The sequence below is a fragment of the Roseibium sp. genome (genome assembly GCF_965233565.1).
Lineage (GTDB): Bacteria > Pseudomonadota > Alphaproteobacteria > Rhizobiales > Stappiaceae > Roseibium.
In genome coordinates, this window is record NZ_OZ247494.1 from 6,151,408 (window position 1) to 6,206,790 (window position 55,383).

Sequence of the window (55,383 nt, forward strand, 5' to 3'; positions counted from 1 at the left end):
CTGATTACTGTGAGAGCTCCGTTGAGGTTTATGGGAAGATATTTCCAGTCTGTTCCGGTGGGTTGAACGGCCAGCCCAGGTGCATTCTGTTGAATGGCCGCTACTTCTGTTGGAAGCGCTTGGAGTGTGACGAGAGGGGCGCAAGTTCAAATCTTGCTGCCCCGACCACTCTCCATCACACACTTATCGTGTCGCTCCGAGTTATGTTCCACCGGTCACCACATGCGCAGCCAAATCGGCGAAATGCGAACGATTTTGCCGTGGTTGCCATGCAAAGGCCGGGATAACTCCGGGGATGCCGGGAATGCGGGCTTGTGCAAGCTACGTCGCGGCAACAGACTGGTCCGGAACAAGTTTCAAGGCGTTGTGATCGGCACGGACCGCATGGGGTGCGGGGCGACGGGGCGGGTGGATGCTACCGGATCCGGACGAACAGGCGACCCTGGACGTGACGGCGGCGATTGCCGCCCTTCGCACAAGGGTCGAGGACAGCGGACTTTCTCTCAAGGAAAGTGCGGATTTCTCCCTGTTCGAAAAAACGGTGCGCGCAACCGAAGACAAGTACCTCATGGAGGATTTCTCTCCGCGTTTCTTCGATCTGCATGGCGCAACAGCCTTCTGGGTCGGGGCCTATAACGAGCACGGCAACATCGTGTCGGTCCAGGCGGCCAAGATGGACGACCTGCGGGACCGCAGTCTGGCCGAGCACTGGCAGCAGCAGCAGCGCCGCATCTTCGTCGATCCCAACCCGCAGGTGCGCTTCGGCACAGATCATGCCCATGACGCCTATTTCATGCGCGGGCGCATTGTTTATCACGGTAACCTCTGGCTCAGGCGCGATATCCGCGGCAAGGGCCTCGCCGAACCGCTGACCCAGCTTGGATTCCTCCTGTCTCTTTTGAAATGGTCACCGGACTATCTCTATGGGCTGATGGCCGCCAGAAGCGCGGAGAAGGGCTTCGGCATCCGGGTCGGTTACCGCCGCTTCGTGCCGCGCGGTACGCACTGGGAAATTGCGCCGGGCCATATCCGGGCGGATGACTGGCTGGTCTATGCCACGCGCGGCGACCTGCACGGGCTGGCCAAGCTGATTGTCAGGACGTCCGGCGCAGATCCTGAATGACGCCGAAATAGGCGCAGAACCGCACGGGGGAGTAGGGGACAGGGCGCAGCGCGACAATCAGCCGTTCAAACGCCACTTCGTAGATTTCGCCATTCACCTGCACGGGCGTGCGGGCGTAGCCGTAATAGGGCGTGCCGGCAAGCGCCTTGCGATAACCCTCGGCAGAGGCCTGCTCCAGGTCTTCGTCCGGGGTGCGCAGCCCAGAGGCGGGACTGGACGGGCTGGCCCAGTCTTCTCCGAACAGCGTGCGCTGGCCGCTGTCCTTGCCGACATAGAAGATCGGTGGCGGCGCGCCGTCCGGCATCCGGTCCGAACACAGACTCAGATGTGGCAGGTAGGGTTTGAGGCGCTCCTGGATCTCGCCCGAACCGGCGGACAGGATGCTGTCGTAAAAGGCAGACAAACGCGGATCGGCCAGGCCCTGGTCGATGGCCTTGGTTCCGATTTCGCTAAAAAGAGCGTTTGGGCGCGTCAGCAAGGTCGGTCTCGTCCGTTGGTTTTAACGGTTACCGTTCAAACGCCTGCAGCAGAAGCGACATGACGTTGAGGAACTCGTCGCGTTTCTCGGGAGACAGTTGATCCGGATCGCCAACACCATAATCGAGCGTCAGGATCATGTCCCACATCTCAGTCAGGTTGGCCGCATCGATGGCGGCCTTCAAGGTGAGCCCTTCCGTCGTGATCGGCTGCACATGTTCAGGAACAGGTGTGTCCAACCGCTTCAGATACTCATAGTACATATTGCTAGCCTTGTTGTTATTATGAGCCGCGCCCATGCCACAGGGCCCGGCCGGTCAAGGCCAGTGCCCTAAGAATGTGTGTCAAAGGGCCGGTTGGATGGTCACAGCCCAAGTCACGTTACGGCAGTTTTTAGCACGCAGAGGTGGCATCTGTCATGTCACGAAAGTGTCACGCTTCCGCCAACGCGCAATACCGTTAACGTGACCTTTCTTGGGTTGTGTCCCGTTCCTGGCAGGCAATGATTGAGCAAAGCGCCAAGATCGGTGTTGACTTCGCGGGCAAAGGCGGGAAAAAGCTGGGGGTGAGGAAACAGACGTTCCGCGTTTTGATTTGAGGGCACAGTCATATGGTTGCGCGCATTTACCGTCCGGCAAAAACGGCCATGCAGTCCGGCAAGGCGAAGACCCAGCGCTGGGTGCTGGATTATGAGCCGGAGGCGGCCAAATCCGTGGAGCCTTTGATGGGCTATACCTCTTCGTCCGACATGAAGCAGCAGATCAAGCTCTACTTCGAAAGCCAGGAAGAAGCGGTCGCCTATGCCAGACGTCACGGCATTCCGCACCGGGTGGAAAAGGCCCAGGAGCGCAAGGTGCGCGGTGCAGCCTATGCCGACAACTTCAAGTTCAATAGGGTTGCGCCCTGGACGCACTAGCGGCCGGCCGTCTCCCAGATCAAAGTCGAATGTTTGATTGCCTGTTGAAACCGGCAAAAGCGGATCGACTTCAGCCCTTGTTTCGGCGAAGACACTTCAGAGGCTGATCCAAGCCTCTCAAACGGCCCCGTAGCTCAGCTGGATAGAGCACTCGCCTTCTAAGCGAATGGTCGCAGGTTCGAATCCTGCCGGGGTCGCCATTTTTCCAGGAAGTCAGGTATTCTTATGGCCGATTTCGGGTCGCCTGGAGCAGGCCGACCGGAACTTCGTACGCCATCGGTCAGACACCAGCGCCGTCTGCGCGGACGGAAGAGGTCCCAAGCCTGCAGGCAGACGGTTTGATTCGAAGACCAGACGCGGTTGGTGTCAGACATGTTCACGCGCCGAACATGCCGCTACCGCGCACCAGCCAACATGCTTATGGGTTGATGCGCGGAATTGCCTGTCAGCGATCAGACAGACTCGGCCTTTGCCGTCTCTGCCTTTGTCTGCCCCACCATGAGAGGTGTGATCTTGGTCTTCAGAATCATGTCGACATCCTCAGACCCGTCTTCCAGGGACTGGAGCGCCATGTCGAGGAAATAGGAACAGAACGTGCGACCGTCCTTGTCCGATTCCTTTTTGGTGTAGCGGATCATCCGCTTGATCGCTTCGATTGTAGGTTCCTGTTCGACTTCAGGGCGATCAGGGGTGACTTTCATAGACATAATACTACCCACCAGTATTTAAATTGCCGTTTGCAGCTGAGCTGCTGTGACCATCCACGAAAAAGCATGCTGTTGCAGCGTGAAATGAGCGTGATAAGGTGCTGTTGTGTTTCAGGTTGCATGGTATTCGCAGTTGCGCGATAGCAGCTGAAAAACAGTGAATTTCAATTACGGGGAATTGATGGCAAACGCCTTTTGCTTCGCCTGTCTCGGTCGACCCTTGCTGCTGGGCAAGGGGCAGGAACCGGTTGCGGTGAAAACCCGTAAGGCACTGGCGATTATGGGATATCTGTGCCGCAGTGGCGGTCTGGCATCGCCGCGCGAGGCGCTGGCAGACCTGCTTTGGTCCGGTACGGACCGGCACAAGGCGATGCAGTCCCTGCGACAGGCTCTGCGCCAGCTGAAAACGGCGGAAGAAGCCGGCAGTATTGATGTCGTGCGGTCTTCCCCGGGGCACGTTCAATTGGATCCGGCAGTCTTTTCTTCGGACCTGACGCGCGTCATGGAGCTGATCGAACGCGGTCTGGCCGCGGACTTTCATGAAGCGGAGGAGCTGTGGCGCGGAGACTTCCTGAGCGGCTTTGAGGACATCGATCCGGAGTTTTCCGAGTGGCTGATGGTTGAGCGGGAACGGGTTCAGAACGAAGTCACCAGCGCTGCGTTCCAGCATCTCAATCAGATCTCCACTGAAGACGGCGGCGTGCGGGTGGAAGCTGGCGGCCGCTTCCTCCTGAAGATCGATCCGGCTTATGAAGCTGCGCACAGGGTCCTGATCCGGCTTTACAAGAAACTCGGCCAGCACGAGCGGGCAGAACAGCAGTATCAGGCCTGCGTGCGCGAAATGCGCCTTCACCTGGATGTGGAGCCGGAGCCGGAGCCGGAAACGAAAGCGCTGTTGGCGGACAATGAGTTCGAGCAATCCGCTCCACAGTCGGACCAGGCATCGTTTGACGCAGCGAATACGCTTCCAAATAGCGAGAGCATTATCCGTCTGCCCGAGATCTCAATCCTTTCCGCCACAATTGCGGATCCAAAACTCGCGGACGCATTGAACCTCAAAGAAGAGATCGTCGCAGGTCTGTCTTCGTTCAGATCATTCGATCTTTATCAAGCCGAGTATTTCGGCGAGGAAAATCTGCCAGCGCCAACCTTGGTCAAAGGGCACGATTTAGGGAGCTATTTGTTACGTTTTCGGCACAACGGACATGGGAGCAAAGTTGCTATCCAGTTTGAGGACCGCACGGACGGGCGCATCGTTTTCAATGAAATCGTCGATCTCAACATGTGGGAGAGTCTTCAGGCTGCCGCCAGCCAGACTATAAGTCGCATTCATCTGTATGCTACCGGTAAGTTGAGGAATCCCGGCAACAATGCGGCTTTCGCAAGATGGTGCCAGGCAGAAGCTCTGATGTGGGACTTCGACCCACAATCCGATTTTAAAGCGCTACAATTGCTGAACGATCTGGAGAAGCGGCACAGCAACTTCTCGATGGTTTTTTCTGCCAAGGCGTTGATAAATATGAAGCAATTGACGCATTACCCGATTGAGGACCGGGAATTGGGTTTGGCAATGGACGAAATCCTGTCGCTTTGCGAACACGCTGTCTTGCTGGATCCATGGCAACCTGTGAACCAGAGGGCCTATGGCTGGGCGCTGATCCAATCCAATATGTCGGACCAGGCGAGAAAAGCCTTTTCACAAGCCGGCCGGCTAAACTCTGTCGATCCGGCAAATCTCATGTCGGTGGCCGAAGGTCTCGCTCTTGCCGGTGACGTTCAACAGGCTAGGAACAAGGCAGAGTTTGCGATGTCTCTGTTTTCCGCTGTGCCAAGGGTATTCTTCGAATATTACTCGAACATACTATTTGCAGCCGAGGACTATGAAACATCGCTTCAGTTCATCGAGAAAACATCCCTCAAAAGCATGTCAGGCCTCACAACCAGAATTGCTGCACTTATTTGCGCAGGTAAGCAGGACGAAGCAGTTGAAGTGTTGAATCGATACAATGATCGCTATTCCGCTATCATTCAAAATACAGGACTTGGACAGCAGGATCCTGACGAATGGGGCAAACGCGTGAACTTCTTCTTGGATCCTAAGACGCGTTTGAACTACAACAGGGGTGTCGATCTAGTTAAGCGATTTTTCTTCGGCGACAGGGCCTGTTTTTAAGACCTGTGCCTGGAACATAGCTCCAAGTCCGCTCAGATACTCCCGGTTTCCCTGACTGACACGCTTCTCGTTCAAACGATAGGGAAGAGCAACGACGTCTGAGCTTGCACCGTCGACAACTTCGAATGAAATGAGCTTGGTTACATGTTCCGGCAGACCAAGATCTGAAAGAATCTGTTGCGGAGCATTTTTCAATGCTGCCCGCTTTTCCGGATCAACCCGGGCTTCTGCGAGCAGGCGCCCCAAGGCAACTATGTTGCGCCTGTAGTAGGGAAATCGGGCCATGATTGCCTCATTGTTTGACGCAAAGGGTTGCCTTGCGGGCAAATAGCCCGCAAGGCGTTTCGTGAGTGAGACCTTACTCAGGAATATCGTCGTACATGCAGGTGCCAAGCGCCAGCTTGCCGAGCTCCTCGAAATAGCTTTCGTCATTGGCGGCGACCCGGGCGGCATCGACTTCGGCCGGGATGATCAGGTGAACCAGGTCTGCAGTGTCAGCGAGGATGGTCAGATCGCTGCGGGCACCGAGATCCGCCAGAACTTCTTCCGAGTTTTCGACAAGATGTTCACGGGCAGTGCTGTCCTGGATGATCGCGCCAAGTTTCGCGCCAAGTTCCAAGGTGGAAGCAGAAGAAGAATTGGCGTGCATAATGAGCCTCCTGAAGTTAAGGTTGCACGGTAACTTGCCTGGTGGTTGGATGGTCACCCGGCTTTTCTGAATTAGGTCAAACTTTAGTAAAATTATGTGGGTAGATGTTCTTTACTACTGTCTGACTGCTTTCGAAATGAATGTAGAATGAAGTTGGGACTACCCACAATAGTAGTCAAAAGAATCCCGGGTGAGTGCAATTACTGGGTGAGGTAAAGTACTTTACCTAAGGGGATAGCGTGCAGACCATGGACATCAGCAACCCGAAGGGGCGGCTTGAACCGCCGGCAGAGCTGTCGAACCTCGGCGAAACTGTCATTGCGGATTTGGTCCGCGTTGGCCTTTTGTCTTCCGATCATGGCGGCGATATGCCTAAATTGCGGATGGTGGATGAAGGTTTGCGCCTGTTCGTTCCGCTCCTGGAGCGTTACCAGATCAAGCTGGTGCCGATGGAGCGACCGGAATGTCCGGTACATTTTTGTACCGGCATCCTGAAACTGCCAGCAGAGCCGTCGTTGCAATCAGCCCAATCGGGACTGTCAATTCCCGCGGGCGGGCAGGGAAATAGCCTGCAAAAAGCAACTTTAAGTTGTTTGGGGGAGCTGGCCGAGCGCGTAAGTCTTTGTAGTCTGGGCGATCACGATCCGCGGGTGTTTCTGACAGGGAATGGGCAACCGCAAGTAGATTTTCTCTCTTTCGTTGGATTGAGTGCCGCGCAGCAGGCTGTGGTAACGCAGCGTTTTGGCCAGGGCTTTCAGAAAACAGCGGCCGCAGATCCTGATTGGAATCGCTTCTCCGCGCGGCGGGTCAAACTGGCCAGTATCACTGGAAATGGCCTGCTTGAGCTGCCTGCTTTTGCGGTTTTGTTGCAAGAAAGCGAACGCACTATCGGCGGTGCTTTATCTCTTGCATCAAGCGTTGGTTGTGCAGTCTGGCCCAGCCGTGACGAGGCGCGCAAACGCGCTTTACTGGAATTGGCTGAACGCGATGCTGTTGCCCTGACGTGGTACAACCGCCTGGGGATAACTTTTCTACCAGTGGGAATTTTGCGCGAAATCCTGTCGCCAGAGCTTGTGGCTCATATGGATGCAGGACCTCGTCGCTGGGGTGTTTATCTGCTCCAGACGGATCTGGCGGTGCAGGTTGCAATAGCAGTTTCTCATGATGCGGACGGACGGACCTGTGCGTTTGGGTCGGCGGCAGGGTGGGACGCTGCCTCTGCCTGCAGCAGCGCACTGGAAGAGCTGCTGCAGTCGGAAAACGCACTGCAATTGATGGACAAGTCCTATCCGGCCTCCGAGAAGATGGTTCGCATTCCCAAACAGCTTGCCTATGCGCGCCGCCGGTCAATCCTGGAAGATCTGCCCCTTCAGGATGCCAGGCCCGCCTCGGACCAACAGCTGTCTAGACGCTTTAGTGACGAAGCGCTGTTGCAGAGTTGCAAGGAGCAGAGCCTTTCGATCTGGGAATTCGATGCAACACGCCCGGACCTGGACATTCCGTGTATCAAGCTGCTGTCGCCAGACCTGTGCACGTGGGAACCGCGGTTCGGCAAAAAGCGACTTTATGAAGCGCCGGTCAAATGGGGAGCGCTCCAAAAACCGTTGACTGAAGCCGCCTTTGCGGACCGACCGTTTCCGTTTTGAAAAAGTGGTTCGGCCAAAGCGTTGACAGAGACACGGCTGAGGCCTTAATAAAACCTGACTCAAGAGCTCAGGTTTTGAGATCTTTGCGTCCGGATGACGACTGGGTCATCCGATCTCTGGAAGAAACCTTGGGCGGGGCAATCCCGCCCTTTTTTCAGCGAACCGTCGGGCGCCCGTCGGCAAAAGGGCGTGCAAGGGTCATCACCCAGAAATTGCGCCATTTACCGGTATTTCGGTTGGTTCTGGCGATGCCGACCCGCGTGACATACGGGTTGAGCAGGTTCTTGTTGTGGCCTTCCGACCCTTGCCAGCCACGAAACGCCGCTGCGAGATCGGCATAGCCTGCGCCCAGGTTCTCTGCGGCCGCGTAATTGGCGTAACCGGCCTTGTCGAGACGCTGGGAGAGCCCAAACGCACTGTGGGCCCAGGTTTGCATGCTGTCTCTTTCGGCGATGTGCCGAGCCATGTCCTGAGACACCTTGTCCAGGGCAGGATCCAGCCTGAGCGCAGGCAGACCGTTTTGCTGGCGATAGGCGTTCAACATGGACAGCATCTGGGACTGGTCGACCGGCTGATTGGTCAAGACGGTCTTGTCTTCAAGCTCGCCCCCGCCTGGCAAAGCGCTGCAGGCGCTAAGCGCCGCGGCCAGCAACAGGCCCAGAAGAACCGGGAAAAAGCCGCGGGTATCGGTCGCCTGGAAGATCAACGTTCGTCCCCTGGCCAGACGACACCTTCGTCTGCAAAGAAGTTATAGGGGCCTGGGAAATTCTCCACATACGCCATGTGGGTCACAACTCCGGTTTCCTTTGAATGATAGTGCAGGAAATAAGCCGCCGGTTCGAAGTTGAACAGGGCAGGACTGTCTTCGCTCAGATCGAGCACGACCTGATGGCCCGTGCTTGGTGCAAGCGTCATTATTCTTCCGGCGAAGCTGGCAATAATTTGCCGATGCAAGTGGCCGCATAAAAACCGTTCCACATGGGCGTGGGGTGTAACGACTTCCTCGAGGGCCGGCGCATCGGTGAGGCCGATATTATCCATATGCCGAATTCCGGACAGGGCAGGCGGGTGATGGAGCGCGATCAGGGTCGGGCGTTCATCTTCGCGCAACCTTGCATCCAGCCAGCGCAGTTGATCCCGGCCGATTTCGCCGCAGGGGCTTCCACTCAGATAGGTGTCCAGCACAATGAGGCGAACGCTGCCGATGTCGGCGCAGTAACTGATCTTGCCATCCGGGTTCTCTGCCAGTCCAGGATACCCAGCCATTTCACGTCGCATATTTGCCGTCGAATCGTGATTTCCAGGCAGAAGATAGACCGGCATGTCCAGACGGGAGAGGATCCGCTTTGCAACAGCGTATTCGCGTGGGTCGCTTCGGTCAGTCAGGTCCCCGGTGATGACCAGGGCATCGGGCTGCGGGTCCAGTGCCTTTACGGACAGAATGGCACGTTCCGCCAGCATGTTGGTGTCGGAGACCCGGTAACAGGCAAGACCGCGCGGCCGCAAATGCAGGTCGGTCATGTGGGCGATCAATGTCATTGGAAATCCATGTGTCTCAAAGATGATTCAACAGACAGACGATAGAGCGCCGGATGAAAATTTGAAAGCATCCGGCCGGACTGCCGCATCCATTGAGACCGCAGTGTGATGGTCAAGGCAATTTCGGGAGCACCCCCTGAGGCTGAGCAAGTCTCTGAGCAGACACCTTGCCACGCTGGCGTGACCGGTCAACAAGCCTTGGCAAATGGTGCGCCGGGTCGGCGCACGCTGCGGCGAGGGCGAAAGGCGGGCTTTTCCCTGGCCCTTCAGGGTTGACGGGCATGGACTTGTTTCCCTTTTTGAAAAGCTCATGTAGGAGATGCTTGCAAGACGGGGTTACCGTTCCCCGGACAGAACTGGATCTAGGATTTTATGGCCGACAAAAACGACACAGCCCCCAAGGCGGATGACGAGGCCGCGAAGGTGGAGGCCTCCGGCCCGGCTGCCGAGGCTGCAGGCAAGGACAGTGCCGATGCGCCAAAAGCGCCGCGTAAACCCGTCTGGATGCATATTTTCGGTCACGACATCACGGCACCGTTTCTGCTTCTTTTGCTGTCGCTGTTTCTGTTTGTGCCGGGCCAATGGAACGTGCCGCCGCTTGATCGCGATGAACCGCGCTACACCCAGGCGACCAAGCAGATGCTTGAGACAGGGGATTACGTTGATATCCGGTTCCAGGAGCAGGCGCGGCACAAGAAGCCTGTCGGTATCTACTGGATGCAGGCAGCCGCAGCAAAACTGACCGGAAACGGCGCTGACGCGCCGCTTTGGGTCTACCGGCTGCCGTCCATTCTGGGGGCGACCCTAAGCGTTCTGGCGGCCTTTTGGCTTGCGCGCGCCTTCATGGGCCCGGCCGGAGCTTTGCTTGTCGGCTGTTTTGTCGCCCTGGCGATCATTGTCGGAGTTGAAGCCAGACTTGCCAAGACAGATGCCATGCTGATGGCAACAGTCATCGTTGCGCAGGGAGCTTTGGCTCGAATCTGGCTCAAGAACCCCGGCAGGCGGCTCTGGGGGCTGAGTTTTGTTTTCTGGACGGCCCTGGCGGCCAGCGTTCTCATCAAGGGCCCGGTCGGGCTCATGGTCGTCGGCACCACCATCATCGGCCTGATGGTTCTGACGCGAAAAGCCGTCTGGTTCAAGGCCGCGTCGCCTTTGGTGGGGGGCATCTGGTTCCTGCTTCTGGTTGCCCCGTGGTTCGTGGCGATCTGGATTGCAACGGACGGCACCTTCTTCACCGAAGCGATTGGTAGAGATCTGCTCGGCAAGGTGGGGCAGGGGCAGGAAGGGCATGGGGCGCCGCCGCTCACCCATCTGGGCGCCATGCTCGGGGTTTTCTGGCCGCTGCCCGCTTTCTTTCTTCTGGCTGCTCCCTTGATCTGGCAGGAGCGCAAAAGCCCGCTGGTCGTTTTCGCCGTCTGCTGGTTCGTACCCAGCTGGGTCATTTTCGAACTCGTGGCCACCAAGCTGCCTCATTATACAATGCCTCTTCTCCCGGCGCTGGCATTGCCGGTTGCGGCGGCCATGATGGAGGGGGCAGGCGCAGAAAGCCGTAAATCCCTGCGCTGGATTGCAGCAATCCTTCTGGGATTGCCGGCTGTTGGTCTCGCCGTGGCTGCCTTTGCCGGACCATTCGTTCTGGGCACCTGGCCGTCACCGCCGGGCGTCGTCATAGTTGCCCTTGGAGCCGTTTTCGGTCTGGCGGCCGCGGGGCGGTTGCTAAGGGGAGCCGCGCTCTATGCCATGCCCGCCGTCTGCCTGACGGCAATCTGCGTTGCCGTCGGCGTCTGGGGCTTCGTCGGACCGGCCTTGTCGCCGATCTGGGTGAGCCCAAGACTGGTCGCGGCGCTTGACGATCTGCCCGGATGCGCGGACCAGAGCCACCGGCAGGTGGTGACCTCGGGCTTTCATGAGCCGAGTTTCATCTTCCTGGAGGGTACGCAGACAAAGATCATTTCTCCGAAGGGGGCCGCAGAGTTTTTGGCCGAACCGGCATCCGCGGAGCCAGGCTCCTGCCGGATCGCAGCGATAGAAAGCCGGGAAGAAGCGGCGTTTTTGGCGGCCTCAAAAGAGATTGGTCTTGTGCCTGAGGCGCGAAAAAGGGTAGACGGCCTCAACATAAACGGCGGCGATGACGTTGACATCGCACTTTATCAAAATGCCAAGTCGGTCACGGGTACAGAAAACGGCAATGCAGAGCAGCAATAAATTTGTCTGGCATATCCTGGCACGCATGCGCGGGAATATGCGGCGGGCTGCCATCTTGTTCTCAGGCCGCAAGGATCGTGCGCAGCAGAACAGGGGCGTTTTGCCGCCGGGACAAAGGCCGCAGGACATCCTTGCCGTGCTGCTGCTGACGGTCGGTATCGCGGTTGTTGCCTTCGATATTCCCACCTATCCCTGGCTTCGGTCCTTGCCCGGTGAGTATCGATCCGCCTTTCGGTCGGTAACCGATTTCGGCAAGGCGGACTGGATCCTGATTTCGACAGGCCTGACATGCCTTGCGCTGCTGGCGCAGGAGGCCGGGCGCTACAGCTTTCGTCTGCGCATGGCGATCGGATCGCTCTTTACCTATGCGGCCTTCATTTTCTATTCGGTTGCAGCAACCGGTCTGATCGCGATCGTCTTCAAATGGTCGCTCGGCCGCGCCCGGCCCAAACTCTATGAAGAAGTCGGGCCGGTCCGGTTCGATTTTCTGGCCTTTGACGGAACCTACACGAGCTTTCCTTCCGGCCACTCAACCACCGTCGCCGCACTGGCAACGGCGCTCGCCTTTATCTTTCCTGCCTATCGCTGGCTGATTGTTGTCGGGGCCTTCTGGCTGGCCTTCAGCCGGGTCATGGTGGGCGCGCATTACCCGAGCGATGTCATTGCCGGCACGCTCCTTGGAATGACATTCACTTTCTTCACGGTACGGGCCATGGCGCGCCGCCGCATCGGTTTTCATATGACTTCCACCGGCAAGATCGTGCCGAACATGAACGCGCGGTCCGCCAGGGCCTGCTGTCGGGCGGTGTGGCAGGTCATGCGCGGACAGCGCGGTGCCGACCGGATTGTGCCTCCCGTGGAAGAACAGGAACGGACCCAAATATGACACAGAGCTTTCTGGACGGGCTGTCGGTCGGTCGGGGCGAACTTGCCGTTACGGTTGTTGTGCCGGCAAAGGACGAAGCGGAAAATCTGCCGATCCTGCTCGACGAGATAGAAGAGGCTTTGAGCGGGCGTCGTTTTGAAGTCATCGTGATCGACGATGGCTCAACGGACGGCACCGATATCGTGCTACAGGATTACGCAGCGACCCACGATTGGCTGCGGCCGGTTCGCCACGAAAGCTCTTGCGGTCAAAGCTGCGCCGTGAGAACGGGCGTTCAGCACGCGCGCGGCGACGTGGTTGCGACCATCGATGGTGACGGTGAAAACAACCCGGCCTATATCCCGGATCTGCTGGATGCGCTGGAGGCAGCTGGGCCGGCGGTGGCACTGGCGGCTGGTCAGCGTCTCGGACGCAAGGCAAGCCTGGCAAAACGTTATGCTTCCCGGTTTGCCAACAAGCTGCGCGGCGCCATCCTGCGCGACAATACCCGCGACAGCGGTTGCGGCCTGAAGGCCCTGCGCCGAGATGTGTTTTTGCAGCTGCCCTATTTCGACAGCTGGCACCGGTTTCTGCCGGCACTCGTGATCCGTGAGGGCTACGGCGTGACGCATATCGACGTGCAGGATCGCCAGCGTCGTCACGGTACCTCCAAATACGGTATCTTCGATCGTGCCCTGATCGGTGTCCTGGATCTCTTCGGCGTTTGGTGGCTGCGGCGCAGACGCAAGAAAATCCCGCAAGTGCGGCCGCTCACCTGATTACCGCCACAAATCAAGATCACACACGCGGGTCTGCAACCCGTCTGAACCAACTGGAACTGCACCATGGACGCACTGCTCAATTGGCTAAACGTCGTCTTTGTTCAACAATTTGATTTCTGGATCATTCTGGGCTTTGTCGCCCAGTTCATGTTCATGATGCGCTTCGTGATCCAGTGGCTCGCCTCGGAGCGTGTCGGCCGCTCCATCGTACCGGTGGCGTTCTGGTTCTTTTCCATCGCCGGCGGCTCCTTGCTGCTGGTCTACGCCGTGCAGCGCCAGGATCCGGTATTCATTGCCGGGCAGGGGCTCGGTCTGCTGATCTATTTCCGCAATCTCTGGCTGATCTTCAAGGAAAAGCGGAACGACCCGGCCATCTGACACAATGGCCATGCGCTATCTGAAGGTGTTGTGGATCGAGGCTGCGCCGACAGAGCCAAGTTTCTTTTACTGGGCCTGTGGTCCAGACGGATGGGCGCAGCGATCAATCGAGATTTACTGTGATGGCAGCTTTCGCCTGGCATCAAGAGAAACCCGGCGAAATGATGGTGAGTTGCCACAAGCTCCTGTCACGGAAGGTCTGGAACAGGCGCGAGAATCAAAAGAGTTTCGCATTCAGGACATAGAAGCCGACGAGTTTGAGCGCATCTGGCAAAAACTCATGGATCGGGAACAGTAATCTGCTTGATGGATTGTGGCGCGGCCATGGCCGCGCCACAGGGCCTTTCCTTGTGATTACCCGAAAGCCTTGTCGAACGCGTGTGCCATGTCCTTGATCAGATCTTCTGGATCTTCCAGGCCGATATGAAGACGCACGGACTGCAGGTCCGGGTCGACTTTCGTGGCTGAGCGCATGCCCTTGAGGCGGACCGGAATGGCCAGGCTTTCAAACCCGCCCCAGGAATAGCCGAGCCCGAACAGGGTCAGTGCGTCGAGGAACGCATAGGCCTGCTCCTGGGTGGTACCGGATTTGAAGTCAAATCCGCACAGCCCGGAGGCTCCCGAGAAATCTCGCTTCCACAGGGCATGGCCCGGATCCGTTTCGAGCGCCGGATAGCGGATCTGGCCAATCTGCTCCTGGCCCTTCAACCAGTCGAGCGCAATGCGGGTGTTGCGCTGGTGGCGCTCCAGTCGGACGGAGAGCGTACGAAGACCGCGCAGCCCGAGGAAAACATCATCCGGTGCAACGTGGCTCCCCATGGCGCCGTGAAGGGTGTCGAGACCCTTCCAGGCCTTCTCGCTGGCAGCGATCGTTCCAAGCATGACATCGGAATGGCCGACAATATATTTGGTGCCTGCCTGGATGGAGAGATCGACACCGAACGCGATTGGTTGGCAGAAGAGGGGGCTGGCCCAGGTATTGTCCATCAAGACAGTCGCGTCGATCTCGTGGGCGGCCGCCGCAATGGCCGGAACGTCCTGCATTTCAAAGGTCAGCGACCCTGGCGCCTCTGTAAACACTGCTGTGGTTTCCGGACGGAACAGCGATTTGATATCCGCACCGATCAGCGGGTCGTAATACTCCACGGCAATGTTCATGCCGGGCAGGAACGTGTCGGCAAAATGCCGGGTCGGGCCATAAGCTGTGTCTGCAATCAGAATATGATCTCCCGCCTTGACACAGGACAGGATCGCCAGCGCGATGGCGTTCAGGCCGGAATTGGCCAGTTTCACACCGGCCGCGCCTTCAATCTCCTTGAGGGCGCCCTCCAGAGAATCAGTCGTTGGATTGCCGCGTCGGGCATAGGAATAGGTTTGTCCGCCCGTGACCATGGTGCCGACATCGGGGTAGAGCACGGTCGATGCATGTACGACTGGCGGATTGACAAAACCATGAAAGCCGAGCGGATCGCGCCCTGCATGGGCGAGCTGGGTGTCGGGCTTCAGCTTGGAGCGGGAATCGGAACTGGACATGTTTTCTGGTGCCTGGGTGGTATCGGGAAGGCGGGCCCGCGCGGCCCGGTAGAGACGGCACACTTTAGTCATCTCGTTTGCACCTGCAAGCTGGTCAACAATTCCTTTCCCGGCTGGCCAATATTGTCATGGAAATTGTCGGTAGCGTTAACAAAGCCGCGAAGGTGTTTAAATGGATTGAAGCCTTTTTAGGCATTGGATGATTTCAGATTAGCCATGTTCGCTGTTTGTGCAGCAAATGAGGCTGGAATTGGCGAACTGCACCAGAATTTTGACGAGATACTTGAAGCAAGTACTTGACTCGAACGGCTAAATGCCATCGTATGGGGGCCGTTGGGTTGGGACGATTGAGGTCTGGAGGAAACGGCTGTCAAGGCCGGTAACCGTCCGGAACGCGAGACGGGGACGACCTCTTTCTAAAGAACCCGACGTAAAAAAGTATGGGTAACAAATAAAGGCTGCATATCCATGTCGAAAAAAATCCTTCCGCTCGTAATCGGCGCTGCTATGGGAGTCGCCGCGACGACGGCTGCCGGTGCAACGACGCTGGAAGACGTCAAGGCTAAGGGCTTCATTCAGTGTGGCGTGAGCCAGGGTCTTCCGGGCTTCTCTAACCCGGACGCACAGGGGAACTGGACCGGTCTCGACGTTGACCTTTGCCGCGCGATGGCCGCTGCCGTATTCGGCGACGCTTCCGCTGTAAAGTACACCCCGCTGTCCGCTAAAGAGCGTTTCACCGCTCTGCAGTCCGGCGAAGTCGACGTTCTGTCCCGCAACACCACCTGGACCATGTCTCGTGACACCCAGCTGGGTCTCAACTTTGCCGGTGTGAACTACTATGACGGTCAGGGCTTCATGGTTCGCAAGGACCTGGGCGTGACCTCCGCTCTGGAACTGTCCGGCGCGTCCGTGTGCACCAACACCGGTACCACGACCGAGCTGAACGTTGCTGACTACTTCCGTGCAAACAACATGCCGTACGAAATCGTCGCTTTCGAAAAAGCTGACGAAGTTGTCGCTGCATATGATGCCGGCCGTTGCGACGTCTACACCACGGATGCTTCCGGTCTGTACGCTCAGCGCCTGAAGCTGACCAACCCGGGCGACCACATGGTTCTGCCGGAAATCATTTCCAAAGAGCCGCTTGGTCCGGTTGTGCGTCAGGGCGACGATGAGTGGTTCAACATCGCAAAATGGACCCTCAACGCCATGCTCAACGCTGAAGAGCTGGGCGTGACGTCTGAAAACGTTGACGAAATGAAGTCTTCCGACAACCCGTCCGTCAAGCGTCTGCTCGGCGTTGAAGGCGCGTTCGGTGAAGCCATCGGCCTCAGCAACGACTGGGCTTACAACATCGTCAAGAACGTCGGTAACTACGAAGAGTCCTTCAACGCAAACGTTGGTCCGGACACTCCGCTCGGCATCTCCCGTGGCGTGAACGCCCTGTGGAACGACGGCGGCTTCATGTACGCTCCGCCGGTCCGCTAATAATCCTCATCTTTGACTGAGGATTGAAGGGGTTCCGGCGGGTCACTGCCGGAACCCTCAATAAATTCCACGCATAAAAAAAGGACATCAGTCCGAAATCGCGTGGGGGAACAGACTGCTTCCAACGATAGGGGCGTGCTGCCAAGGCGCGATAGGGAAGCAGTACAGTCACGATCGAGGAGAGGCTTCGGGCCGGGCTCTTTCGTGAAAACTTGGGCGAGGTTCTATGTCAGTAATGGAGCAGGACTCGGCGGGGGCGCCGGCGCGTGCTTCGCTGTTGAACGATCCCAAAGTCCGCGGGCTGTTTTATCAGGTGCTCCTGATTGCCGCGTTGGTCTTTTTTGGGTATTTCATCGTTACCAACACGATCGCCAACCTGGAACGGCAAAACATTGCCTCCGGTTGGGGCTTTCTTGAAAACACGGCCGGTTTCGGCATCATCCAGTCGATGGTGCCCTATTCGGAGACGTCGAGCTACGGCACGGCTCTTGTTGTCGGCCTGTTCAACACCATCCTCGTTGCTATTGTCGGCATCTTCTTTGCGACAATTATCGGCTTTGTTGTTGGAATTGCACGTCTTTCCAACAACTGGGTGATCAACCGCATCGCCTATTGCTATGTCGAGCTGGTTCGCAACGTGCCGCTGCTGCTGCAGATCTTCTTCTGGTATTTTGCAGTCTTGCGGGCGGTGCCGGGCAAACGCGAGAAGTGGTCACTGTTTGACACGGTTCACCTGAATATCGGCGGCCTTCGTTTGCCGAAGCCGATCTGGGAACCGGGGTCCTTCATGATCGGTATCGCACTTGTTGTGGCAATCGTCGCCTGTGTCGTGATTTCCCGATGGGCACACAAACGCCAGGATGCGACTGGGCAGCAATTTCCGATGTTCTGGACGGCTGTCGGCCTGATCATCGGCCTACCGCTACTGGCCTATCTGGTCATGGGCATGCCGATGCATCTGGAGCATCCGGTGTTCATTGATACCGGGCCGCGCATCCGGCAGGGATTTGAGCTGAATGTCGGTATCAACGTCATTCCGGAGTTCCTGGCTCTGACGGCTGCCTTGGCGATCTACACGGCGGCGTTCATTGCCGAGATCGTGCGTGCGGGTATCCAGGCGGTCTCGCATGGCCAGACGGAAGCCGCGCATGCCCTTGGCCTGCGCAATGGTCCGACGCTGCGTCTCGTGGTGATCCCGCAGGCCATGCGCGTGATCATTCCGCCCCTCACCAGTCAGTATCTGAACCTGACCAAAAACTCGTCTCTGGCGGTGGCCATTGCCTTCCCGGACCTCGTGTCCGTTGGCGGCACGGTTCTCAATCAGACCGGTCAGGCGATTGAAATCATCGGCATCTGGATGGCAGTCTATCTGTCGCTCAGCTTGCTCACGTCGGCCTTCATGAACTGGTACAACCAGCGCATGGCGCTCGTGGAACGGTAAGGAGCGCAATCATGGCTAACACTGATATCTTTCAGATCCGAACCGAGGAGGCGCCGCGTATGCCGGCGCCGGTCTCGACCACCGGTGCCATCGGCTGGATGCGGCAGAACCTGTTCTCCTCCATCGGCAACACCATTCTGACGGTTGTGGGCATTCTTCTTGCCTACTCGATCGTCGCGCCTTTCATCCAGTTCGCGTTGATCGACGCGGTCTGGACCGGTGAAAACCGTGAGGCCTGTCTGCCGCAGGATGGCGGTCATGGCGGCGCCTGCTGGGCCTATGTGAAGGCGTATCTGCCGCAGTTCATTTATGGTCGGTATCCGGTCGATGAAATCTGGCGTGTGAACATCGTCTATGCGCTGTTCCTGCTTCTGCTGGTGCCGCTTGCGATCCCGAGCGCGCCCTTCAAGAAGACAAACGCGATCCTGTTCCTGGTCGTTTTCCCGATCGTGGCCTATTTCCTGCTGACCGGTCTGGTGATCGGCGATGCGGTTATTCTGCCGATCGTTGAAACGGCTGTCTGGGGCGGGTTGCTGGTGACGCTCGTCATTGCGGTGACCGGTATCGTAGCCTGCTTGCCGCTCGGTATTGCTCTGGCCCTTGGCCGGCGCTCGAAAATGCCGATCATCAAGATGGTGTCTATCATCTTCATCGAGTTCTGGCGCGGTGTTCCGTTGATCACCGTTCTGTTCATGTCCTCGGTGATGCTGCCGCTGTTCCTGCCGGAAGGGGTGACCTTCGACAAGCTGCTGCGCGTCCTGATCGGCGTGACGCTGTTCTCCGCGGCCTACATGGCCGAGGTCGTGCGTGGTGGTCTCCAGGCGATTCCGAAAGGTCAGTACGAAGGAGCGATGGCACTCGGGCTGCGTTTCTGGCCGATGATGTATCTCATCATTCTGCCGCAGGCGCTGAAGCTCGTGATTCCGGGCATCGTCAACACCTTCATCGGCCTGTTCAAGGACACGACCCTGGTTCTGATCGTCGGCATGTTCGACCTTCTCGGCCAGATCCAGTCGTCCTTCACGGATCCGACCTGGTCGACACCGAGCCAGGGCCACACCGGCTATCTCTTTGCTGCAATTGTCTTCTTCGTGTTCTGCTTCGGCATGTCGCGATACTCCATTTTCATGGAGAAGAAGCTGCACACGGGACACAAACGCTAGCACACCAATTCCGGGGCGCGCGATGACCCGCAGCGCCCCGGCCATAAGACACTCTTGGAGTAAAATCTCATGTCTGAGAACGCTGTAAATCCGGAAGAGATCGCTGCCGATCGCTCCAAAATGCAGGTGTCCGACACGGACGTCGCCATCGAAATCAAGAACATGAACAAGTGGTATGGCGACTTTCACGTCCTTCGCGACATCAACCTGAAAGTCATGCGCGGCGAGCGCATCGTCATCTGCGGCCCTTCTGGGTCCGGCAAGTCCACCATGATCCGTTGCATCAACCGGCTGGAAGAGCATCAGGCCGGCAACATCATCGTCGACGGCATCGAACTGACGGATGACCTGAAGAAGATCGACGAGATCCGCCGCGAAGTCGGAATGTGTTTCCAGCACTTCAATCTCTTCCCGCATCTGACCATTCTGGAAAACTGCACGCTGGCTCCGATCTGGGTGCGCAAGATGCCGAAGAAGGAAGCCGAAGAGATCGCGATGCACTATCTTGAGCGCGTCAAGATCCCTGAACAGGCGCTGAAGTACCCGGGACAGCTCTCCGGTGGCCAGCAGCAACGCGTGGCGATTGCCCGTTCGCTTTGCATGAACCCGAAGATCATGCTGTTCGATGAGCCGACCTCGGCGCTTGATCCGGAAATGATCAAGGAAGTTCTGGACGTGATGGTCGGTCTTGCCGAGGAAGGCATGACCATGCTTTGCGTCACGCACGAAATGGGCTTTGCCCGTAAAGTCGCCAACCGGGTGATCTTCATGGATGAAGGCCAGATCGTGGAGCAGAACGAGCCGGAAGACTTCTTCACCAATCCGCAGCATGAGCGGACCAAGCTGTTCCTCAGCCAGATCCTTCATCACTGATCTGGTTCAGGCAGAAATGGCACGAATACTGCGTCGCGCAGTCCTGGTTTTCCTGACCAGTGTATTCGGCCTAACAGTTGCGATCGGCCTCGGAATTCTCATTCCGAGGCCGATTTTGGTTTCTGACGAGAAACCTGGAGATGCTGTTCCTGGCAAGGGGCAAACGCGCCGAATCCTGATCCTGTCGAACCCCATTCACACGGATATTGCATTGCCTGCGGATCCGGATGTTCTCCAGGCATTCGGGTTTGTCTCTGAAGGCGGACTGGAACTCGACTATCCCGGTGTCCACTGGATTGTGTTCGGTTGGGGCGGACGTTCCTTTTACATAGAGACACCGACCTGGGGGCATCTTCGGGCCGGTCCCGTCCTCGATGCGCTGACCTGGGATGCTTCTGTGATGCATGTCCGCCGGGCCGGAGCAATATCCGAGAACCTGGACACGGTTCTGGCTCTCGATCTGGAGGCCGCCAGCTTTAAACGCTTGCAGGAAGCTATCAGCGACAGTTTTCTGGTTGAAGACGACCGCCCGGTTCCGATCATCGGTGCGGCCTATGATGACCACGACATTTTTTTCCCGGCCAGGGGCGGTTTTAACGCGTTTTCGGGGTGCAATACCTGGACCGCGCGTATGTTGCGCGAGGGAGGTTATCAAACAGGTTTATGGACGCCGCTTCCCTTCGGCCTGACAAGTTCCCTAACTCTCCACAACGCTCTTTGACGTTTCTGGCAACAAGCGGTCCACAGCGCTTGCAGCCAGTCGCTTCAAGAGGTCTGGAGGATCTCCGGCCCGGGCGCGAATGGAAAGGCCGTGTAAAACCAGGGCCAGTTGCTGAGCGACCTCCTGAATGTCCTGCTCTGCCATGGTGCCATTGGCCTCATACCGGATCAGGGAGGCAAAGCCGCGATCGGTCCGCGTCAAAACCTGCGAAAGCGCGGATTGAAACTCTGCGTCGTCCATTATCTCAGCGGGAAGGGTGGTGATCGCGAAACATCCATAGGCCGCATCAGTGTGAAACGATTTCCCGGTGTATAGATCGATTGCAGCGGACAAGATTTCCTTCATTCGCGCATTTGCACCGGTCTGGGTCAAGCCGGCCTCGCGAAGATGGATGTGCATCTGATCGGCAAATCGCTCGATAACCTTGAGATACATGGCTTTCTTGCTGCCGAACGCAGAATAGAGACTTGGCCTGTTCAGCCCTGTTGCAGCGGCGATCTGATCGAGGCTGGTTGCGGCGTAACCGTGTCGCCAGAACACCTGCATGATCTGATCGAGTACGATCTCTTCGTCAAATTGCCTCGGCCGTCCGCGTTTGCTCTCGGTTTTCATTTTATACCAGTTCGCATAAAACAATCGACATGTCTATTTTTGTGCGATACGGTACAAAAAAAGAGGAGCCGGTGATGGAAAGGTTGTGGGACATGCCCGAAATCAAATCAGAGATGGGAACGGTTGAGTGGGGCCGGCGCCAGGGTGAGTTCAGCAAGGGGCGCTTGACCACCAGCGAAAAGGCGCGGCTGATTTTCAACATGGGACGCATGTTCACGCTGCAGGTGGCCGACAATGTAAAATGCCGATTGGGCCTGATGAATGCCTACGGCACCGAACTGGAGGGGTTGCAGCCACCGGATACAGCTCTTGTGAGCGACGCTCTTGAATTTGCTGATGACGTTCAGAACCTGGAACTGATGCGACACAGCTGGCGAACTTACTATTGGGCGCTGCTGCTTGGCGGGTACAGGGGCCTGTCTGTCGATAGGGAACTTCTCTTTGCGGCAGCCATCTTGCACGATGTCGGTCTGGCGGCAGGCCGGTCGGCCGAGCCAGGGCAGTGTTGCTTTGTTGTTTCAGGCGCCGAAAGGTGCAGGCATCACCTCGTCGGCAAGGGACATGACCGCGCCAAGGTGCGCAGGATTTCCGACGCGATCGGCCTCCATCTGAATGGTTATGTGTCTGCTCGCCTTCATGGGGCCGAGGCCCATCTTCTGTCACGAGGCGCCATGTGTGACGTCTTTGGAATGGGCCGCGCGCGGATCTCAAAGACAATTCGCGACAGGGTATTTGCCGACTATCCAAGAGGTGACCTGGTCAACGCTCTGGAAATCTGGCCCGATCACCATTTGCCGGGAACCCGAGCGGACACACTGATCAGGCTGGAGCGCAGGCAGACCAAAACCTCGGACCTGAAACCGGTATCTCAGCCGGGGGAATAGCAAGCCTGCCTCTCGGTCGGTCTGCTGAAACAGGAAGCGAAGCTTGCAAGGAAGCAGGCAGGAGGCCTCATGCTTGAATCTATGCCGATTCGTGTCATGGCTGTAAGTCGGTTGTGATCGGGGCGCGTCTCTTTAAAGTTGTATTGTCAGTTCTGGCTAGGGAGTAAGTTTCAGCTAGCTGAAAGTAATCGTGAATTGAGGCAGGCGTTGTGAGCAATTCAGGGTTTGTTCATGTTTCGAGAGTGACCTAGGGTCAGTTTTTGAGGGTGAATCGAATGCTTGATCAGGACAATGACTTTCACACGAGACTAAATTTTGCGCAGATTGACCAGGAAACGATAAGGGAACTTGCCAGCTTGTGGCCGGTTCTGCAGCCTGCGTTGGATGGCGTGCTGGCCGAATTCTACGCGCATGTCAAAACCCGTCCTGAGCTGTCGGCGCTGGTGGGAGACCAGCAGCCACGTCTGGTTGCCGCACAAAAGCGGCATTGGGAGAAATTGTTTACCAGCGGCTTCGACCAGGCTTATCGTGACAGCATCAACAGGATTGGTCATGTCCATTGCAAAATTGGTCTCGAGCCACGCTGGTACATTGCCGGATACCGGTTTGTGCTGATCAGGTTGCATGAGTTTCTCGTCCGCAAATACCGGCTGTCCGGCAAAAACCTTGGCAAAATGCTGAACCACGTGACCTCTGCGGTCATGTTGGACATGGATCTGGCGATTTCCACATACGAAGAACGGCTTCTTCAGGAGCGAGCGGAACAGACGAACAGACTGAACCGGGCCATAAGCGGGTTTCAGGAGAGCGTGGAAATCCCACTTGCGTCGGTTGACGAAGATGCCCGGGGCGTCGCCAATGAAGCTGAACAGCTCGCTGCTGTCTCAATGTCTGCCCGGGATCAAGTGAGCGCCGCGGGCACGGCATCCAGCGAGTCCAATCTCAGTGTGCAGACCGTGGCATCGGCAACGGAAGAACTTTCCAGTTCGATCCAGGAAATCTCCAAGCAGATCACCGGCGCGTCGCAGATCGCCAGCCAGGCGGCAGGCGGTACCGAACAGTCCAGCCAGCAGGTTGCCAGTCTGGCTGGTGCCGCGCAGAAGATTGGCGACGTCGTCGGTCTCATCCAGGCCATTGCAGAACAGACAAATCTGCTGGCGCTTAACGCAACAATCGAGGCAGCGCGGGCAGGGGATGCAGGCAAGGGGTTCGCAGTGGTCGCCAGCGAGGTCAAGACGCTGGCAGAGCAGACAGCCAATGCAACCGAGGACATCAGCCAGCAGGTCACCGAAATCCAGGAAAGCACCGGCAACGCCGTGGCGTCCATCCAGTCGATCTCGGAAGTCGTCAATCAACTGGACGAGATGACAGCATCTATCGCCGCTGCGGTCGAGGAACAGGGGGCAGCGACCCAGGAAATCTCACACAGTGTTCAAACTGTTGCGGCAGGCGCCCAGACACTCGATGAAAACATATCCGGCGTCGGTGACGCCGTCGAAACGACCGATGGCGCGGCTGCCAACTTGAGATCTGCTGCAAGCCGAATGTCTGAAAGCGCGAATTCCATCTCCAATGAAATCCGCGCCTTTTTCGAGACCTTGAAGACGGGGACCTAGCGCGCAGGTCTCAGTTACCAACCGTGACGATTTCGGTATCGTCTCGGCTTCCCCATTCCGCCCAGGACCCGTCGTAGAGTGCCAGGTCACGGGCGCCCAGAATGGTCAGGGCAAGGGTCAAAATGGCGGCCGTCACACCTGATCCGCAGGTGGTCGTGACAGGCCTGGCAAGGTCGACGCCGGCGTTTTCGAACACGCCCTTGAGCTCTTCTCTGGACAGGAACGTGCCGTCTTCACGGATAAGCTGGGTAAACGGCAGGTTCAGCGCCGTCGGCATGTGGCCCTTGCGCAGCCCGGCACGCGGTTCCGGGGCTTCTCCGGAAAAACGTGCGGCAGATCGTGCATCGAGGATCTGACGGTTTCCGGAGGTGATTGCGGTTTTTATGTCGCCCAGATCGGCGACGGCGCCATTGTTGAGGCGCGCGGAAAAGTGGCTCTGAACGCGCCGTGTTTCGTCATCGACGAAGGGCCGTCCTTCTGCACGCCATTTCGGAAACCCGCCATCCAGGACATAAACGCGTTCCGCGCCCATGCTGCGCAGGGTCCACCAGACCCGCGGCGCGGAGTAGAAGCCAAAGTCATCATAGACCACCAGCGTCTGGCCATCTCCAATGCCGAGTTTCCGCATGGCAGAGGAAAATACATGCGGCGCGGGCAGCATGTGCGGCAGGTCGCTGGAGGTGTCGCAGATTTCATTGACGTCAAAAAAGATGGCACCTGGAACATGCGCGTTCGGATAGACCGGAGGTGCGTCCGGGTGGGTGACGGGCGGCATCCAGGCATTGATGACCACCAGATCCGGCGACGACAAATGATCGGCCAGCCATTGTGTGGATACGAGCGGATGGTCAGTCATCTTTTGTCCTCAGGTCTCGAGAAGGTCTTTTGACCGGTGCCATTCTTCAATGGACTGGTCGGGATAGTGCTGGAAATGAATGTGACCCGGGCCATCTGGAACATCGATCCAGTCCGGTTTGTAGGCCAACATGATATGGACCGTTTCCGGCGGAACCGGCAAGGGGGTATCGATTGAACCGGCATGTGGATGGATGAGATCAGGCCAGCGCGGATCCCAGACCCATAGATGCGAACCGCAAGAACGGCAGAAGTGACGTTCCGCAGGGCTGGTTTTACCGTCAAGGATCGCGTTGTAGACGGATTTGGATTCAGCACCCTGAACCTTCAAACTTCTGGCATCTGCCATCAGATTGATCGCATACCCACCGCTGCCGCCGACCTTTCGGCAAATGGAGCAATAACAGCGCATATACGGATAAGGGGCCTTGCTCTCCAGCTCGAAGGAAACGGCACCGCAACGACAGCTTCCTGATAGTTTCATGTCCGGCCTCCCGTTTCAGCCAAGGGCGTGCGTGCGTCTCAATCCGTCAGGCGAATTCGTACGCGTCTGTTCTGTTTGCCCTTTTTCTCGATTTTTCCAAGCTCGAGCACGCCGATTTCAGAGGTCCTGCCCACATGCGTGCCGCCACAGGGCTGCAAATCGACATCGCCTCCGATCCGCACCAGACGCACCCGCCCGGAACCGCGAGGTGGTTTTACCGACATGGTTTTTACTAGGTCCGGATTGGCGTCCAGCTCTTCGTCGGTAATCCACTCGGTCGTGACGTCGTGGTCGCCGCCGGCAAGCACGTTAAGCTTTTCAAGCAATGCCTCCCTGTCGACGGTTTCTTCGCCCATGTCAAAATCCAAGCGGCCTTCGCCGTCTCCTATCTGGCCGCCCGTGACCGGATAGGGCAGGGCAACGGACAGCAAATGAAGGGCCGTATGCATGCGCATGAGCCGGTAGCGGCGCGCCCAGTCGATATGTGCCGTTAAACGGCTCCCGATTTCGGGAACTGCCTGTCCTTCTGCGGGAACGTGCACAACAGTCGACTTGTCAGCGTCATAAACAGTCGTGGCAATCTCGATCCGGCTTCCGTCTTCCTGTTCGAGCGCACCGCTGTCTCCGGGCTGTCCGCCTCCCATGGCGTAAAAAACGGTCCGGTCGAGCACGATGCCACCGCGTTCATTCACGTTCACAACCTGGGCTTCGCAGCTTCGAAGATAGGCATCATCCCGGAACAAGGGCGTGGTCATATGGGTCTCCTGATTGCTGACCTGAATTGAGCAATGATAGGCATTCTTCGCAAGTGCAAATTGCTCGTGGTGATGGCGCCTGGAAGGCTCTTTACTCCATTTGTCAGGATGAGCCGGGGATCACAGGAGATGAGCCTTTGCCGAAGCAAAGATCCATGACGATGCTTGCGGCCGCCAGGTTGCCCATATGCAAAGCTGTCGGAGTGTTCTGATGCCCCTGATAGACAAGGTCACCTGCCGCATAAAGGCCTGGAATGGAACTTCGGTACCCTTCATCGACCCACACAGAACCGTCTTCCCTCAAAGTGGGTGAAAGTCGCTCAACCAACTCCGGCACTTTCTGGTACGGATAGACCAGCAGACAGTCCAGATCGATTTTTCGCCCGTCTGGCATGAGGGTGCCGGTCAGAGCACCTTCTGATCCGTTCACGCCTTGCGGCAGGTTCGGCTCCACCTGAATGCCCAGGTTCAAAAGTTCCGAATGTCTGCTTTCATCCATTCCGGCGCCCGGGCCGACGAAATAGACCAGATCGTCTGACCAGTTCAGATAGATTTCCGCCGCCGCCAGCACCTCAGGGCGGTCGGCGAAGATGCCCCAGCGGGCACCTTGCCATTCAATGCCATGGCAGAACGGGCAATTGATAATGCTCCGCCCCCAAAAGGAATGAAGGTTCGTCAAAGGCGGATATTGATCAACCATTCCTGTCGCAAGCAGGACAAGATCCGCAGCCACGGTTTCTTCACTGAGGATCAGTTTGAAGACAGGCCCGGACTTCCGAAGATCTTCCACCTTGCCGCGTCTGAAGCTTGCATAGGGATAGGCAGAAATGTCGCTCCGGATTGCGCCGCGCACGTCGTCCGGCTTTTGTCGGTCCAGGCCGGGCAGGGAGGCGACAAACGGGGAAGCCCCGTTTCTTGCCGGCTCCTCCGACTCAATCACGAGAGTGCGGATCATGGATCGTGACAGGGTCAGGGCGGCCGCCAGACCTGCCGGACCGCCACCGACAATGGCGACCTGGACAGCAGTCTCGCGTGCGGCGGACATCAATTGTTGGCCTTGGCGACAAGCAGTTTCAGCGCGAAGGTTCCCATGATGCCGGCAAAGGCCCAGTCGAATGCGCGCATGAAGGTTGGCGATGACTTCAGGAAGCGTGCAAAGGCACTTGCCCCAAGAACCATCAAGGCGCAGATCGGCATGCCGAGCCCCACAAAATAGAAGCCAAGAAACAACAGTTTGCCAACAGCATGGGGGTCACTGGCACTCACGAACTGCGGCAGGAATGTCACGAAAAACAGGACGATCTTGGGGTTGAGAATGTTAACGCCAAGCGCCTGCAGCCAAACCCTGTGAAACGGTTGCTTTCTCGTTTTGGCGGCCTCCAAGGAGAAACTGGCCCCCTTGCTGATCGCCTGATAGGCAAGCCAGATCAGATAGGCGGCTCCGACAATCTTGAGCAAGGTAAAGGCAAGTTGCGACGCTGCCAGAAGGGCAGAGACGCCGATGGCGGCCAGGACGGTGTGCACGACAAGCCCCGCGGTCGCCCCGAGCACTGCAGCGAACCCGGCCATGCGGCCCTGGGTCAGGGTCTTGCTCATGAATAGGGTCATGTCCGGACCCGGGGTCACCGTGAGGACCAGGGCTGCTGCGGTGAAGGCAAGCAGCGTTGTAATGTCGGGGAGGAAAGTCATGGTCGGGGGGCCTCAAAGACGTGAAAAGGGCAGTTTAGGGCAAGGCCGGAAATTGCACCAGAGGGCAGAAAATCGATCGGGAAGGGGCTTGGACTACAGGATGGGAGACAGCAACCTTGCACCCTGGGCAAGCACCCTGAAGACGTAACTGCGGGACTGGAAGACGTCCGGCCAGGTCAGTCTGGCATTCTGAAAATCATTCGTGAGCATGGTCTCGACATTTCGGATCATGCGTTCGTGGGTAAACCAGAGTGTCAGTTCGAAATTGATCTGGAAGGACCGATTGTCGAAATTGACTGTGCCAATGGACACAAGGTCGTCATCCATAAGGGTGACCTTGGAGTGCAGAAACCCGTCCGTATAGCGATAGACCTTCACGCCGCGCTGAACGAAGGTGTCTTCATAGGCATGGCTTGCCAGCCACACCGTCCAATGGTCCCGTTTTTCGGGCAGGAGAATGCGCACGTCCACACCCCGCATGGCGGCCGCACATAGTGCGGTTTGAACGTCGAGCGAGGGCACCAGGTAGGGCGTCGTGATCCAGAGGCGCCGCTTGGCCTGCGCTGCCGCTTCAACGAAGGCAAGCGCGCATTCTTCCAGCTTGTCGGCCGGTCCGGTCGGCATCACCAGCACCGATTCATCGCCGGGCATGGGGATTTCGGTCACCTGGGGCAACTCGATCTGAGTGCCGCTGGCCCAAAGCCAGTCCTCGACAAAGGAAAGTGCACAGGCAACCGCTGCAGGACCTTCGACCCGGACATGGGTGTCCCGCCAGTGCCCGAACCATTTGTCGCGCCCGACATATTGGTCGGCGACATTGTGTCCGCCGACATAGGCCTCGACATGGTCGACGACGACAAGTTTGCGGTGATTGCGATAGTTGAGCCTCATTGGGCCCAGCAATCTGAGAAACTTGTGGTTTTCATTGAAACCGCAAACGCGGACACCGGCGTCTTTCAGGCGGTGTATGAATTCTCGCGACAGCGCGTGGCTGCCAACATCGTCATAGAGGAAGTAGACCTCGACACCTGCCTTTGCCCGTTCGATCAGTGCATCGGCCATCTCGCGGCCGAGTGCGTCGTCATGAATGGCAAAAAACTGGAAGAAAACGACAGTTTGCGCCCGAGCGATTGCATCCTTGATGGCACCGAAGGTTGCTTCGCCATCGATCAGCAGTTTGGCCTTGTTGCCCGCCAGGAAGGGAACACCTGCCACACGCGACAGGACTGGCCAGTCCCGTGTTTCCTCGTGATCCGTCAGTCCAAGCTCATCCGCGCGCCGTGCCCGCTCGGACCGGCCGAGCGTTGCCTGGATCTTGGCGTAGTCGCTGAAAGAACGCCATCCGAAAACGAAGTAAAGCGGTACGGTGATATAGGGCAGGAAGAACAGTGACAGCAGCCAGGCAACAGACCCTTGCGAGGTTCGGGAATTCATGACCTCGCGCACCGCGCAAATCCCGGCCGTGACATAGAGGGCCGCAACGAAAGCCGCGACCAGTCCAAGGTTGTTGGCCATGGTGTCCAGGAGGCCCGCATCCGTCACTGCGTCGTGAATCACCGTTTCAGCGGGGCCACCAGTGTCAGGGATTGCGGGAGCATCCTGTTCCATGAGTTGTTTGGCGCTTCAATCGCTCAGGCAAATGGCGGCGTGATAGTGACCTCACGCTCCAGCCAGGCCGGAACCGGCAGGTTTTTCGACCGCAGAAACTCCGGATTGTAGAGTTTCGACTGATATCTTGTGCCGTGGTCGCACAAGATGGTGACAATGGTTTTGCCCGGACCGAGTTCGCGTGCCAGGCGGCGTGCACCGGCCAGGTTGATGGCGGAGGAACCGCCGAGCAGGAGCCCTTCGTTCTCGGCCAGATCAAAGACGAGAGGCAGGGCCTCTTCGTCCGGGATGGTCCAGGCATGATCGATCTTCAGGTCCTCGACTATCACCGTGCTGCGGCCGAGACCGATGCCTTCGGACACGGAGCCACCTTCTGAGGCCACCGCGTCGCCTGAGGTGAACAGCGACTGCATCGCCGCACCGCGCGGATCCGCACAGCCGATTACGACCCCTGGTTTGTTTTCCTGCAGAAAGGTGGAAACTCCGGCGAGCGTTCCGCCCGAACCGACCGCGCAAATGAACCCGTCGACCCGGTTGCCGGTCTGAGCCAGAATTTCCGGGCCTGTGGTCATATAGTGGGCTTTGCGATTGTCGAGATTGTTCCACTGATCGGCAAAGATGACGCCGTTCGGCTCGGTCTTGGCCATATCTTCAGCCAGGCGGCGAGCGACGTGCTGATAGTTGTTCGGGTCCTTGAACGGTTTGGCCGGAACTTCGACAAGCTCTGCACCGCAAAGGCGTAGCATGTCCTTCTTTTCCTGGCTCTGGGTTTCCGGGATCACGATCACAGTCCGGTAGCCGCGAGCGCTTGCCACCAGGGCAAGTCCGATGCCCGTGTTGCCGGCAGTGCCTTCCACGATGACCCCACCAGGTTTCAAATCACCGCGCGCCTCTGCTTCCAGGATCATCTGGCGGGCTGGGCGGTCCTTGACGGATTGACCAGGGTTCATGAACTCCGCCTTGCCAAGGATCTCGCAACCGGTTTCCTCGGAAAGGGCCTTCAGGCGGATGAGGGGCGTGTTCCCGATCGCATCGACAACAGAAGCGGACACAGACATATTCTTGGTTCCTGGCTGATCTGGTCCGGAGGTCTTGCCGGACCGATTTTTTTGACGTGAACCGGACGCTAAAGGTCGCCGGCACCTTGATCAAGAATGCAATGTAATGTGAAGTGTACTGAATACCAGCCGAGATCGACATGGAGCTTGGCTTTTTTGCAGTCCGATTGAAGGTGCGCCGGCAATTAATCAGCCCAGACGCTGGACTGAAACTCAATTTCAAATATTTATGGTGCTAATGATGATCCGAGCCTTGAGGCGCAGCGTATCGCGCTAGAGGCAACTTGAAACGCTGGAGTTCTATGAGAGCGGCAATGGAAAAGAATGTGACCGGTATGGATGAATTGTTGGCCGGCTATGCAGCCGGGACGCTGTCCTATCCGGCTCAGGCACTGGTTGGTGCACATCTTGAGCTGAGCAGTCAGAACCGGGGTTACGTTTCATCCCTCGAAACACTGGCCGGAGCCGGTCTCGAGAGTTGCGAGCCTGTCGCCATGTCTGATCGTGAAATGGCGCTTTCTGCCATTTTCGACACGGACGGGGCTGATCTCAACGACAATCTTCCAGGGGCTCTGTCGACCAACGCTCTCGGCACGAGGGCGCCCGGTGTGCCCGGGTCGCTTCAGGCGATTGTCGGCGATACTCTGGAGAACTTGCCTTGGAAAACGCTGCTGCCGGGCGTCAAGGAATGCAAGTTTGACGAAATCGATGGCTGCAACAGCAGCCTGCTGTGGGTGCGCGCAGGGCGTGCCATGCCTTCCCATACCCACCATGGAACGGAATTGACGCTGGTACTCAAAGGCGGCTTCCGGGATGATGACGGGCATTACGTTGCAGGCGACCTCGCCTATGCCGACGGGGATGTCGATCACAAGCCTGTTGCAGACGAGGGCGAAGACTGCATCTGTTTTGCCGTGACTGCAGGCCGCTTGCAGTTGACCGGCCCGGTCGGACGCTGGTTTGCCCCCTTCATGCGTTAAATGAGATCCGAACCCCAGGTGGCTTGCGTAGAACAGGCAAACCACTTGGGAGACTGTTTTGCCGAAAAAACAATATGTTGCCACGCCGACGGACGGGTGTGCCTGGATCACGGGTGCAAGTTCGGGGATCGGGCGTCAGCTTGCGCTTGATCTGGCGCGGGATGGATGGACCGTCGTCGTCACGGCCAGATCCTTGTCTGCCTTGACAGAACTTGAAGCGCAGGCGGCCGATTTGAGCGGACGGATCTGTGCCTATGCAGGCGATGTGGCAAATACTGAGCTGATGCAGCACATGGCGGCGGAGATCGAGGAACAGGTCGGTCCGGTGGTGCTGTTGGTTGCGAATGCCGGCATCTATCTGCCGCAGGATGGTCTTTCCGGCCATGTTGAAGACTATCGCAAAACCTTCGAGGTCAATCTCATGGGGACGGTCAACGTGCTGTTGCCGGTGATCGAGCGCATGAAGGAAAGGGGCAGGGGACAGATCGGTGTTGTGTCATCGGTTGCCGGATATGGCGGCCTGCCGACCTCTGCAGCCTACGGTGCGAGCAAGGCGGGTCTGATCAACATGGTCGAGTCGCTGAAGTTCGATCTGGATCTCGCCGGCATTCGCATCCAGCTGATCAATCCCGGGTTTGTCGACACGCCTGCCACGAAGTCCAATCCGTTTCCAATGCCGCATCTGATGACGGTCGAGGAAGCTGCACTGGATATCGTGAAAGGGTTGAACCATCCGACGAGGTTCGAAATTGCCTTTCCCGGCCCATTTGTCCGGCAACTCAAATTTCTACAGCTTTTGCCTTACCGGGCCTATTTTGCCCTGTTGAAGCGAACCACGGGCTGGTCAGAAAAAAAGGCCGGTTAGCAACCGGCCTTTCATTTCTGCTGTCGCAAAGGCCCTTAGCCTGATTTGACATAGACCATCTGGCGCACATCGATGTTGCCGGCGCGAAAACCGGCTTCACAATAGTGCAGGTAGAACTCCCAGAGACGCTTGAACCGTTCGTCAAACCCGAGCGGGCTGATTTGGGGCCAGGCCTGGCGGAACCGCTGACGCCATTCCGCCAGCGTGCGGGCATAGTCCTGCCCGAAAATCTTCTGATCCATGAGGTCCAGACCCAGAGATTTGCCGATTTCCATAAGCCGGGTTGGCGGCGGAAGCATGCCGCCTGGAAAGATATAGCGCTGGATGAAGTCGGTGCCGCGCTTGTAATCTTCGAACATGGTGTCCTGAATTGTGATGATCTGTAAACCTGCCCGGCCACCCGGTTTCAGGCAGGTGGACAATTGCCGGAAATAGGTCGGCCAGTACTTCTCTCCGACGGCCTCGAACATCTCGATTGACGCGATGCGATCGAAGACGCCCTTTTCGTCTCTATAGTCCTGAAAGACCACGTCGACCTTCTCGTTCAGGCCCGCCTTGTAGATGCGCTCGCTGGCATATTCGAACTGCTCCCTGGAGATGGTAAGCGCCCGCACATGCGCACCGACTGTCTTGGCGACATGTTCGGCAAATCCGCCCCAGCCGCAGCCGATTTCCAGAACCATGTGGTCCGGTTCAATGCCGGTTTGGCGCACAAGCGAGGCGTACTTCTCCTTTTGGGCCTGTTCGAGATTGTTGGTCTCGTTGCTGTAGATGGCCGAAGAATAGGTCATCGACGGGTCGAGCCATTCCTTGTAGAAGGCGTTGCCCAGATCATAGTGCGCGGAGATGTTGCGTTTCGACCCGCGCTTCGTATTCGAGTTCAGCCAGTGCCGGATGGACAACAGGAAACGCGATATCGGGCGACCCTGCAGCGCCTCCAGGGTCGATTCCTGGTTGATGCAGAAGACCTCGAGAAAGGTCGTCACATCGGGAGACGACCAGTAACCGGCCATGAAGGCTTCGCCGACACCGACATCTCCCGCCTGCACGGCCATTCGGAAGAACTTCCAGTTATGGATTTTCAGTACGCCGTGCGGACCGGCTTCTCGCCCGTTGATCATATAGGTACGTCCGTCCGGAAACTGAATTTCCAGGGATCCGTAGCGGATTTTCAGCGCCAGGCTCGCTGCCATGCGGGCAAGGCGCGGTGTCCCCTTCAATTCTTTCCGGAGATTTTCCTGAGTCAGGACAATAGGCTCACTCATGGCAGAACCTCTTGAAATATCATTGTTTTGATGCCAGCGCCGTTTCTTGGACGTGACGGACCGGTCCCCCATCCGGTACGTCCCTGTCGGGCCGACGATGAAATGGTACACGCTTGCGCCAGATTTTAAAGGCTTCCCAGTGAATTGCGCCCATCACCTTGAGTGTGAGAAAGGGAACACGCAAGCAGGCCCTGGCGAGTGTGCTTGTCCGAAAGGGCTTCAGCACACCGGAAAAGGTCGCGGAGAGGAGAGGGCCCTCGGCATCTGTTTCCAGGATCCTGACGCGCACGGTTTCGCCGGGCGGCAGCATTCGAAAGTGATAGTGCTGGTCCATGCTGATGAAAGGAGAAACGTAAAACTCCTTGCGCTGCTCCTGCCGGATGCCGGCATCACTGATCTGCCCGTCGCGCACAGGGGCCACATAAGTATGCAGGCCGCCAAACGTGTTGCGCACTTCATAAACCAGTGCTGTCAACTGATCCTGTCGGTCATAGACGTAATAGACACTGAGCGGATTGAAGCCGTATCCGAGAAGCCGAGGATAGGCGAGCAGGAGTATCCGCTGAGGTCGGTCCACCTGTTTATCCCGCAACAAGCGTTCGACATGGCCTCGCAGGCTGCTGCCATCCCTTGGACCATGATCCTTCTCGTGAAAAGACAAGAGGTTGAAGCGGTTGATCGAAAACAGCCTGCTCAGCTTGCCGGCCTCATTCAGGCGGTCGAGATCAAGCAGCGTTGTGAAGACGGAATAACTGAAGCGATGCTGCCTAGGCTTCATGCGTTGATGCATGACCGCACCGTCGTAAAGGGCTGCGGCCGCTTCAGGCGGCAGCCCATTGTCTCTCCAGCGATTGCTTGGCTTTGCCGTCATTCGGCGGCGTCCAGGAATTGCGGCCGCGATTCTTCACGGTCCCAAGGCAGACGCGCTCCGAGTGCGCGCGCCACGTCCAGACCCGACGCAAGTCCATCTTCGTGAAACCCGTGTCCGCGCCAGGCGCCACAATACCAGGTGTTGTTCACCCCCTGGATTTCCGACAGCCGTTTTTTTGCTGCCAGCGCAGCCGCGTCAAACTGCGGATGATCATAAACATATTTTGCGAAGGTCCGGTCATCGCGCGGCGCCTTGTAAGGGTTCAGCGTCACGAAAACGGGCTTGGAGCGATCGATATTCTGGAGCCGGTTCATCCAGTAGCTGACCGTAACGTCGCGTGTCTCTCCAGCTTCTCTGTCGGACATGTAGTTCCAGGACGCCCATACCCGCTTGTTTTTGGGCATCAGATCTTCGTCACGGTGAAGGTAGACTTCGTTCGGTCGATATCGGATCGCACCCAGGATGTCCTGCTCTGCTTCACTCGGGTCCCCCAGCATGGCCAGGCTCTGGTCGGTGTGGCTCGCAAGGACCACTTGATCAAACGTGTCCGTATTCCCAGAGCTGTCGGTGACAAGGACACGTCCGTTCTGACGCTGAATGCGCGTGACCGGTGTTCCGAGGCGGATCTGGCCGGCCAAAGGGGCCACCAGCCGTTCCACATAATTCCGGCTGCCACCGGAAATCGTTCTCCAGAGCGGGCGTTCGAAGGACAAAAGCCGATGATTTTCAAAGAATGCCACGAAGCTTTCGGCCGGGTAGGCGCGCATTTCATTGATGGGCGTTGACCAGATCGCCGCACCCATGGCCAGAAGATAGTCGTTGATGAAACCAGAGGAATATTGCTCATTGTCCAGGTAGGTGCCGAGTGTGACACCGCTCAGGCGACCTTGCCGAAGATCATCAACCGACCTCTTGTTGAAGCGGAAAATGTCCCGCAGCATGCGGAGAAAGCGCGGAGAGACCAGGTTCCTGCGCTGCGCAAATACCGAATTCAGACTGTCGCCGCACCATTCCAGTTTGCCGTCGTCGGCTGAGAGCGCAAAGCTCATGTCACTTACTTCGCTCGCGACCCCGAGGTGGTCGAGCAGAGCTGTAAAATTCGGATAGTTGCGTTCGTTGTAGACGATGAAACCGGTGTCGACTGAAAGCGGGGTTCCGCCATAATCAATGTCCGCGGTGGCGCTGTGCCCACCGGGCCGTAGCCTTTTTTCGTACAATACGACTTCATGTGAAGAACTGAGCGCCCAGGCAGCGCTGTTTCCGGAGATCCCGGAGCCGATGACGGCAATCCGCATGGTTTATCCTTCGGCGTGACCAACGAGCCGGTGAAACCGCAGGCCCAAAAGTCTGGTTCATCATTATTGTTCTGTCGGGTTACGCCAAGTGGAAACGGTCAGATCACGCAGGTCAATGATTTCTCTAAATTTTTTCTAGCGTTGCGGAGCTGGGCCGGCTCGAAGCAAGAGGAAACCTGCCTTTGCGGAGTGAATGCATGAAACAGAGGCGCCCCGCCCGGAGAGCCGGACGGGGCAAGAACAACGGCGAGCGGCACTCAAGCCTGAATCGTGTCAACCAGCCAGTTCCAGGCGACCTTGACCCGCGAGCCGGCGGCATCAAAAAACGCAACGATCTTGTTCCAGACCATCTCACCGAAATCGGCGACCTGAAGCATAGTGCCACGTTTTTGGAGCGGCTCGCTGCCGGTTTCAATCAGCTCAACGGTGGTTGCGTCGGCGCCTTCGTTGACGACGCGACGCGTCACCATGAGAGTGCCTTCATTCATAAGCCGGGACTCGTCCTTGCCGGCAACCACGTTGTCCTGATCCATCGCCCTGACAACGACGGCACGACCGTCTGGCAAAAGATGCGTTTCGTTGGTGCTGACCTCAGAATCGTAAATGACTTCGCCATAGGAATCGATCAATTCCACCCAAACAGCCTTTCGGCCGTCGAGTTCAATTTCACCCACCCAAATGGTCAGTTCACTCTCTAACGGGTCCACCTGTTCCTGGGTGGCAGACGCGACTGTGACCGCAAGACGGTCCTCAGGCAACGTGATTGTTTCCTGAGGCAATGGGGCCGCAGAAGCGCTTCCCGCCAGGGCGAGGATGAGGCCAAGCGCAATAATTCCTGCTTTGCTATTCCGTTGCATGTACGCCTCCCAAGGCTAATACAACTTCATTCACCGCTTTTGGGGTCTCTTGGCTTGTCCTTTTCGGACATTTTTCAATAGTTTATGCCTTGCGCCCCTATTTTGCGCGGTCACGATTTTGCCATTATCGCACCACATTCTGCCGAATGGGTGTAATAAAGATCACAAATTCACCCTTAATCAGTTACATTTCGGTAATAAGTGTGGTCTGAGGGCCGCAGATCAAGGTGTATCACTCGCCCGTGATCGGTTTTGCCTCGTCATAACTTACAATGCCTCTGCGTAAGTTTCTTGACTGTGACATTTTTGCAAGCATTTTGGGGCGTATTTCGCGCAATTTGGCGCTGTCGACTGTGGAGACGTCAATCCACGTGACCATTTCAGATGTTTAATGAAGAATTGCCTGTGCGTAAAACAAACGCTCTATCGTTTTACCGATAGAGCGTTTCGGGCTTCAGCACAGTCGATGGGGCCGTGTGCTAATAAGCCCATATGCCAGCAATCACGGCAAACTTGCCGTTGGCGGTCGTGTTCATGTGGGCTTTGCCTCTTGAAGAACACCAACATAGCTGAAATTTCATACTGACCGTTCGTTCATATTCAATATTGTCAAAATTAACAATATAAAGCAGCCGGGCGCAACCCTGAAAATCTGTGTTCCTTCTAAGTGGCTGAAAGTAGGAGGGAAAGCTAGTGTTGTTGTACGGTTGATCAATTTTTTATGCTTCTAATTTAGTCAGATTAATATTTAAGCTCGGCACGTATTCGTGGATATTTTATGTCTGAAAGACTAGTTCTTTGCTCATTGGCAACAGTGAGTCGTCTAACAGTGGCAGGCTGGAGCCTCTTCTGCTGGTCGCTGGCGCAAGGTTAATAGTGTCCCGAACCGCATTGATAAACTGACAGCAGCCAGGCAGTGCCCTCAGTGGCGGCAAAATACTTGGACGGGTGCCGTCCGCATTCTGTCGCGGGCTTCTGGTTACTCTTCGCCAGTTGCAGCAACGGTTCAGGCGGCTGGCAGAACGAAGTTTCCGATAAATTCAGTCTGGTGCGCGCGCAGAAACGATGGCCTTGGCCTTCCAGTCAAACGATGTCTGAAAGGGAAAGCAGGGGGATTGGCGGTTTTGATTTTGCAGACCGCAGATATCCTGGCTGACGGCGCCTTCGGTGAGCGCCATCCTTGCAGGGTTCGCCAAGGGGGCGAGTTCTGGTGAAAGATAGCCGGATTTGACGATAAGGAAACGCGCCTTTTCAGGTTCAAGGCCAAATCGACGAAAGTCGTCCAACGCGTGAAACGGCCTGCGCCGTTCGGTCAGAATGACATGATTGTTCCGGATGGTAATCAGCAATTCGCGATCGCCCGACGAGGCCTCACCGAGTTTGGCAATGATCCGGCAGGTCGCAGAAACCCGGGAGCAGGAACTGCCGAGTGCCCCGCCAATCGTAAGCTGTACCTCGTCGCCTTCTTTGAACGTCCAGGCGCTCTCTACGGCATGCGGGTCGGCGATACCGGCAAACACCGCATCTGTCAGACCGCTGGAAAGCCATTCCGACAAGACGTCTGCCCTGTCGCCGACGCCGCCACCTGTCGGGTTGTCCCCGCTGTCTGCCAGAATGAAAGGCCATGTTTCTGCTGTCTTTGCATCATCCAGACAGGCACTCAAAGGCTTTGTCGGAACGCCGAAATCGAAGCGCGCACGGGACTGCCAATAGCTCTCCGCGATCTGTTCAGCGGCTTGCGAGACCGCAGCCTTGTCCGTACCGGTGACAACCGCGGCGGCTGTGGCCCTGGGTATGTCGGCCCAGACATAACCGACCATCAGATTGGAATCGCTTACCCCCGAACGCTGGTCGAAATTCGGCAGCCTGTTGTAAAGGGACCTGGTCGGTTCGTCCTCGGTGCTTGTTTTTTCCCCCGGCAGCAAAACCGGCACGGGTGCATAGGCAACCAGGCGGGGCTGGCCACCACGTAGTTGGTCCGTGAGTTCGAGTGCGGCCCGCACATGCGTTTCCGTGACATCGATATGTGGAGCTGTCCGGTAGGCGCAGAAAATGTCGATCTGGTCGATGATCTTTTGGGTGACGTTGCCATGCAGGTCATAGCTGACAGCAATGGGAACGGCCGGACCGACGAGCTGGCGGACTGAAGCGATCCAGTCACCTTCCACGTCCTCCAGCCCAGGCACATGCATTGCACCATGCATGATCAGCAAAACGCCGTTTACAGGCAGCGTGGCTTCCAGTTCCTGAAGGAACTGCGTCTTGAACGCTGAATAGCAGTCCGGCTTTACGGGCCCACCCGGGATGGACCGCGCGTGAAACAGCGGGCTGAAGGTGACATCGGAAAACCGCTCCTCCAGCAGGCCGCATTGCTCAAGCAGCGTCTTGCCGCGGACGACCCTAAAGTCATCCGCGGTTTGCTGCAGGGGGGAATAGGTGCTGCATTCCGTATGAATGCCGCCGACCGCGATCTTCATGGAATGCGCCCTTTTCTAGAGTTCGGGGAAGAATTTGCTGCTGGCGGCAAAGCGCGGCCAGTTCTTGTTCTCCGGATGTGTCCAGCCGGCTTCGGCCACAGCATAAAGGCGCGGGAAGACCATATGGTTGAACACGCAGTTGTCGACCATGTGCTCGCACCAGATACAGGCCTGGACCCCGACCAGCGCGCCCGGACCGGAGGCGCTGAGGCCGTCGGAGGCCTCATAACCATAGGCGGATTCCGGTGTGGACACGCCGGCCCAGCTTGCACCGGGCTCCTGCCAGCCGGAGGCTTGCGCCATGTCGAGATAATAATGCTGCCCCGGCGTGCAGATGACCTGGTAGCCCTGGTCAATCAATTCGCGGGTCACCTCCGGTTTCTGCCAGGCCATCAGAAGCACACCGTCCGGGTCGATGCCGCCACCGTGCGAAACCTCGTCCCAACCGGCCAGCTTCTTGCCAAACTTCCGCAGGATGTCACGTACGCGGCCCATGAAATAGGCCTGTACTTCCATCGTGTCCTTCAGTCCGTGCTCTTCCATCAGACGCTGGGTCCTGGGAGAGGTCAGCCAGGCCTTGGTGTCGACCTCATCACCGCCGATGTGAATGTAGTCGCAGGGGAAGAGGCTCGCGACCTCGGCAAACACCTTTTCAAGGAAGGCGTAGGTTTCCTCCATCGCCGGGTTCAGAGCATTATTGGGATACCCCTGAACGGAATGGTAGCTCTCGGGCGGTTCTGCCTGGTCGCCCAGATGAGGATATGTCTTCAGGATCGCTGTGGAATGACCCGGAACGTCGATTTCCGGCAGAACATCGATGTTGAGGCTGGTGGCATGGGCGACAATGTCCCGGACATCGTCCTGCGTGTAGGCGCCCTCGTAGACTTCTGAGGCATATCCGAGCTGTGCGACCTGCTGACAGCCTGGACCACGGCGGGCGCCGCTCACGGTCAGTTCCGGATAGGCCTTGATTTCAAGGCGCCAGCCTTCGTCGTCGGTCAGATGCCATTGAAAGATGTTCATCCGGGCCCAGGCGAGTATGTCGAGCAGTCGCAGGATGTCCTTGGGGCCGCGGAAGTGTCGTGAGACGTCCAGATGGGTACCGCGCCAGGAAAAGCGGGGGGCATCTTCGATATGGGCGTCGGCCGGCAGGCAATAGCTCACCGGGTCACTGTAGGCGCCGAAGGCCATCTGCGCCAGCGCCGTGAGACCATAGTCGAGACCGACCGATCCACCATAGCTGATGGCAACTGCTGCCGACTTGAATTGCAGGCGATAGCCGTCCTCGGGAAGCGCTTGGTCCGATTCAAAGGTCAATGGCATCAGGTCTGCGCCCGGAGCAAACCGGAAAGGATAGGGAGCTGCCGAAAAGAGCCGTTTGGAAAGCGCATTGATCTTGGCTGCCGCTGATTTCTCGATGGTCGTACCGCTGTCGATCAAGAATGCGGCAAGACCGCTTTTCTGGCCGGAAAATTCGACGCTTTGCGGCCAGGGCACAATATGCAGTGGTGTGTCGACCTGCCCCTCTGGCACCTGTTTGCGTTCACCGGTGTCAAGTTCTGCCGGTGCTTCAAGGTCGGTACACTGCACATCATGGATCGCACCTGACGTGGTCAGATAGGCGGATTTCGGTCCGTCGAGCCTGTGTCTTCCCGGGTGGCTCAAGCCTTGGATGGAAAAGGACCAGGTTTCTCCCGGCTGCAGAACGAGGCCGTCGGGTGGCGTAATCTCGTGAAAGTTGGCGACCCGCGAAAATCCCGCGGCATTCTTGAGCGTCGCGCTGTTGACCGCTCGCGTGACGGAGGTGAACGCAAGAGAGAAAGAGGAGACCGTCTTGCTGCCGGTATTTGTCAGTGCAAGGTCAAAACGTGCATGGGCAAGGTCATCAGAAGGCTGAAAATAACTGTCGAGAACAAAGTTGCTCATCTGTTTATCCATCAAAATCGGGCGATTGGGTGAAGGTGCGGGGGAGAGCCGTCGAACCAGCGGTCAGACCGCTGTCGACGGGAAGGCAGATGCCGGTGATGCAGCGCGCGGCGCGGCTGGCAAGGAAGGCGACGGTGGTTGCAATGTCGTCCGGTTCCGGCAGGTGTTTGAGGGGATACCAGGCAAGGGCTTCATTAAAGACATCCGGATTGGCTTTCGCGCGATCTTTCCAGGCTTGTGTTCTGACTGTGCCGGGCGCGACGGAATTGGCGCGCAGACCGTATTTGCCGTATTCGACGGCAATGGCCTTGGTTGCGTGAACGAGCCCCGCTTTCGCGGCGCTATAGGCCGGATGGCCGAACGCAGCCAGACCGTTGACAGAAGCAATATTGACGACACAGCCTGAACCGCACTCGGTAAGGGGAGTTTCAAACACCTTGAAGGCATTGAGAGCGGCCTCCAGGTTCAAGGAGAGGTCCTTTGCCAGGCTGGCAGCGGTCATGGAATGCAGCGTCAGCGACGCGGCGGCCCCCGCATTGTTGATGAGGACGGTCACCGGCCCGAGACCCGCGACGGAAGCAGCCAACTCGGACAGGGCTTCGGGGTCAGTCAGGTCGCAAACAAAGGCGCTGGCCTGGAAGCCTAGCGCATTCAGATCTGCCACAGCCGCATCGAGTGCTGTGGCGTCTATATCTACCGCAGCGATGTGATGGCTGGGGGCGAGTGCCCGGCAAATGGCCGCACCGATGTCGCCGGCTGCGCCCGTCACGACGGCGACGGATTTGGCAGAATGGTCAGTCACCAAGAGCTTCCTTGTCATCCGGATCCCGGGAATTGCTGAGCTGGTATTTGACCCGCCGGAGGCTTTCGCGCGCCTCGTTGCCGCGTTTCATGGCGACAAGCGTTGCCAGAAGGTCGGTCACATAAAGAAACGCAAAACGGCTGGTGCTGGGCCGCAGGATGTTATCACCCTCCGGAAGATCGATACCGATCGTGATGTCGGCAAGATCAGACACCGGGCGGTCCGGACGCGTCAGCGCAATCACGGTGGCGCCATAGGTCTTGGCCGCCTCCAGCGCGCGCACCATCTGCAGGTTCCGGCCGGAGACCGACGACGCCAGCACGACATCTCCGGCAGATAGGGTAGCAGCCTGCATGAGCTGCATGGCGTGATCGGTGATGCTGACCGTCCGAAGGCCAAGCCGGAAGAAACGGTTCTGCATTTCGTCGGAAATCATCGAAGACGTACCACCGGCGCCGAAGGCGGCCAGGAGACCGGCCCCGGAGATGGCGTTAACTGCACGGTCCACCGAGGCCATGTCGAGTGTCTGGCGTGTCTTGACCGCTGCGTCCTGAAGCTGGACCAGCAGACTGTCGGCAACATCCGAGGGGGCGGCCGAGGCCGCATCCACCGCCAGATAGCGGGTGCCGGCAAAGGTGACCTGCGCGACCTGAACCTTGAACGCAGTGAAACTGTCACAGCCCAGACGCCGGCAGAAGCGCGTCACGGTCGGCGGCGATACGCCCGCCCGTTCGGCAACATCCGTTATGCCGGCGTTGACGATGAAATCCGCTTCCGTGCGCAACAGGCTTGCCAGAATACGTTCCGACTTGGACAGTTCCGGTTCAATCTGCTGCAGCACGGATAGGATGTCCCGCATGGGGTCAGTCCGGCTTCTTGTAGGCGACGCAGTCGATCTCGACCTTGCAATCGACCATCATCGTCGCCTGGACACAGGCGCGCGCCGGCGGGTGTTCGCCGAAATAGCTCTTGTAGACGCCGTTAAAGGACCAGAAGTCGCGCGGATCATCCAGCCAGACGCCACAACGCACCACGTGTTCCAGGCCATAACCGGCTTCTTCCAGGATAGCGATGACGTTCTTGATGGTCAGATGTGTCTGTTCAACGATGCCGGTGCCGACGATTTCACCGTCTTTCATCGGCACCTGGCCGGAGACATACAGCCAGCCGTCCGCTTCGACAGCGCGGGCGAAGGGAAGGTTCTGGCCACCAGCACCGGATTTTTCAGCACCATAGCGTGTGATCGACATATTCAGCTCCAAAAATGAAAATGATTTACATAGTGGTTTGACATTGGTTTTATTTCACCCGTATATTTTTCAAAAATCAACCATCAAAATGAAAATGGTTTCCGATATGCAGGGTGTTTCCGACAGTCAGACCAATCCTTTTTCAAACGTGGACCCAGACAGGGCGGAAATCTGGGACATGTTGGTGGTGCGCGACATCAATGCCTTCGTCGCCGCGGACTGGTCTCAGGTTGCCGATGATTTTGACGTATCGGCGTTTTTCGGCGTGGACGGGGGCAGAGCAGCCAATCCGGACGACTGGACGCTCGGATTTCCGGACCTTGAGACCTACAAGACGGAGTGGTTGCGTCAGGCAGCCGACTTTGCCGAGACGGAATTTGCCGAAGACGCCAGGGCTGCCATTTTCGATGCAACGGATCTGTCGGCGATTGAAGTCAAAGGCGGCCGGGCAATCGCTCACAAGAAGTTCGACGGCTCGATCACCAAAGCCGATGGCAGTGTGGACAGGCTTCTCTGGCAGACTCTTTATTTCTGCGTCCGAAAGGAGGGGCGCTGGAAAATATGCGGCTTCGCCGGTTATCTGCCCAATCCATTGGCGGTGGCATCCTGATCATGTTCCGACCGCGCGCATTCACCGCCGTCCTGGCAACCGAAACAAACACGTTTTCGCCGATCCGCATTGATATCGAGGCTTTTCGGGCATCACTTCTGGCCCGGCCCGGAGAACACCCGCAAACACCGACCCTGTGCTCTGCTGTGGTCACCGTGGGGCGGAGGTTCGCTCAGCTACACGGATGGGACTTGATTGAAGGCACCGCAGCCTGGGCGGATCCGGCCGGTCTTGTGGCGCGGCAGACATACGAGGATCTGCGTGATGAGATCTGCGGGCAGATCCAGGCGCAACTGCCGTTTGATGTTGTCGTGATCGGCTTGCACGGCGCCATGGTCGCCGATGGCTATGATGACCCGGAAGGTGACCTGCTAGGCCGCATTCGGACGCTTGTTGGCCCTGACACGCCGATCATTGCGACATTCGACCCGCACAGTCACCTGACCGCAAAGCGCGTTGAGGCGGCTGATGTCCTGATTGCTTTCAAGGAATTTCCGCATATCGATTTTGTCGAAAGGGCGGAAGATGCCTGGGAAATTGCAAGGCGCACTGTAGCTGGAGAGATCACTCCGACAATAAGCGTTTACGATCCGAAGATGATCGATGTCTTTCCCACAACGTCTGAGCCCATGCGCCACCTTGTGGATGACATGATCCGTCGCGAGAGGGAAACACCAGACCTACTGTCGCTGTCCGTGGTGCACGGTTTCATGGCTGGAGATGTTCCTGAAATGGGGTCGAAAGTACTTGCGGTAACCGACGCCAACCCTGCATTGGGGCAGGAGATATGCCGTGATTTCGGAGAAAGACTGTTCGGACTGCGCGGCAAGGTGCGCAGCCGGGAACTGACACCGGCCGAAGCATTTGACAGGGCGTTCGCCTTTGAAGGCGGTCCTGTCACAATCGCAGATATGTGGGATAATCCGGGCGGCGGAACGGCCGGAGATGCGACCATTCTCCTCGCAGAGGCAATGGCGCGTAAGCTCGACAACATCGCCATTGGCTCGATCTGGGACCCGGTTGCAGTTCAGCTTTGCCATGTCGCAGGCGAGGGGGCCCGCATGCACTTGCGGTTCGGTGCCAAGTCAGCACCGCATACCGGCGCCCCGATCGATGCGGAAGTCGAGATTGTCCGCAATATCCGGAATGCTGAGCAGCGTTTTGGCGAGAGCCACGTTCCGATCGGCGACGCCAGCCTGATCCGGATTGGCGGCATTGAGGTGATCCTGAATTCAACAAGGGCCCAGTGCTTCGATACAAGCCTGTTTTCGAATTTCGGCGTGGAACCGACGGATCGGAAGATCCTGGTCGTGAAATCGACCAATCATTTTCACGAGTCCTTTGCGCGGGTCAGCCCGCTGATCCTCTATTGTGCTGCCGGCCGGCCCTATCCGAACGACCCACGCGTCACGCCGTATAAAAAAGCGCCAAGAGATATCTGGCCGATCAACACTGTGCAGGCACCTCAGGAAATCCAGGCGAGCACGACGGCCGCCAAGCAGGGAGTTTGAGCGATGAGTGTCGGGCTTTCCATTCACGAACTTCTGACGCCGGTTGCCGTGGTCGACGAGACGGTTATGGCGACCAACATTAAAGTCGCACAGGACTATTTCGACAGGATCGGACGGAATTTCCGACCGCACATCAAGACCCACAAAATCCCGGCGCTTGCGGCCGCTCAATTGGCGGCAGGGGCCAAGGGCATCAATTGCCAGAAGGTCAGCGAGGCCGAGGTTTTCGCCGATGCCGGGTTCACGGATATTCTGATCACGTTCAACATGCTCGGCAACGCGCGCCTCAACCGTTTGCTGGCCCTGAACGCGAAGGTCGATCTTCAGGTCGTCGCCGACAATCCGGTTGTCGTGGATGGATTGGCTGCGGTTTTTTCCAGGGAACAACCACTCAAGGTCCTGGTTGAATGCGACACCGGCGCTGGCCGGAATGGTGTGCAGTCACCAGTGGAGGCGGTTGAGCTTGCAAAGCGCATCGACGCTGCACCGGGGCTTCAGTTCCACGGCCTCATGACCTATCCGCGGCCCTCTTCGGAGAAGGACGTGGAGGCTTTCTTTGCGCAGACGATCAAGCAGTTGGCTGCCGCCGGTCTGGATTGCCCGGTTGTTTCGCATGGCGGATCACCCAGCCTGTTTGACAGCGACCTGGTGGCAAGTGCGACAGAGCATCGGGCCGGCACCTACATTTTCAACGATCGGTCCATGGTCCGCGCCGGCATGTGCGACTTCGACGATTGCGCCATGCATGTGCTGGCAACCGTTGTTTCCAGGCCTACGGAAAACAGAGCCGTTCTGGATGCCGGGTCCAAGGCGCTGACCTCCGACCTGCTCGGCTTTTCCGATCATGGACTGATGATCGACTATCCGGACGCATCGATCGCGGCACTGAGTGAAGAGCATGCGGTTGTGGATCTGAGCAAGTCTTCGAAAAAGCCGGAAGTTGGTGAACGGGTCCGGATCATCCCCAACCACACCTGCGTGGTTTCCAATCTCTTCGACAGGATGGTGTTCCATCGAGACGGCGTGGTGACGCGCATTGAGCCTGTCGCCGCCCGTGGGCAAGTCGTCTAGTCCTCCAGACGACTTGCCCGCCTAATCAATACAGAAAACGGCCGCCCGAGAGCGGCCGTTTTCGATTGGTTCGCACCCCGAAGGGAACGTGTGATCAAATGTGCATCTCGGCAGCGTCCAGCGCTTCAAGCGACAGTTGACGCTCGAACGCCTTGCTATTCTCGTCGAAGAGATGACAGTCCGCTCCCTTCAGCCCCATGGCAACTGGCTTGCCGACCTTTGCCGGCGCCGAGCCCGGGAGAAGGCTGCAGAATGTTGCTGCGGCACCTTCGACCGTGCTGTAGGTAACGGTATGGATGCCAAGATGCTCCACGACGTTGGGCAGAACCTCGATGGTGGCGTCGGCCTTGCCGAGGGTCAGGTGCTCCGGGCGGATGCCAAGTGTCAGTTTTCGACCGGCAACGTCTTCGTCTGTCGAGACCTTGACCGTGAGTTCGGAGCCAGAGGGGAGTGATACCGTCACGCCGTTTTCACCGACGCTTTTTCCGGTGACCTCAATGAAATTCATTTTCGGATTGCCGATAAAACCGGCGACGAAAAGGTTTTGCGGCTTGTGGTAGAGCTCAAGTGGTGACCCCACCTGCGAGATGACACCCTGATCAAGCACAACGATCCGGTCCGCCATGGTCATGGCTTCGACCTGGTCGTGCGTGACATAGATCATCGTTGCGTCGAGTTCCGTATGAAGCTTCGCAAGTTCCACGCGCATCTCCGCGCGGAGCGCTGCATCCAGATTGGAGAGCGGCTCGTCAAACAGGAAGACGGACGGTTCGCGCACAATGGCCCGGCCGATGGCCACACGCTGACGCTGGCCGCCGGACAGTTCGCCCGGCTTGTGGTGCAGGCGCTCGGTCAGCTGCAGAATGCCCGCTGCGGCCTGTACCTTTTCCTCGACCTTGTCCTTCGCTAGACGCTCGACGCGCAGCGGAAAGGCAATGTTCTCGTAAACAGACATATGCGGGTAAAGCGCATAGGACTGGAACACCATGGCAATGCCGCGTTTGACAGGCGGCAGGTCATTGACGACGGTGTTTTCAATGGTGATATCGCCACCGGTGATTTCTTCAAGTCCGGCAATCATGCGCAGCAAGGTCGATTTTCCGCATCCGGACGGACCGACAAACACAATGAAATCGCCGTGATCAACATCGAGATTGACGCCCTTGATGACTTCCACATGGCCGTAGCTCTTGTGGACGTCGCGCAGCTGCAAGTCGCCCATGGTCATTCCTTTTAAAGATGAGTGGGCCGGGCCCCCAAAGGTGGGAAGGGGGCCCGGTCACTGCACAAGGTGTTACTTGAATTCCTCAAGCTGCTCTGCTGCGATTTCAACGGCTTCAGCCGCAGAAACCTCACCCAGAACCACACCCTGAACGGCTTCGTTGATCGAGTCCTGCAGACCGACATAGTCAGTGACGAACGGCTCCGGACCACCGGTCGGGATGGCGTCGAGGAAGGCTGCCCAGGTCGGGTCCTTCTCGACCAGCGCCTTGACTTCCGGCAGGTCGCGCAGCGGCGTGAAGCCTTCGGCCAGCTCGAATGCCATCTGGTTTTCCGGGTTGGTCAGCAGCTTGGCGAGGTCAAGCGCCTGCTCTTCGACACCGGAGCCCTTGAAGACGGCGAGGGAGTCAGTGATCAGCAGCGTGCCGGGACCGCCGCTCGGGCCATGCGGCAACGGTGCGACGCCCCAGTTCACGTCGGTAACGCGGGTACGCTCCCACGGACCGGAGATGAACATGCCGATCTTGCCTTCGGAGAACAGCGGACGCAGCTTGGCGCGGTCATAAGCGACCGGACCCGGCTGGGAAACGGTTGCCATCTTGCCGTAGAAGTCGAGCGCTTCGACGTTGTTCGGCGAGTTGAAAACGATCTCGCCGTCCGCGTTAATCACTTCGCCGCCATTGGTGTACACGTAGTTCATGAACTGGTGCATGGTGTTGTCGAAGGACGCAGCGGCCAGGCCAAAGCCGTCAGCTTCGGTCTTTTCCTTGATGGTTTTGGCCGCTTCATACATCTCGTCCCAGGTCTTGGGAGCAGCTTCCGGGTCAAGACCGGCTTCCTTAAACAGGTCCTTGTTCCAGTAGAGTGCCTTGGTGGAGAAAGCGCGCGGCAGACCCCATTGCTGACCGTTGGCGGTGATCGTGCCAAGGATCGGTGCGGCGTAAGTGGCCTTTTCTTCCTCGGTCATGTTGACCGGGACGATCAGGTCGTTGGCCGCAAGCTGCTTCAAAGTGCGCGAGCCCATGTAGGAAACGGCAGGCGGATTGCCGGCAGATGCCAGGGTCGTGGACTTCTCCTGGCACTGGCCCCAGGGAACGAACTCAACATCGACCTTGTAGCCCGGGTTCTCTGCTTCCCAGCCCTTGATCAGCTCGGCCTGGATCGGAATGCCGGCACCGGTATTGTCGCCGCATACGATCATGTGAATGCTCTTGTCGTCAGCCTTGGCGGCAGTGACGAGGCCGAGGGCAAAAACACCACTCAGCAGCACGGATTTGAGAGTCATCTGAATTCCCTTTCCTGGTTGGTTTTTGTTGTTGTTATTCTTTGACAGCGCCTGCCGTCAGACCGGCGACGATGTAGCGTTGCAAGAACACATAGACGAACAGCACCGGCAGAATGCCGACGAGGCTGGCGGCCATGAGTTCGTTCCAGACGACCGACTGTCGTCCGAAGAACTGGAACAGGCCGACCGGCAGCGGGTTCAGCTCGTTCACGGAATTGAAGGTCAGCGCATAAATGAACTGCTGCGCATAGGCGGTGATGAAGGCGGTGATCGTGACCACTACGATGCCGGGCAAGGCGACGGGAATGATCACGCGCCAGAGCGTGTAGATCTTACCGGCCCCATCCACCCAGGCAGCTTCCTCAAGCTCCTTCGGGATGCGTACCAGATAAGACCGCAGAAGCCAGATCCCGGTCGGGATCACGAAAGCGGTGCCAGGTGCGATCATGGCAAAATAGGTGTTCAAAAGACCGTATTGCTGCATCAGCTTGAACAGCGGAATGATCAGGACGGCGCCGGAGAACATGTTGACGGCGATGAAGATGCCGAGCAGTGAGTTGCGTGCCGGGAACTCGAACCGGGCAAAGGCATATGCCGCCGGAATGATGCAGATCAGACCCAGTACGGTGACAACCGTTGCAATGAAGAACGAGTTGAGCATGTACATCCACAGAAGCGGCACGTTCTCCCACATGGTGAAATAGGCATCGAAGCTCATTTCATCGGTGATGAACCGGTAGGGGATGGAGAACAGGCTGGTCAGCGGCCGCAGCGACACCACGAAAGCTTCCACGAAGGGCGCCAGCACAAAGGTGAGGAACACTGCCAGGCCGAAATAGATCAGCACATATTCGTACCAGCGATACTTATGCAGCATTGTTCGGGCTCCTCTTGGCAAGGCGCGACAGCAGCAGGAAATAGACCAGCGTGAAGGAGCCGAGGAACAGTACGATCATCACCGTCCGGGCCGCGCCTTCGCCGTATTTGAAGCGGCTGATGGCGGTCTTGTAGGTGTCGATGATCATCGTTGTCGTGGCGCCGCGCGGGCCGCCCTCCGTCAGGATCCAGATGATGTCGAAGGAATTGAAGGTCGCGATTGCCGACAACAGCGCCATGGTCGCGATCGAGGGAATGATCAGCGGCAGCGTGATGCGGCGGAAGCGATAGAAGCGGGAGGCTCCGTCGACCCATGCGGCCTCGTAGAGATCCTTCGGAATGGATTGCATGGACGCAAGCAGATAGAGCGTCACCATCGGAACGCCGATCCAGACATCGGTGACGATGGTCGCCATGAAGGCGGAGTTCTTGTAGGCGAGGAATTCAAACGGCGCGTCGAGAATGCCGACCCGTTGCGCAATGCCCGAGATCATGCCGAACTGACCATTATACATCCAGCCCCAGATGAAAACGCCAATCGCGATCGGAATGACCCAGGGCGGCATGACGAGAACTCGGAACAGGGCGCGTCCCGGAACCATGGCGTTGAGCAACACCGCACCAAGCGTACCGATCAGCATCTTGAGGGCCACCGACAGGCTCATCCAGTAGAAGGTGCGCGCAATCACTTCCGGGAAGCGGCGTGACATCAGCTTCTCGTAATTGTCCAGCCCGACATACTGGAAGTTTGGGCTCATGCTGGTGTTCGTGAAAGACAGGCGGAACGTCTCGTAGAGCGGGTAGGCGACAATCGCCAGCATCACCAGCGATGCTGGTACCAGCAGGAGATACGGGAAATAGTCCGTCTTTTTCTTGGTCTGTGCCATGCTCCCCCCTAAGCCAGGCCGTAGCTGTCGAATTGCTGCCAGGTCTCGGCAAGGTCGAGCACGGCCCGGGCCTTGCGCGCCTCATCCAGCTTGATTGCGGTCAGGCCCGCTTCCAGCGCATCCAGAACGCCAACCGGCAGGCTGCCGCCGTTTTCGAAATAGTGATTGAGATCCCTGGCCATGGCGTCGTCAGCGCCGTAGTGACCGTCACGGCCGGCATCGACCAGCTGCGGCCGGTCGATCAGGCATGCCGATGTCAGCGCGTCGTGTACCCGGTAATAGTTCCGGATGAAGTCGCCCTCTGCCATGCCCTTTGTTCCCATAACGGCAAAACGCCGGAACTCGTCAGGCACGTAAAGATTGGTGTGAAAACACAGATTGGCACCGTCTTCATATTCGATCAGCGCTGTCTGGTAGTCGATGATGTCACCGTCGCTGTCGAAATCCGCATTGCCGCCACCCCAGCGCGGTGTAAACGGGTCGACCCGATCCTTGTAGACAGGTCCCGGGAAGCTGTGATCTGCTTCCGGTCGGTTTTCCGGCACGAAACTCTTGCGTCCCCCAAAACTGGAAACGTAGCGTGCCCGGCACCCCGTGATCCCCTGGTAGAGATCCAGGTCGTGGCAGCATTTTTCGAGCAGGAAACCACCTGAGTTCTTCTCGTAGCGGCGCCAGTCGCGCATGAAGAAGGAACCGTGATAGGGGCCGATATGCTCAGCTGCTTCAATCGAAACCACCTTACCGAGCTGGCCGGCCTTCAGGCTTTTCTGCAGTTCCGTGTAAAGCGGTGAGTAGCGCAGCACCAGGCCGACGATCACGCGCTTTTCGCCGCCATGCGTCTTCATCAGAGACAGCAGTTCGAAGGTTTCAGCTTCCGTGGTCACAACCGGCTTTTCGCAGAAGATGTATTTCACGTCCGACTGCAAGGCGGTCCGGAGATGATCCAAGTGCATGAAGTTGGGCGAGCCGATCATCAAAAGATCAAGCTTTTCCTTCTTCAGCATGCTTTCCAGATCATCATGAGCGGTCAGCGTATTGCCGCTTCTGCGCTCCACATGAGACAGACCCGCAGGTGTCGGATCGACATAGGCGACCGGATCGAGCGCATTCGAGACGTTCTGAAGGCAGCTGCTGACATTCGCGATCCGGGCACCGAGGCCAACATATCCGGTTCTCATGCTGCGTCCTCCGCATGCAGGTCCATGGCATGTCGCAACGCTTGGACAAGACCGGCATCGGTATCTCTTGTGCCCGTCGCGGCAACGAAACCCAATCGTGTTTCAGCGGTAGAGGGCGGAGGAACATCGCCTTTGGGTTTGGAACAGGATGCGTGCAGCTCCGAAACGCCGGCATGTCTCAAAATGCGTGCTGCATTGGCGGCGTTAACGCCAGAGCCGGCCATGATGGAGAGGCGTCCGGCTGCAACTCGGGCTGCCTGATGCAATCGGTCCATTCCCAATTCGGCTTTGTCCGCCTGGCCGGAGGTCAGAATACGTTCAAAGCCGAGCGCGATGGCATCTTCAACAGCCTGTCCATAGTCATGAACCGTATCGATTGCCCGATGCAGCGTGGCGGCAAGCGATGTGCTCTTGAGTGCGACGCTCAGAAAATCTCGGTCCAGCGCCTGATGATCGTCGACGGCGCCAAGCACGATCCCTTGAAGGCCGGCATGCTCTACGGCTTCGATGTCCCGCAGCATCGCCGCCTTCTCCAGGTCCGAATAGGCAAATCCGCCCCGACGCGGACGGATCATCACGTAAACAGGCACCGGCAGTTTTGCAGCAGCCGTCATAACACCCAAGGACGGTGTCAATCCGCCTTCGGACAGGGCGGAGCATAGCTCGATCCGATCGGCTCCGTTTTCAGCGGCGATCCAGGCGCCTTCCAGCGTGTCGACGCAAACCTCCAGCGGAATGTGGGTCATGTCAGTGCCTCGCTATACGCTGTACGGGCGACGATGCCGGCTCCGTGCAGGCCGCCGTTTTCGGCAAACTGGCCCTTGAACACCAGCGGGTCGGCATAGTGAGCAAGCACAAGTGACCGGGTCTTGCCATCGATCAGCGAAAGCAGGGCCTCATCGCCCGACAATCCACCGCTCACCGGGATGGCATCTGGCCCGAGCGTGTTGACAAGGACGGAAAGAGCGCGGGACAGGAGAGTGGCATAGGCCTCGATGGTGTGCGTTGCCTCCACATCGCCGCGATGCCAGGCAGACGTGATGTCCTTGCTGGACAGTGCCTTCCCGTGCAGCGTCAGATGGATTTTTTCCATGCCACGCGCAGAACAAACTGCGTCGATACATCCGGTCTGGCCACAACCGCAAGGGTAATGCTCAAGGCCCTTGAGCTGTCCGCCGGCGGTCGGATCGACAACCGGACCATGACCCCATTCGCCGGCAATGCCGCCAACGCCCTTGACCAGATGTCCGTTCACAACGAGGCCGCCACCGACACCGGTTCCGAGAATGATGCCGAAGACGACGGATTTGCCACGACCGGAGCCATCTATGGCTTCGGCAAGTGCAAAGGCGTTGGCATCGTTTGTAATCAGAACCGGGCGCTTCAGTGCGGCTTCAAGATCAGCCTTGACGGACCGCTTGTGCAGGCAGGGAATGTTGGCAACATCGGCAAAACCGGTCCGGTCGTCGAAAGCGCCTGCCAGGGAAATCGAAATCGGTCCCCGGTCTGTTCCGGAACAGCTGTCGATAGCATCAACAAAGGCCTGCCAGTCTTTCCCAGGGGTTGGAACGCGGCCGCTTTCAACGACGGAACCGTCGTCTTGCAGGGTCCCGTGACGGATAAAGGAACCGCCAATGTCAAAACAGGTGGTCATTGCCAGCTGAAACGCCTCTGGGTTACATTTGTTAGCATCCAGTTATAATACCAATATGCAACCAATTGAACGTCTAGTAAACCACAAAAAGCCATTGGCATGACTTTTTTAACGAATTGGGTCTGGGGTCTGAGGGGAGGCGCCTATTGTCGAAAACACGAAAGGGTGCAGCAGGCGTCACGGAGGTGACGCCAGGCGCGGTGGCCGGGCAATGCGTTTGGCTGCCGGGTAAGCTGAGGCCTAAAGAAAGGGGCGCAGGTTGCCGCTGTGCTCTTCCAGAATCTGTTCTGCACGAGTTGCGTCGATATTCTGGAGAATCATGAGAGCTGCCGTTTTGACCCGTCCGCCTGCCTGTTCCAGATTTCTCTCGGCAGCTTCTGCGGTGCAGCCCGTCAGGTCCTGCAGGATCCGATGTGCTCGCGCCTTCAGTTTTTCATTGTCGGCAACGAGGTTGACCATATGCCCGCGCACGGCATGGCCCAGGCGCAGGGCTACCAGCGTTGAAATCATGTTGAGCGCAGCCTTTTGCGCGCTGGCGGCGCCAAGCCTCGTAGAGCCGGCAATGATTTCGGCCGGCGTGTTGAGCAATATCGGGTGATCGGAAAGTTCCAGCAGTGGTGTGTTCGGATTGTTGGCAAGGCCGATCGTTTCTGTTCCGGCTGCTTTGGCTGCCTGAAATGTGCCGAGTGTGTAGTGGGTTGAGCCGCTGGCCGAAACGCCGATCAGAATGTCGCCTTTGCCAAGTCCGGACTTCTGGAAATCGTGATGTCCTGCGGCTTCGTCGTCTTCATGTGTCCCGGCAAGATGCAGCAGATTCTCTGCGCCTCCGGCATAGAGCATGCGCATGCGTTCCGGTGGGAAGCCGAACGTTCCCGGTAGTTCCAGGCAGTCGGATAGCGCGGTGAGGCCGGCACTGCCAGCGCCCGAGTACCCGATTTTGGAATCGGCCTGCGCTGCGCGTTTCAGGGCATCTGCGGCGCGGCTGATCTGCGGAATGGCCCGTTCGACCGCGTCCAACGCCTGTTTCTGCCGAAGCAGAAGCAAGGCCAGGACGTCGTCGTCTGACTTGGTGGAGAGGCCAATCGAGAGTGGGTCCCGGTCTTCGGTCGTCGGCAAATTCATGGTTTCTGAAAACTGGCTGCGGTCAGTGTCATATCGCGAAATATGCCTACAAAGGCAAGCGGAACTCGCGACAGACCGATTGGCGTCTGGAAGGGGTTAAGGGGAGTTCGGTGACTTTTATCACTTGATTTTCGGTTTCGATAGAGTTTAAATTGGTATCTGAAAGGTATTATTTTCATCACCTGAGGCGCCTCGTTTCATGACCGAGTTTATCACGATGCTGGAAAATGGCGACTGGCTGGCAAACTCCAGCGGTCCCCGGTATCTGCAGTTGCGGCGGCGTATTCAGCAGGCGATTGACGAGGGTGTTCTGAAAGAGAATGAACCCTTGCCGTCTGAGCGGGAGATTGCATCCATCACCGACCTGTCCCGGGTCACCGTCCGAAAGGCGGTGGCTGGGCTGGTGGAAGATCAGATCGTTGTACAGAAACGCGGCAGCGGATCTTTCGTGGCTCCCAAGGTTCACAAGGTCGAGCAGCGCCTGTCCAGCCTGACGTCTTTCAGCGAGGATATGGCACGTCGCGGCCTGTCGGCGAGCAGCGAGTGGTTGCGCCGCGGCCTGTTTCCGGCATCACCCGAAGAAATGTTTACGCTTGGCCTGACGTCCGGACAGCGTGTTGCCCGGGTCGAGCGGCTGCGCAAGGCCGACGGCACGCCGATGGCGATCGAGCGGGCTTCCCTGTCTGAAAACATTCTGCCCAATCCGGAGAAAGTGACCAGCTCGCTTTACGCGATCCTGCGCGGGGCGGGGCTGCAACCGGTTCGGGCGATCCAGCGAATTTCCGCCCGCAATCTTGAGCCGATCGATGCCGATATCCTTGGTGTCCCGGCGGGGTCCGCAGGGCTGAAGATCGAGCGCGTCTCCTATCTTGCCAACGGCAATGTCGTTGAATTCACCCGATCCGTTTACCGCGGCGATGCCTATGACTTCATTGCCGAACTTCAAATTTCGGAAGACTAGATCTTATGAACGAAGCCTTGAACCTAGACGCCCCGACGCATATGCGGCGGGAGATTGAAGAGATCCCCGACGCTGCCCGCCGTCTTCTAGCGGACGGTGCTCCAGAAATTCGCGAGATTGCAGCCAGGGCAGGGGCGCCTGTGTTTTTGGCAAGTGTGGCGCGCGGGTCGTCCGATCAC

General features: G+C 57.8%; 56 protein-coding genes and 1 tRNA gene (1 of these 57 only partly in view). 24 read left to right on the top strand and 33 right to left on the bottom strand.

The window, feature by feature from the left end; all coding sequences use genetic code 11:
- The first annotated feature begins 412 nt into the window (after positions 1-412).
- Positions 413-1,123 carry a hypothetical protein gene (locus ACO6TG_RS27945; protein WP_422376204.1) on the top strand — a complete coding sequence of 237 codons (711 nt, stop codon included), beginning with the start codon at positions 413-415 and terminating at the stop codon, positions 1,121-1,123.
- Here the strand turns inward: ACO6TG_RS27945 and ACO6TG_RS27950 are convergent.
- Together ACO6TG_RS27950 and ACO6TG_RS27955 are read right to left on the bottom strand one after the other, a co-directional pair.
- Positions 1,095-1,601 (bottom strand): hypothetical protein, encoded by a 507-nt coding sequence (locus tag ACO6TG_RS27950; protein ID WP_422376205.1) that lies wholly within the window; start codon positions 1,599-1,601, stop codon positions 1,095-1,097. The two genes, ACO6TG_RS27945 and ACO6TG_RS27950, sit on opposite strands and share 29 nt — an antisense overlap.
- 28 nt (positions 1,602-1,629) lie before the next feature.
- The gene (locus ACO6TG_RS27955; RefSeq protein ID WP_157738703.1) at positions 1,630-1,863 is read right to left on the bottom strand and encodes a hypothetical protein; all 234 of its coding nucleotides are present in this window, start codon (positions 1,861-1,863) and stop codon (positions 1,630-1,632) included.
- Between the two features lie 347 nt (positions 1,864-2,210).
- Here ACO6TG_RS27955 and ACO6TG_RS27960 point away from each other — a divergent pair, with 347 nt between their 5' ends.
- Together ACO6TG_RS27960 and ACO6TG_RS27965 are read left to right on the top strand one after the other, a co-directional pair.
- Entirely contained in the window at positions 2,211-2,516 is a 306-nt protein-coding gene (locus ACO6TG_RS27960; RefSeq protein ID WP_422376206.1) for an ETC complex I subunit, read from the top strand.
- Between the two features lie 123 nt (positions 2,517-2,639).
- Positions 2,640-2,716 (top strand) — tRNA-Arg (locus tag ACO6TG_RS27965).
- A 252-nt stretch (positions 2,717-2,968) separates the two neighbouring features.
- Here ACO6TG_RS27965 and ACO6TG_RS27970 read toward each other — a convergent pair.
- Positions 2,969-3,223, bottom strand: a complete 255-nt coding sequence (locus ACO6TG_RS27970) for a hypothetical protein (protein ID WP_094070560.1) — start codon at positions 3,221-3,223, stop codon at positions 2,969-2,971.
- A gap of 181 nt (positions 3,224-3,404) precedes the next feature.
- Between ACO6TG_RS27970 and ACO6TG_RS27975 the strand changes: the two genes are divergently transcribed.
- Positions 3,405-5,396: a BTAD domain-containing putative transcriptional regulator gene (locus ACO6TG_RS27975; RefSeq protein WP_422376207.1), complete on the top strand. Its 1,992-nt coding sequence runs from the start codon at positions 3,405-3,407 to the stop codon at positions 5,394-5,396.
- Here the strand turns inward: ACO6TG_RS27975 and ACO6TG_RS27980 are convergent.
- Positions 5,355-5,681: a hypothetical protein gene (locus ACO6TG_RS27980; protein WP_422376208.1), complete on the bottom strand. Its 327-nt coding sequence runs from the start codon at positions 5,679-5,681 to the stop codon at positions 5,355-5,357. The genes ACO6TG_RS27975 and ACO6TG_RS27980 overlap by 42 nt on opposite strands.
- A 73-nt stretch (positions 5,682-5,754) precedes the next feature.
- Positions 5,755-6,045, bottom strand: coding sequence for a hypothetical protein (locus tag ACO6TG_RS27985; RefSeq protein WP_422376209.1), 291 nt, complete (start codon positions 6,043-6,045; stop codon positions 5,755-5,757).
- Positions 6,046-6,293: 248 nt separating this feature from the next.
- On the opposite strand from ACO6TG_RS27985, the gene ACO6TG_RS27990 reads away from it, so the two are divergent.
- Positions 6,294-7,691 (top strand): YcaO-like family protein, encoded by a 1,398-nt coding sequence (locus tag ACO6TG_RS27990; RefSeq protein ID WP_422376210.1) that lies wholly within the window; start codon positions 6,294-6,296, stop codon positions 7,689-7,691.
- 154 nt (positions 7,692-7,845) lie between these two features.
- Here the strand turns inward: ACO6TG_RS27990 and ACO6TG_RS27995 are convergent, their stop codons facing one another.
- Positions 7,846-8,397 carry a CAP domain-containing protein gene (locus ACO6TG_RS27995; protein ID WP_422376211.1) on the bottom strand — a complete coding sequence of 184 codons (552 nt, stop codon included), beginning with the start codon at positions 8,395-8,397 and terminating at the stop codon, positions 7,846-7,848.
- Positions 8,394-9,230, bottom strand: coding sequence for a phosphodiesterase (locus ACO6TG_RS28000; protein ID WP_422376212.1), 837 nt, complete (start codon positions 9,228-9,230; stop codon positions 8,394-8,396). Before ACO6TG_RS28000 ends, ACO6TG_RS27995 begins: the two co-directional genes overlap by 4 nt.
- A 372-nt stretch (positions 9,231-9,602) precedes the next feature.
- Between ACO6TG_RS28000 and ACO6TG_RS28005 the strand changes: the two genes are divergently transcribed.
- The 5 genes from ACO6TG_RS28005 (at position 9,603) to ACO6TG_RS28025 (ending at position 13,758) form a co-directional block, all read left to right on the top strand.
- Entirely contained in the window at positions 9,603-11,435 is a 1,833-nt protein-coding gene (locus ACO6TG_RS28005; RefSeq protein WP_422376213.1) for an ArnT family glycosyltransferase, read from the top strand.
- On the top strand, positions 11,419-12,321 hold the full coding sequence (locus ACO6TG_RS28010) for a phosphatase PAP2 family protein (RefSeq protein WP_422376214.1): 903 nt from the start codon (positions 11,419-11,421) through the stop codon (positions 12,319-12,321). Before ACO6TG_RS28005 ends, ACO6TG_RS28010 begins: the two co-directional genes overlap by 17 nt.
- Entirely contained in the window at positions 12,318-13,079 is a 762-nt protein-coding gene (locus ACO6TG_RS28015; protein WP_422376215.1) for a glycosyltransferase family 2 protein, read from the top strand. The genes ACO6TG_RS28010 and ACO6TG_RS28015 overlap by 4 nt, the downstream gene beginning before the upstream one ends.
- Before the next feature lie 66 nt (positions 13,080-13,145).
- Positions 13,146-13,460, top strand: coding sequence for a lipid-A-disaccharide synthase N-terminal domain-containing protein (locus tag ACO6TG_RS28020; RefSeq protein ID WP_094070569.1), 315 nt, complete (start codon positions 13,146-13,148; stop codon positions 13,458-13,460).
- Between the two features lie 10 nt (positions 13,461-13,470).
- A complete protein-coding gene (locus ACO6TG_RS28025; RefSeq protein WP_422376216.1) occupies positions 13,471-13,758 on the top strand; it encodes a DUF6881 domain-containing protein in 288 nt (95 codons plus the stop codon).
- A gap of 56 nt (positions 13,759-13,814) precedes the next feature.
- Here the strand turns inward: ACO6TG_RS28025 and metC are convergent, their stop codons facing one another.
- A complete protein-coding gene (gene metC / locus ACO6TG_RS28030; RefSeq protein WP_422378961.1) occupies positions 13,815-14,993 on the bottom strand; it encodes a cystathionine beta-lyase in 1,179 nt (392 codons plus the stop codon).
- 468 nt (positions 14,994-15,461) lie between these two features.
- Between metC and ACO6TG_RS28035 the strand changes: the two genes are divergently transcribed.
- From ACO6TG_RS28035 to ACO6TG_RS28055, 5 genes are all read left to right on the top strand, one after another.
- Positions 15,462-16,481 carry an amino acid ABC transporter substrate-binding protein gene (locus tag ACO6TG_RS28035; RefSeq protein WP_422376217.1) on the top strand — a complete coding sequence of 340 codons (1,020 nt, stop codon included), beginning with the start codon at positions 15,462-15,464 and terminating at the stop codon, positions 16,479-16,481.
- Positions 16,482-16,707: 226 nt separating this feature from the next.
- The gene (locus ACO6TG_RS28040) at positions 16,708-17,922 is read left to right on the top strand and encodes an amino acid ABC transporter permease (protein ID WP_422376218.1); all 1,215 of its coding nucleotides are present in this window, start codon (positions 16,708-16,710) and stop codon (positions 17,920-17,922) included.
- Between the two features lie 11 nt (positions 17,923-17,933).
- Positions 17,934-19,085 (top strand): amino acid ABC transporter permease, encoded by a 1,152-nt coding sequence (locus ACO6TG_RS28045; protein ID WP_422376219.1) that lies wholly within the window; start codon positions 17,934-17,936, stop codon positions 19,083-19,085.
- A 69-nt stretch (positions 19,086-19,154) separates the two neighbouring features.
- Positions 19,155-19,958 carry an amino acid ABC transporter ATP-binding protein gene (locus ACO6TG_RS28050; RefSeq protein WP_094070574.1) on the top strand — a complete coding sequence of 268 codons (804 nt, stop codon included), beginning with the start codon at positions 19,155-19,157 and terminating at the stop codon, positions 19,956-19,958.
- Positions 19,959-19,974: 16 nt separating this feature from the next.
- Positions 19,975-20,679: a TIGR02117 family protein gene (locus ACO6TG_RS28055; RefSeq protein WP_422376220.1), complete on the top strand. Its 705-nt coding sequence runs from the start codon at positions 19,975-19,977 to the stop codon at positions 20,677-20,679.
- On the opposite strand, the gene ACO6TG_RS28060 is transcribed toward ACO6TG_RS28055, so the two are convergent.
- Complete coding sequence (locus tag ACO6TG_RS28060; protein WP_422376221.1) at positions 20,656-21,291, bottom strand: TetR/AcrR family transcriptional regulator; 636 nt, start codon at positions 21,289-21,291, stop codon at positions 20,656-20,658. The two genes, ACO6TG_RS28055 and ACO6TG_RS28060, sit on opposite strands and share 24 nt — an antisense overlap.
- 74 nt (positions 21,292-21,365) lie before the next feature.
- Between ACO6TG_RS28060 and ACO6TG_RS28065 the strand changes: the two genes are divergently transcribed.
- Together ACO6TG_RS28065 and ACO6TG_RS28070 are read left to right on the top strand one after the other, a co-directional pair.
- A complete protein-coding gene (locus ACO6TG_RS28065; protein ID WP_422376222.1) occupies positions 21,366-22,175 on the top strand; it encodes an HD domain-containing protein in 810 nt (269 codons plus the stop codon).
- A gap of 275 nt (positions 22,176-22,450) precedes the next feature.
- Positions 22,451-23,791, top strand: coding sequence for a protoglobin domain-containing protein (locus ACO6TG_RS28070; protein ID WP_422376223.1), 1,341 nt, complete (start codon positions 22,451-22,453; stop codon positions 23,789-23,791).
- A gap of 10 nt (positions 23,792-23,801) precedes the next feature.
- On the opposite strand, the gene sseA is transcribed toward ACO6TG_RS28070, so the two are convergent.
- From sseA to ACO6TG_RS28105, 7 genes are all read right to left on the bottom strand, one after another.
- Positions 23,802-24,647 (bottom strand): 3-mercaptopyruvate sulfurtransferase, encoded by an 846-nt coding sequence (gene sseA, locus ACO6TG_RS28075; RefSeq protein WP_422376224.1) that lies wholly within the window; start codon positions 24,645-24,647, stop codon positions 23,802-23,804.
- 9 nt (positions 24,648-24,656) lie between these two features.
- A complete protein-coding gene (locus ACO6TG_RS28080) occupies positions 24,657-25,130 on the bottom strand; it encodes a GFA family protein (protein WP_422376225.1) in 474 nt (157 codons plus the stop codon).
- A gap of 38 nt (positions 25,131-25,168) precedes the next feature.
- The gene (locus ACO6TG_RS28085; RefSeq protein ID WP_422376226.1) at positions 25,169-25,885 is read right to left on the bottom strand and encodes an alanyl-tRNA editing protein; all 717 of its coding nucleotides are present in this window, start codon (positions 25,883-25,885) and stop codon (positions 25,169-25,171) included.
- A 103-nt stretch (positions 25,886-25,988) separates the two neighbouring features.
- Entirely contained in the window at positions 25,989-26,930 is a 942-nt protein-coding gene (locus ACO6TG_RS28090; RefSeq protein ID WP_422376227.1) for an NAD(P)/FAD-dependent oxidoreductase, read from the bottom strand.
- Positions 26,930-27,574: a LysE family translocator gene (locus ACO6TG_RS28095; RefSeq protein WP_422376228.1), complete on the bottom strand. Its 645-nt coding sequence runs from the start codon at positions 27,572-27,574 to the stop codon at positions 26,930-26,932. Before ACO6TG_RS28095 ends, ACO6TG_RS28090 begins: the two co-directional genes overlap by 1 nt.
- Positions 27,575-27,667: 93 nt before the next feature.
- On the bottom strand, positions 27,668-29,182 hold the full coding sequence (gene cls / locus ACO6TG_RS28100) for a cardiolipin synthase (protein ID WP_422376229.1): 1,515 nt from the start codon (positions 29,180-29,182) through the stop codon (positions 27,668-27,670).
- A gap of 23 nt (positions 29,183-29,205) precedes the next feature.
- Positions 29,206-30,240: a cysteine synthase A gene (locus tag ACO6TG_RS28105; protein ID WP_422376230.1), complete on the bottom strand. Its 1,035-nt coding sequence runs from the start codon at positions 30,238-30,240 to the stop codon at positions 29,206-29,208.
- Positions 30,241-30,554: 314 nt separating this feature from the next.
- On the opposite strand from ACO6TG_RS28105, the gene ACO6TG_RS28110 reads away from it, so the two are divergent.
- Together ACO6TG_RS28110 and ACO6TG_RS28115 are read left to right on the top strand one after the other, a co-directional pair.
- Positions 30,555-31,220 (top strand): ChrR family anti-sigma-E factor, encoded by a 666-nt coding sequence (locus ACO6TG_RS28110; protein WP_422376231.1) that lies wholly within the window; start codon positions 30,555-30,557, stop codon positions 31,218-31,220.
- A 58-nt stretch (positions 31,221-31,278) separates the two neighbouring features.
- Positions 31,279-32,085, top strand: a complete 807-nt coding sequence (locus tag ACO6TG_RS28115; protein ID WP_422376232.1) for an SDR family NAD(P)-dependent oxidoreductase — start codon at positions 31,279-31,281, stop codon at positions 32,083-32,085.
- 35 nt (positions 32,086-32,120) lie between these two features.
- Here the strand turns inward: ACO6TG_RS28115 and ACO6TG_RS28120 are convergent, their stop codons facing one another.
- The 9 genes from ACO6TG_RS28120 to ACO6TG_RS28160 form a co-directional block, all read right to left on the bottom strand.
- A complete protein-coding gene (locus ACO6TG_RS28120) occupies positions 32,121-33,350 on the bottom strand; it encodes a class I SAM-dependent methyltransferase (RefSeq protein WP_422376233.1) in 1,230 nt (409 codons plus the stop codon).
- A gap of 19 nt (positions 33,351-33,369) precedes the next feature.
- Positions 33,370-34,221, bottom strand: coding sequence for a DUF1365 domain-containing protein (locus tag ACO6TG_RS28125; RefSeq protein WP_422376234.1), 852 nt, complete (start codon positions 34,219-34,221; stop codon positions 33,370-33,372).
- Positions 34,218-35,516, bottom strand: a complete 1,299-nt coding sequence (locus ACO6TG_RS28130) for an NAD(P)/FAD-dependent oxidoreductase (protein WP_422376235.1) — start codon at positions 35,514-35,516, stop codon at positions 34,218-34,220. The genes ACO6TG_RS28125 and ACO6TG_RS28130 overlap by 4 nt, the downstream gene beginning before the upstream one ends.
- A gap of 257 nt (positions 35,517-35,773) precedes the next feature.
- Positions 35,774-36,373 carry a hypothetical protein gene (locus ACO6TG_RS28135; protein ID WP_422376236.1) on the bottom strand — a complete coding sequence of 200 codons (600 nt, stop codon included), beginning with the start codon at positions 36,371-36,373 and terminating at the stop codon, positions 35,774-35,776.
- A gap of 1,040 nt (positions 36,374-37,413) precedes the next feature.
- The gene (locus ACO6TG_RS28140) at positions 37,414-38,850 is read right to left on the bottom strand and encodes a M81 family metallopeptidase (RefSeq protein WP_422376237.1); all 1,437 of its coding nucleotides are present in this window, start codon (positions 38,848-38,850) and stop codon (positions 37,414-37,416) included.
- Positions 38,851-38,865: 15 nt separating this feature from the next.
- On the bottom strand, positions 38,866-40,776 hold the full coding sequence (locus tag ACO6TG_RS28145; RefSeq protein ID WP_422376238.1) for a beta-N-acetylhexosaminidase: 1,911 nt from the start codon (positions 40,774-40,776) through the stop codon (positions 38,866-38,868).
- Between the two features lie 4 nt (positions 40,777-40,780).
- A complete protein-coding gene (locus ACO6TG_RS28150) occupies positions 40,781-41,578 on the bottom strand; it encodes an SDR family oxidoreductase (RefSeq protein WP_422376239.1) in 798 nt (265 codons plus the stop codon).
- A complete protein-coding gene (locus tag ACO6TG_RS28155; RefSeq protein WP_422376240.1) occupies positions 41,571-42,437 on the bottom strand; it encodes a MurR/RpiR family transcriptional regulator in 867 nt (288 codons plus the stop codon). The genes ACO6TG_RS28150 and ACO6TG_RS28155 overlap by 8 nt, the downstream gene beginning before the upstream one ends.
- Positions 42,438-42,441: 4 nt before the next feature.
- Complete coding sequence (locus tag ACO6TG_RS28160; RefSeq protein WP_094070593.1) at positions 42,442-42,828, bottom strand: RidA family protein; 387 nt, start codon at positions 42,826-42,828, stop codon at positions 42,442-42,444.
- An 88-nt stretch (positions 42,829-42,916) separates the two neighbouring features.
- On the opposite strand from ACO6TG_RS28160, the gene ACO6TG_RS28165 reads away from it, so the two are divergent.
- From ACO6TG_RS28165 to ACO6TG_RS28175, 3 genes are read left to right on the top strand one after another with little or no spacing between them, the layout of a single operon-like run.
- Positions 42,917-43,438, top strand: a complete 522-nt coding sequence (locus tag ACO6TG_RS28165; RefSeq protein WP_422378962.1) for a hypothetical protein — start codon at positions 42,917-42,919, stop codon at positions 43,436-43,438.
- 2 nt (positions 43,439-43,440) lie between these two features.
- Positions 43,441-44,949, top strand: a complete 1,509-nt coding sequence (locus ACO6TG_RS28170) for a M81 family metallopeptidase (RefSeq protein ID WP_422378963.1) — start codon at positions 43,441-43,443, stop codon at positions 44,947-44,949.
- Between the two features lie 3 nt (positions 44,950-44,952).
- Positions 44,953-46,020, top strand: a complete 1,068-nt coding sequence (locus tag ACO6TG_RS28175) for an alanine racemase (RefSeq protein ID WP_422376241.1) — start codon at positions 44,953-44,955, stop codon at positions 46,018-46,020.
- Positions 46,021-46,114: 94 nt separating this feature from the next.
- Here the strand turns inward: ACO6TG_RS28175 and ACO6TG_RS28180 are convergent, their stop codons facing one another.
- The 8 genes from ACO6TG_RS28180 to ACO6TG_RS28215 all read right to left on the bottom strand — a co-directional run bounded on the left by ACO6TG_RS28180 (position 46,115) and on the right by ACO6TG_RS28215 (position 54,243).
- Positions 46,115-47,242, bottom strand: coding sequence for an ABC transporter ATP-binding protein (locus ACO6TG_RS28180; RefSeq protein WP_422376242.1), 1,128 nt, complete (start codon positions 47,240-47,242; stop codon positions 46,115-46,117).
- Between the two features lie 72 nt (positions 47,243-47,314).
- Positions 47,315-48,526, bottom strand: a complete 1,212-nt coding sequence (locus ACO6TG_RS28185; RefSeq protein WP_422376243.1) for an ABC transporter substrate-binding protein — start codon at positions 48,524-48,526, stop codon at positions 47,315-47,317.
- A gap of 34 nt (positions 48,527-48,560) precedes the next feature.
- On the bottom strand, positions 48,561-49,403 hold the full coding sequence (locus ACO6TG_RS28190) for a carbohydrate ABC transporter permease (protein ID WP_094070598.1): 843 nt from the start codon (positions 49,401-49,403) through the stop codon (positions 48,561-48,563).
- Positions 49,393-50,289 (bottom strand): carbohydrate ABC transporter permease, encoded by an 897-nt coding sequence (locus ACO6TG_RS28195; protein ID WP_094070599.1) that lies wholly within the window; start codon positions 50,287-50,289, stop codon positions 49,393-49,395. Before ACO6TG_RS28195 ends, ACO6TG_RS28190 begins: the two co-directional genes overlap by 11 nt.
- An 8-nt stretch (positions 50,290-50,297) precedes the next feature.
- The gene (locus ACO6TG_RS28200; RefSeq protein ID WP_422376244.1) at positions 50,298-51,467 is read right to left on the bottom strand and encodes a Gfo/Idh/MocA family protein; all 1,170 of its coding nucleotides are present in this window, start codon (positions 51,465-51,467) and stop codon (positions 50,298-50,300) included.
- Positions 51,464-52,213, bottom strand: a complete 750-nt coding sequence (locus ACO6TG_RS28205) for a copper homeostasis protein CutC (protein ID WP_422376245.1) — start codon at positions 52,211-52,213, stop codon at positions 51,464-51,466. The genes ACO6TG_RS28200 and ACO6TG_RS28205 overlap by 4 nt, the downstream gene beginning before the upstream one ends.
- Positions 52,210-53,121, bottom strand: coding sequence for an ROK family protein (locus ACO6TG_RS28210; protein WP_422376246.1), 912 nt, complete (start codon positions 53,119-53,121; stop codon positions 52,210-52,212). Before ACO6TG_RS28210 ends, ACO6TG_RS28205 begins: the two co-directional genes overlap by 4 nt.
- Positions 53,122-53,361: 240 nt before the next feature.
- Entirely contained in the window at positions 53,362-54,243 is an 882-nt protein-coding gene (locus ACO6TG_RS28215) for an N-acetylmuramic acid 6-phosphate etherase (RefSeq protein ID WP_422376247.1), read from the bottom strand.
- 199 nt (positions 54,244-54,442) lie between these two features.
- Here ACO6TG_RS28215 and ACO6TG_RS28220 point away from each other — a divergent pair, with 199 nt between their 5' ends.
- The gene (locus ACO6TG_RS28220) at positions 54,443-55,204 is read left to right on the top strand and encodes a GntR family transcriptional regulator (protein ID WP_094070604.1); all 762 of its coding nucleotides are present in this window, start codon (positions 54,443-54,445) and stop codon (positions 55,202-55,204) included.
- A gap of 5 nt (positions 55,205-55,209) precedes the next feature.
- Positions 55,210-55,383 carry the beginning of an SIS domain-containing protein gene (locus ACO6TG_RS28225; protein ID WP_422376248.1) on the top strand. 867 nt of this gene lie beyond the right edge of the window, so the window shows 174 of its 1,041 coding nt (coding positions 1-174); the start codon lies at positions 55,210-55,212; its stop codon lies beyond the right edge, outside the window.

What these genes read in the sequence shown, in the direction of transcription:
- ACO6TG_RS27945 (WP_422376204.1), top strand. Translation starts at nt 413, where the DNA reads ATGCTACCGGATCCGGACGAACAGGCGACCCTGGACGTGACGGCGGCG.
- ACO6TG_RS27955 (WP_157738703.1), bottom strand. Translation starts at nt 1,863, where the DNA reads ATGTACTATGAGTATCTGAAGCGGTTGGACACACCTGTTCCTGAACAT.
- ACO6TG_RS27960 (WP_422376206.1), top strand. Translation starts at nt 2,211, where the DNA reads ATGGTTGCGCGCATTTACCGTCCGGCAAAAACGGCCATGCAGTCCGGC.
- ACO6TG_RS27970 (WP_094070560.1), bottom strand. Translation starts at nt 3,223, where the DNA reads ATGTCTATGAAAGTCACCCCTGATCGCCCTGAAGTCGAACAGGAACCT.
- ACO6TG_RS27975 (WP_422376207.1), top strand. Translation starts at nt 3,405, where the DNA reads ATGGCAAACGCCTTTTGCTTCGCCTGTCTCGGTCGACCCTTGCTGCTG.
- ACO6TG_RS27980 (WP_422376208.1), bottom strand. Translation starts at nt 5,681, where the DNA reads ATGGCCCGATTTCCCTACTACAGGCGCAACATAGTTGCCTTGGGGCGC.
- ACO6TG_RS27985 (WP_422376209.1), bottom strand. Translation starts at nt 6,045, where the DNA reads ATGCACGCCAATTCTTCTTCTGCTTCCACCTTGGAACTTGGCGCGAAA.
- ACO6TG_RS27990 (WP_422376210.1), top strand. Translation starts at nt 6,294, where the DNA reads ATGGACATCAGCAACCCGAAGGGGCGGCTTGAACCGCCGGCAGAGCTG.
- ACO6TG_RS28000 (WP_422376212.1), bottom strand. Translation starts at nt 9,230, where the DNA reads ATGACATTGATCGCCCACATGACCGACCTGCATTTGCGGCCGCGCGGT.
- ACO6TG_RS28005 (WP_422376213.1), top strand. Translation starts at nt 9,603, where the DNA reads ATGGCCGACAAAAACGACACAGCCCCCAAGGCGGATGACGAGGCCGCG.
- ACO6TG_RS28010 (WP_422376214.1), top strand. Translation starts at nt 11,419, where the DNA reads ATGCAGAGCAGCAATAAATTTGTCTGGCATATCCTGGCACGCATGCGC.
- ACO6TG_RS28015 (WP_422376215.1), top strand. Translation starts at nt 12,318, where the DNA reads ATGACACAGAGCTTTCTGGACGGGCTGTCGGTCGGTCGGGGCGAACTT.
- ACO6TG_RS28020 (WP_094070569.1), top strand. Translation starts at nt 13,146, where the DNA reads ATGGACGCACTGCTCAATTGGCTAAACGTCGTCTTTGTTCAACAATTT.
- ACO6TG_RS28025 (WP_422376216.1), top strand. Translation starts at nt 13,471, where the DNA reads ATGCGCTATCTGAAGGTGTTGTGGATCGAGGCTGCGCCGACAGAGCCA.
- metC (WP_422378961.1), bottom strand. Translation starts at nt 14,993, where the DNA reads ATGTCCAGTTCCGATTCCCGCTCCAAGCTGAAGCCCGACACCCAGCTC.
- ACO6TG_RS28035 (WP_422376217.1), top strand. Translation starts at nt 15,462, where the DNA reads ATGTCGAAAAAAATCCTTCCGCTCGTAATCGGCGCTGCTATGGGAGTC.
- ACO6TG_RS28040 (WP_422376218.1), top strand. Translation starts at nt 16,708, where the DNA reads ATGTCAGTAATGGAGCAGGACTCGGCGGGGGCGCCGGCGCGTGCTTCG.
- ACO6TG_RS28045 (WP_422376219.1), top strand. Translation starts at nt 17,934, where the DNA reads ATGGCTAACACTGATATCTTTCAGATCCGAACCGAGGAGGCGCCGCGT.
- ACO6TG_RS28050 (WP_094070574.1), top strand. Translation starts at nt 19,155, where the DNA reads ATGTCTGAGAACGCTGTAAATCCGGAAGAGATCGCTGCCGATCGCTCC.
- ACO6TG_RS28055 (WP_422376220.1), top strand. Translation starts at nt 19,975, where the DNA reads ATGGCACGAATACTGCGTCGCGCAGTCCTGGTTTTCCTGACCAGTGTA.
- ACO6TG_RS28060 (WP_422376221.1), bottom strand. Translation starts at nt 21,291, where the DNA reads ATGAAAACCGAGAGCAAACGCGGACGGCCGAGGCAATTTGACGAAGAG.
- ACO6TG_RS28065 (WP_422376222.1), top strand. Translation starts at nt 21,366, where the DNA reads ATGGAAAGGTTGTGGGACATGCCCGAAATCAAATCAGAGATGGGAACG.
- ACO6TG_RS28070 (WP_422376223.1), top strand. Translation starts at nt 22,451, where the DNA reads ATGCTTGATCAGGACAATGACTTTCACACGAGACTAAATTTTGCGCAG.
- sseA (WP_422376224.1), bottom strand. Translation starts at nt 24,647, where the DNA reads ATGACTGACCATCCGCTCGTATCCACACAATGGCTGGCCGATCATTTG.
- ACO6TG_RS28080 (WP_422376225.1), bottom strand. Translation starts at nt 25,130, where the DNA reads ATGAAACTATCAGGAAGCTGTCGTTGCGGTGCCGTTTCCTTCGAGCTG.
- ACO6TG_RS28085 (WP_422376226.1), bottom strand. Translation starts at nt 25,885, where the DNA reads ATGACCACGCCCTTGTTCCGGGATGATGCCTATCTTCGAAGCTGCGAA.
- ACO6TG_RS28090 (WP_422376227.1), bottom strand. Translation starts at nt 26,930, where the DNA reads ATGTCCGCCGCACGCGAGACTGCTGTCCAGGTCGCCATTGTCGGTGGC.
- ACO6TG_RS28095 (WP_422376228.1), bottom strand. Translation starts at nt 27,574, where the DNA reads ATGACTTTCCTCCCCGACATTACAACGCTGCTTGCCTTCACCGCAGCA.
- cls (WP_422376229.1), bottom strand. Translation starts at nt 29,182, where the DNA reads ATGGAACAGGATGCTCCCGCAATCCCTGACACTGGTGGCCCCGCTGAA.
- ACO6TG_RS28105 (WP_422376230.1), bottom strand. Translation starts at nt 30,240, where the DNA reads ATGTCTGTGTCCGCTTCTGTTGTCGATGCGATCGGGAACACGCCCCTC.
- ACO6TG_RS28110 (WP_422376231.1), top strand. Translation starts at nt 30,555, where the DNA reads ATGGAAAAGAATGTGACCGGTATGGATGAATTGTTGGCCGGCTATGCA.
- ACO6TG_RS28120 (WP_422376233.1), bottom strand. Translation starts at nt 33,350, where the DNA reads ATGAGTGAGCCTATTGTCCTGACTCAGGAAAATCTCCGGAAAGAATTG.
- ACO6TG_RS28125 (WP_422376234.1), bottom strand. Translation starts at nt 34,221, where the DNA reads ATGACGGCAAAGCCAAGCAATCGCTGGAGAGACAATGGGCTGCCGCCT.
- ACO6TG_RS28130 (WP_422376235.1), bottom strand. Translation starts at nt 35,516, where the DNA reads ATGCGGATTGCCGTCATCGGCTCCGGGATCTCCGGAAACAGCGCTGCC.
- ACO6TG_RS28135 (WP_422376236.1), bottom strand. Translation starts at nt 36,373, where the DNA reads ATGCAACGGAATAGCAAAGCAGGAATTATTGCGCTTGGCCTCATCCTC.
- ACO6TG_RS28140 (WP_422376237.1), bottom strand. Translation starts at nt 38,850, where the DNA reads ATGAAGATCGCGGTCGGCGGCATTCATACGGAATGCAGCACCTATTCC.
- ACO6TG_RS28145 (WP_422376238.1), bottom strand. Translation starts at nt 40,776, where the DNA reads ATGAGCAACTTTGTTCTCGACAGTTATTTTCAGCCTTCTGATGACCTT.
- ACO6TG_RS28155 (WP_422376240.1), bottom strand. Translation starts at nt 42,437, where the DNA reads ATGCGGGACATCCTATCCGTGCTGCAGCAGATTGAACCGGAACTGTCC.
- ACO6TG_RS28160 (WP_094070593.1), bottom strand. Translation starts at nt 42,828, where the DNA reads ATGTCGATCACACGCTATGGTGCTGAAAAATCCGGTGCTGGTGGCCAG.
- ACO6TG_RS28165 (WP_422378962.1), top strand. Translation starts at nt 42,917, where the DNA reads ATGAAAATGGTTTCCGATATGCAGGGTGTTTCCGACAGTCAGACCAAT.
- ACO6TG_RS28170 (WP_422378963.1), top strand. Translation starts at nt 43,441, where the DNA reads ATGTTCCGACCGCGCGCATTCACCGCCGTCCTGGCAACCGAAACAAAC.
- ACO6TG_RS28175 (WP_422376241.1), top strand. Translation starts at nt 44,953, where the DNA reads ATGAGTGTCGGGCTTTCCATTCACGAACTTCTGACGCCGGTTGCCGTG.
- ACO6TG_RS28180 (WP_422376242.1), bottom strand. Translation starts at nt 47,242, where the DNA reads ATGGGCGACTTGCAGCTGCGCGACGTCCACAAGAGCTACGGCCATGTG.
- ACO6TG_RS28185 (WP_422376243.1), bottom strand. Translation starts at nt 48,526, where the DNA reads ATGACTCTCAAATCCGTGCTGCTGAGTGGTGTTTTTGCCCTCGGCCTC.
- ACO6TG_RS28190 (WP_094070598.1), bottom strand. Translation starts at nt 49,403, where the DNA reads ATGCTGCATAAGTATCGCTGGTACGAATATGTGCTGATCTATTTCGGC.
- ACO6TG_RS28195 (WP_094070599.1), bottom strand. Translation starts at nt 50,289, where the DNA reads ATGGCACAGACCAAGAAAAAGACGGACTATTTCCCGTATCTCCTGCTG.
- ACO6TG_RS28200 (WP_422376244.1), bottom strand. Translation starts at nt 51,467, where the DNA reads ATGAGAACCGGATATGTTGGCCTCGGTGCCCGGATCGCGAATGTCAGC.
- ACO6TG_RS28205 (WP_422376245.1), bottom strand. Translation starts at nt 52,213, where the DNA reads ATGACCCACATTCCGCTGGAGGTTTGCGTCGACACGCTGGAAGGCGCC.
- ACO6TG_RS28210 (WP_422376246.1), bottom strand. Translation starts at nt 53,121, where the DNA reads ATGACCACCTGTTTTGACATTGGCGGTTCCTTTATCCGTCACGGGACC.
- ACO6TG_RS28215 (WP_422376247.1), bottom strand. Translation starts at nt 54,243, where the DNA reads ATGAATTTGCCGACGACCGAAGACCGGGACCCACTCTCGATTGGCCTC.
- ACO6TG_RS28220 (WP_094070604.1), top strand. Translation starts at nt 54,443, where the DNA reads ATGACCGAGTTTATCACGATGCTGGAAAATGGCGACTGGCTGGCAAAC.